Annotated in this window: 47 protein-coding genes, 1 tRNA gene and 1 pseudogene; 22 read left to right on the top strand and 27 right to left on the bottom strand. The window is 39.2% G+C overall.

What is annotated here, in order from left to right:
* Positions 1-139 precede the first annotated feature (139 nt).
* The 3 genes from ribB to QZU45_RS02820 all read left to right on the top strand — a co-directional run bounded on the left by ribB (position 140) and on the right by QZU45_RS02820 (position 2,286).
* Positions 140-790: a 3,4-dihydroxy-2-butanone-4-phosphate synthase gene (ribB, locus tag QZU45_RS02830; RefSeq protein ID WP_295001209.1), complete on the top strand. Its 651-nt coding sequence runs from the start codon at positions 140-142 to the stop codon at positions 788-790.
* A 60-nt stretch (positions 791-850) separates the two neighbouring features.
* Entirely contained in the window at positions 851-1,645 is a 795-nt protein-coding gene (locus QZU45_RS02825; RefSeq protein WP_295351324.1) for an alpha/beta fold hydrolase, read from the top strand.
* A gap of 98 nt (positions 1,646-1,743) precedes the next feature.
* Positions 1,744-2,286 (top strand): hypothetical protein, encoded by a 543-nt coding sequence (locus QZU45_RS02820; RefSeq protein WP_295001212.1) that lies wholly within the window; start codon positions 1,744-1,746, stop codon positions 2,284-2,286.
* A gap of 191 nt (positions 2,287-2,477) precedes the next feature.
* On the opposite strand, the pseudogene greB reads toward QZU45_RS02820, so the two are convergent.
* From greB to QZU45_RS02805, 3 genes and pseudogenes are all read right to left on the bottom strand, one after another.
* Positions 2,478-2,951: pseudogene (gene greB, locus QZU45_RS02815) on the bottom strand (transcription elongation factor GreB); the annotation flags it as partial.
* 69 nt (positions 2,952-3,020) lie between these two features.
* Positions 3,021-4,628 (bottom strand): phosphoenolpyruvate carboxykinase (ATP), encoded by a 1,608-nt coding sequence (pckA, locus tag QZU45_RS02810; protein WP_295351321.1) that lies wholly within the window; start codon positions 4,626-4,628, stop codon positions 3,021-3,023.
* 341 nt (positions 4,629-4,969) lie between these two features.
* On the bottom strand, positions 4,970-6,409 hold the full coding sequence (locus QZU45_RS02805) for an ISAs1 family transposase (protein WP_295351318.1): 1,440 nt from the start codon (positions 6,407-6,409) through the stop codon (positions 4,970-4,972).
* A 435-nt stretch (positions 6,410-6,844) separates the two neighbouring features.
* On the opposite strand from QZU45_RS02805, the gene QZU45_RS02800 reads away from it, so the two are divergent.
* On the top strand, positions 6,845-7,438 hold the full coding sequence (locus tag QZU45_RS02800) for a NifU family protein (protein WP_031491942.1): 594 nt from the start codon (positions 6,845-6,847) through the stop codon (positions 7,436-7,438).
* A 218-nt stretch (positions 7,439-7,656) separates the two neighbouring features.
* Here QZU45_RS02800 and QZU45_RS02795 read toward each other — a convergent pair whose 3' ends face one another.
* From QZU45_RS02795 to iorA, 3 genes are read right to left on the bottom strand one after another with little or no spacing between them, the layout of a single operon-like run.
* A complete protein-coding gene (locus QZU45_RS02795) occupies positions 7,657-8,901 on the bottom strand; it encodes a phenylacetate--CoA ligase family protein (protein WP_295351314.1) in 1,245 nt (414 codons plus the stop codon).
* Positions 8,888-9,487, bottom strand: a complete 600-nt coding sequence (locus QZU45_RS02790; RefSeq protein WP_295351311.1) for an indolepyruvate oxidoreductase subunit beta — start codon at positions 9,485-9,487, stop codon at positions 8,888-8,890. The genes QZU45_RS02795 and QZU45_RS02790 overlap by 14 nt, the downstream gene beginning before the upstream one ends.
* Entirely contained in the window at positions 9,480-11,285 is a 1,806-nt protein-coding gene (iorA, locus tag QZU45_RS02785) for an indolepyruvate ferredoxin oxidoreductase subunit alpha (RefSeq protein WP_295351308.1), read from the bottom strand. The genes QZU45_RS02790 and iorA overlap by 8 nt, the downstream gene beginning before the upstream one ends.
* 313 nt (positions 11,286-11,598) lie before the next feature.
* On the opposite strand from iorA, the gene QZU45_RS02780 reads away from it, so the two are divergent.
* Positions 11,599-11,763: a hypothetical protein gene (locus QZU45_RS02780; protein ID WP_295351305.1), complete on the top strand. Its 165-nt coding sequence runs from the start codon at positions 11,599-11,601 to the stop codon at positions 11,761-11,763.
* A gap of 8 nt (positions 11,764-11,771) precedes the next feature.
* Positions 11,772-11,969 (top strand): hypothetical protein, encoded by a 198-nt coding sequence (locus QZU45_RS02775; protein ID WP_074838407.1) that lies wholly within the window; start codon positions 11,772-11,774, stop codon positions 11,967-11,969.
* A 215-nt stretch (positions 11,970-12,184) separates the two neighbouring features.
* On the opposite strand, the gene gpsA is transcribed toward QZU45_RS02775, so the two are convergent.
* Genes gpsA through QZU45_RS02760 form a run of 3 tightly spaced genes read right to left on the bottom strand, consistent with a single transcriptional unit; the run spans position 12,185 to position 14,193 of the window.
* Positions 12,185-13,189, bottom strand: a complete 1,005-nt coding sequence (gpsA, locus tag QZU45_RS02770; protein ID WP_295351302.1) for an NAD(P)H-dependent glycerol-3-phosphate dehydrogenase — start codon at positions 13,187-13,189, stop codon at positions 12,185-12,187.
* A 5-nt stretch (positions 13,190-13,194) separates the two neighbouring features.
* Complete coding sequence (secB, locus tag QZU45_RS02765) at positions 13,195-13,704, bottom strand: protein-export chaperone SecB (RefSeq protein ID WP_074838401.1); 510 nt, start codon at positions 13,702-13,704, stop codon at positions 13,195-13,197.
* Positions 13,705-13,728: 24 nt separating this feature from the next.
* Positions 13,729-14,193 (bottom strand): rhodanese-like domain-containing protein, encoded by a 465-nt coding sequence (locus QZU45_RS02760; protein ID WP_295351299.1) that lies wholly within the window; start codon positions 14,191-14,193, stop codon positions 13,729-13,731.
* 364 nt (positions 14,194-14,557) lie between these two features.
* Between QZU45_RS02760 and gpmM the strand changes: the two genes are divergently transcribed.
* Positions 14,558-16,096 (top strand): 2,3-bisphosphoglycerate-independent phosphoglycerate mutase, encoded by a 1,539-nt coding sequence (gene gpmM / locus QZU45_RS02755; RefSeq protein WP_295351297.1) that lies wholly within the window; start codon positions 14,558-14,560, stop codon positions 16,094-16,096.
* A gap of 534 nt (positions 16,097-16,630) precedes the next feature.
* Here gpmM and QZU45_RS02750 read toward each other — a convergent pair.
* The 3 genes from QZU45_RS02750 to rfaD form a co-directional block, all read right to left on the bottom strand.
* Entirely contained in the window at positions 16,631-17,740 is a 1,110-nt protein-coding gene (locus tag QZU45_RS02750) for a porin (RefSeq protein ID WP_295351294.1), read from the bottom strand.
* Positions 17,741-17,874: 134 nt separating this feature from the next.
* Positions 17,875-18,741 (bottom strand): rhomboid family intramembrane serine protease, encoded by an 867-nt coding sequence (locus QZU45_RS02745; RefSeq protein ID WP_295351290.1) that lies wholly within the window; start codon positions 18,739-18,741, stop codon positions 17,875-17,877.
* A complete protein-coding gene (gene rfaD / locus QZU45_RS02740) occupies positions 18,723-19,685 on the bottom strand; it encodes an ADP-glyceromanno-heptose 6-epimerase (protein ID WP_295351288.1) in 963 nt (320 codons plus the stop codon). The genes QZU45_RS02745 and rfaD overlap by 19 nt, the downstream gene beginning before the upstream one ends.
* 281 nt (positions 19,686-19,966) lie before the next feature.
* Here rfaD and waaF point away from each other — a divergent pair, with 281 nt between their 5' ends.
* The 4 genes from waaF to QZU45_RS02720 all read left to right on the top strand — a co-directional run bounded on the left by waaF (position 19,967) and on the right by QZU45_RS02720 (position 24,511).
* Positions 19,967-21,013: a lipopolysaccharide heptosyltransferase II gene (waaF, locus tag QZU45_RS02735; protein WP_295351285.1), complete on the top strand. Its 1,047-nt coding sequence runs from the start codon at positions 19,967-19,969 to the stop codon at positions 21,011-21,013.
* A gap of 14 nt (positions 21,014-21,027) precedes the next feature.
* Positions 21,028-21,636 (top strand): hypothetical protein, encoded by a 609-nt coding sequence (locus QZU45_RS02730; RefSeq protein WP_295351281.1) that lies wholly within the window; start codon positions 21,028-21,030, stop codon positions 21,634-21,636.
* Positions 21,637-21,970: 334 nt separating this feature from the next.
* Complete coding sequence (gene iscB / locus QZU45_RS02725) at positions 21,971-23,194, top strand: RNA-guided endonuclease IscB (RefSeq protein WP_295351278.1); 1,224 nt, start codon at positions 21,971-21,973, stop codon at positions 23,192-23,194.
* A gap of 33 nt (positions 23,195-23,227) precedes the next feature.
* Positions 23,228-24,511 carry a 3-deoxy-D-manno-octulosonic acid transferase gene (locus QZU45_RS02720; protein WP_295351275.1) on the top strand — a complete coding sequence of 428 codons (1,284 nt, stop codon included), beginning with the start codon at positions 23,228-23,230 and terminating at the stop codon, positions 24,509-24,511.
* Here the strand turns inward: QZU45_RS02720 and QZU45_RS02715 are convergent.
* A complete protein-coding gene (locus QZU45_RS02715; protein ID WP_295351272.1) occupies positions 24,508-25,050 on the bottom strand; it encodes an NAD(P)H-dependent oxidoreductase in 543 nt (180 codons plus the stop codon). The genes QZU45_RS02720 and QZU45_RS02715 overlap by 4 nt on opposite strands.
* A gap of 54 nt (positions 25,051-25,104) precedes the next feature.
* Positions 25,105-25,896: a 3-deoxy-D-manno-octulosonic acid kinase gene (locus QZU45_RS02710; protein WP_295351270.1), complete on the bottom strand. Its 792-nt coding sequence runs from the start codon at positions 25,894-25,896 to the stop codon at positions 25,105-25,107.
* A gap of 76 nt (positions 25,897-25,972) precedes the next feature.
* Here QZU45_RS02710 and QZU45_RS02705 point away from each other — a divergent pair, with 76 nt between their 5' ends.
* On the top strand, positions 25,973-27,028 hold the full coding sequence (locus QZU45_RS02705; protein ID WP_295351267.1) for a glycosyltransferase family 9 protein: 1,056 nt from the start codon (positions 25,973-25,975) through the stop codon (positions 27,026-27,028).
* Positions 27,029-27,090: 62 nt separating this feature from the next.
* Complete coding sequence (gene coaD, locus QZU45_RS02700) at positions 27,091-27,570, top strand: pantetheine-phosphate adenylyltransferase (RefSeq protein WP_295351264.1); 480 nt, start codon at positions 27,091-27,093, stop codon at positions 27,568-27,570.
* A gap of 14 nt (positions 27,571-27,584) precedes the next feature.
* Here coaD and mutM read toward each other — a convergent pair whose 3' ends face one another.
* The 6 genes from mutM to QZU45_RS02670 all read right to left on the bottom strand — a co-directional run bounded on the left by mutM (position 27,585) and on the right by QZU45_RS02670 (position 36,492).
* Complete coding sequence (gene mutM, locus QZU45_RS02695) at positions 27,585-28,403, bottom strand: bifunctional DNA-formamidopyrimidine glycosylase/DNA-(apurinic or apyrimidinic site) lyase (RefSeq protein ID WP_295351261.1); 819 nt, start codon at positions 28,401-28,403, stop codon at positions 27,585-27,587.
* Positions 28,404-31,676: 3,273 nt separating this feature from the next.
* Positions 31,677-31,752: transfer RNA gene (locus QZU45_RS02690), tRNA-Thr, on the bottom strand.
* Between the two features lie 112 nt (positions 31,753-31,864).
* Entirely contained in the window at positions 31,865-33,361 is a 1,497-nt protein-coding gene (locus QZU45_RS02685; RefSeq protein WP_295351258.1) for a tripartite tricarboxylate transporter permease, read from the bottom strand.
* Positions 33,362-33,367: 6 nt separating this feature from the next.
* Positions 33,368-33,814, bottom strand: a complete 447-nt coding sequence (locus QZU45_RS02680) for a tripartite tricarboxylate transporter TctB family protein (protein WP_295351256.1) — start codon at positions 33,812-33,814, stop codon at positions 33,368-33,370.
* Positions 33,815-33,865: 51 nt separating this feature from the next.
* A complete protein-coding gene (locus tag QZU45_RS02675) occupies positions 33,866-34,819 on the bottom strand; it encodes a tripartite tricarboxylate transporter substrate binding protein (protein WP_295351254.1) in 954 nt (317 codons plus the stop codon).
* Between the two features lie 41 nt (positions 34,820-34,860).
* Positions 34,861-36,492, bottom strand: a complete 1,632-nt coding sequence (locus tag QZU45_RS02670) for a Na/Pi symporter (RefSeq protein WP_295351252.1) — start codon at positions 36,490-36,492, stop codon at positions 34,861-34,863.
* A 329-nt stretch (positions 36,493-36,821) separates the two neighbouring features.
* On the opposite strand from QZU45_RS02670, the gene glyQ reads away from it, so the two are divergent.
* Together glyQ and glyS are read left to right on the top strand one after the other, a co-directional pair.
* Positions 36,822-37,748: a glycine--tRNA ligase subunit alpha gene (glyQ, locus tag QZU45_RS02665; protein WP_074838342.1), complete on the top strand. Its 927-nt coding sequence runs from the start codon at positions 36,822-36,824 to the stop codon at positions 37,746-37,748.
* A gap of 13 nt (positions 37,749-37,761) precedes the next feature.
* Positions 37,762-39,828 carry a glycine--tRNA ligase subunit beta gene (glyS, locus tag QZU45_RS02660; RefSeq protein WP_295351250.1) on the top strand — a complete coding sequence of 689 codons (2,067 nt, stop codon included), beginning with the start codon at positions 37,762-37,764 and terminating at the stop codon, positions 39,826-39,828.
* A gap of 2,039 nt (positions 39,829-41,867) precedes the next feature.
* On the opposite strand, the gene QZU45_RS02655 is transcribed toward glyS, so the two are convergent.
* From QZU45_RS02655 to QZU45_RS02640, 4 genes are read right to left on the bottom strand one after another with little or no spacing between them, the layout of a single operon-like run.
* Positions 41,868-44,360: a DNA gyrase subunit B gene (locus tag QZU45_RS02655; RefSeq protein WP_295351247.1), complete on the bottom strand. Its 2,493-nt coding sequence runs from the start codon at positions 44,358-44,360 to the stop codon at positions 41,868-41,870.
* A gap of 8 nt (positions 44,361-44,368) precedes the next feature.
* Positions 44,369-45,454: a DNA replication/repair protein RecF gene (recF, locus tag QZU45_RS02650; RefSeq protein WP_295351244.1), complete on the bottom strand. Its 1,086-nt coding sequence runs from the start codon at positions 45,452-45,454 to the stop codon at positions 44,369-44,371.
* Between the two features lie 45 nt (positions 45,455-45,499).
* Entirely contained in the window at positions 45,500-46,633 is a 1,134-nt protein-coding gene (gene dnaN, locus QZU45_RS02645; protein ID WP_074838328.1) for a DNA polymerase III subunit beta, read from the bottom strand.
* A 16-nt stretch (positions 46,634-46,649) separates the two neighbouring features.
* Positions 46,650-48,125, bottom strand: coding sequence for a chromosomal replication initiator protein DnaA (locus QZU45_RS02640; protein WP_295351240.1), 1,476 nt, complete (start codon positions 48,123-48,125; stop codon positions 46,650-46,652).
* Positions 48,126-48,333: 208 nt separating this feature from the next.
* Between QZU45_RS02640 and rpmH the strand changes: the two genes are divergently transcribed.
* From rpmH to mnmE, 5 genes are read left to right on the top strand one after another with little or no spacing between them, the layout of a single operon-like run.
* Positions 48,334-48,477, top strand: a complete 144-nt coding sequence (rpmH, locus tag QZU45_RS02635) for a 50S ribosomal protein L34 (RefSeq protein ID WP_031490834.1) — start codon at positions 48,334-48,336, stop codon at positions 48,475-48,477.
* Positions 48,470-48,826, top strand: coding sequence for a ribonuclease P protein component (gene rnpA / locus QZU45_RS02630; protein WP_074943001.1), 357 nt, complete (start codon positions 48,470-48,472; stop codon positions 48,824-48,826). Before rpmH ends, rnpA begins: the two co-directional genes overlap by 8 nt.
* Complete coding sequence (gene yidD, locus QZU45_RS02625; protein WP_295351235.1) at positions 48,793-49,035, top strand: membrane protein insertion efficiency factor YidD; 243 nt, start codon at positions 48,793-48,795, stop codon at positions 49,033-49,035. The genes rnpA and yidD overlap by 34 nt, the downstream gene beginning before the upstream one ends.
* Positions 49,036-49,056: 21 nt before the next feature.
* Positions 49,057-50,682, top strand: a complete 1,626-nt coding sequence (gene yidC / locus QZU45_RS02620) for a membrane protein insertase YidC (RefSeq protein WP_295351232.1) — start codon at positions 49,057-49,059, stop codon at positions 50,680-50,682.
* Between the two features lie 8 nt (positions 50,683-50,690).
* Positions 50,691-52,064, top strand: a complete 1,374-nt coding sequence (gene mnmE / locus QZU45_RS02615) for a tRNA uridine-5-carboxymethylaminomethyl(34) synthesis GTPase MnmE (RefSeq protein ID WP_295351230.1) — start codon at positions 50,691-50,693, stop codon at positions 52,062-52,064.
* 51 nt (positions 52,065-52,115) lie between these two features.
* On the opposite strand, the gene nrdG is transcribed toward mnmE, so the two are convergent.
* The 3 genes from nrdG to QZU45_RS02600 all read right to left on the bottom strand — a co-directional run bounded on the left by nrdG (position 52,116) and on the right by QZU45_RS02600 (position 55,230).
* Positions 52,116-52,646, bottom strand: a complete 531-nt coding sequence (gene nrdG, locus QZU45_RS02610) for an anaerobic ribonucleoside-triphosphate reductase activating protein (RefSeq protein WP_295351227.1) — start codon at positions 52,644-52,646, stop codon at positions 52,116-52,118.
* A gap of 85 nt (positions 52,647-52,731) precedes the next feature.
* Complete coding sequence (nrdD, locus tag QZU45_RS02605) at positions 52,732-52,890, bottom strand: anaerobic ribonucleoside-triphosphate reductase (RefSeq protein ID WP_074838306.1); 159 nt, start codon at positions 52,888-52,890, stop codon at positions 52,732-52,734.
* Between the two features lie 75 nt (positions 52,891-52,965).
* A complete protein-coding gene (locus QZU45_RS02600) occupies positions 52,966-55,230 on the bottom strand; it encodes an anaerobic ribonucleoside triphosphate reductase (RefSeq protein ID WP_295351224.1) in 2,265 nt (754 codons plus the stop codon).
* A gap of 239 nt (positions 55,231-55,469) precedes the next feature.
* On the opposite strand from QZU45_RS02600, the gene earP reads away from it, so the two are divergent.
* Together earP and efp are read left to right on the top strand one after the other, a co-directional pair.
* A complete protein-coding gene (earP, locus tag QZU45_RS02595; RefSeq protein WP_295351221.1) occupies positions 55,470-56,513 on the top strand; it encodes an elongation factor P maturation arginine rhamnosyltransferase EarP in 1,044 nt (347 codons plus the stop codon).
* A 313-nt stretch (positions 56,514-56,826) separates the two neighbouring features.
* A complete protein-coding gene (efp, locus tag QZU45_RS02590) occupies positions 56,827-57,390 on the top strand; it encodes an elongation factor P (RefSeq protein ID WP_031490844.1) in 564 nt (187 codons plus the stop codon).
* The last annotated feature ends 281 nt before the right edge of the window (positions 57,391-57,671 follow it).

Here is a 57,671-nt window from a genome sequence, read left to right as displayed (position 1 = left end):
TAAATGACAGATACACACAGTTTTGCTATTAGCTGTATGCCTAATGCATTAGATACTGTTTTTTTAAATTACCCAGTTTTAACTAGGACAGCAGGAATAACTCTGTGCTGTCGTTATGACTCATAAAAATGAGGTAAAAATGAGCTTTAAGAACCTTTTGGAAAATTTCGGTGAAACCCCAATTGATCGCGTAGAGGCTGCTATCAGTGCCTTAAAGCGTGGTCGTGGAATTCTTGTTGTAGATAACGAGGACAGAGAGAACGAAGGCGATCTTATCTACGCTGCAGAAACTGTAACCGATGCTCAGATGGCATTCATGATCCGTGAGTGTTCAGGTATTGTCTGCGTATGTATCGAAGAAGAGCAGGCTAAGAGAATGAATCTGCCAATGATGGTTAAGAACAACACCTCTGTATACGGTACCGCATTTACCATTTCAGTTGATGCTGCAAAGGGGGTTACCACCGGCGTAAGCGCACCTGATCGCGTAAAGGCAATCAAGGCTGTTATCAATCCAGAAGGAAAGCCAGAGGATCTGGCAAGCCCTGGACATATGTTCCCTCTTGTTGCCAAGAAGGGTGGCGTTCTAGAGCGTGACGGTCATACCGAGGCTTCTGTAGATCTTGCAAGACTTGCAGGTTTAGCCCCAGCAGGTATTCTCTGCGAGCTATGCGCTCCAGACGGACTGATGGCAAAACTTCCACGTGTTACCCAGTTTGCCCTCGAGCATGATTTAACCTGTCTTTCAATTGAAGATCTGATTGCATATCGTAAGGCAAAGAACGTTTAATAAAAGGCGGCGTCAGCTTTCTGGTTTGACGCCCTTTTTGTATGTGGAGTGGTTGCCATAATGAGAGCTACAGATAATCACAAACTAGGCTGTACCTGCTTCGGAAATCCTGATGCACAACCTCTTGTTATCACTCCTGGCTGGGCCACTGATCATAATTTTCTCTTACCCTTCGTAGAACTATTCAAAGATTACAATCTAATCCTTGTAGATATGCCTGGCTACGGTAAATCTAAAGATCTTGCCAGATTTGCTACAGATCTTAGACACGGAGCAAACCTTATTCTGAATACCGTTCCTGACGACTGTATTCTACTGTCCTGGTCGCTAAGTACGCTTGCAGCTGCCAGAGCCTGTGCCACCGATAAAGAAGGAAAAATCAAAAAATTCATCACCCTTTGCGGAACTCCCAGGTTCCCTGCTGATCCATACTGGCCAGGTTTCGACTATAAGTACGTACTCAAATGCTTAAACCTGTTTGATGAAGGAAAGAATCTTCGTAATATCAAACTGTTCTTTAAACTTCAGACTCAAAGTCATCTTCTGAATAAAGAACAGAGTTCCTTTCTTATGGACTGCTATGAGAAAATGGGAGAGATTGAAACCCAGGTGCTCAAAGAGGGTCTTATGAATATGGCTCAAACCGACTATAGAGAGGCCATGCATTCTCTTAAAATCCCTTGTCTGCATATCTTTGGCGGCAAAGATCGCCTGGTTAAACCAGAACTGTCCAAAAAACTTAATCTTCCCCCTTTCCATCAGTGCTGTGTTCTGGAGAATTCAGCCCATGCACCATTCCTAACTGAGCCAGGCTTACTGAAAACAGTAATAACATCTTTTATAGAAAAAAACTAATTATCTGAATCAGTTAAAAATTTTCTTCTAAATTTTTAATTAAAAAATACCGATAACATATGTAAGCGGGAGATCTTATTAATTTTTGGAAGATAAAAATGGACGTTGCCACCAGTACCATCTCAAACCTAGGAATAGCAAATATTCCTCATGCGGCACAGGAAGCCCGCAGAGATAGTATTGCCCGCGAAACTATTCCTCAGATCAGTCACATTTCCAAAAGTCTGAACAGCCAGGCAACCGCTCAGGGTAATGCTCAACTTGCACCTGCAAATGCAAATCTCTACATTCAGGCAGATACTCTTATCAAAGCTGGTCAGGAAAAAAAGGGTATCAGCCGTAAACAGACCAAAGGCAAAATTCAGAATGAAGAGCAGACTGAGAATGCGTCTGAAGCTAAGAAGTCAGCCTCATCAGTTTCAACCTTATCTGGTAACAGCCTAAATCAGAAAGTTTCTGATCCTGCAGCTATCAAGGCTGCACTAGGTGGTGCCTTTGGGGCTACCGGCGCCTCCTATTCCAAGGAAGCAGAGGACAGGCGAGGAAAGGGTGAAGGATTCTCTTCAAAGGTTATTGCCGATACCTACAACAACATTGTTCCTGATTTTTCAAAAGGTCAGCAGCTGGATGTGGAAGGTTAAACAGAATTAAACAAGGAATAAGGTGGTTCAGAAGTGAACCACTTTTTTTGAGATTAATGAACAAGAGTTTTAAGATATTCCTGCTCGATTTTCTTCTGATCTTCCTCTGAAATCTCTTCAATCTGTACATCTTCATTATCATCTGAAGAAAGAGAATTCTCAACAATCGGCATATCTTCAAACCAGTCAGGTTTAGTGTAGGAAATCTTATTAACAAACCAGGTCTTCTTGCCTAAAGGAGTCTGAACTACAGCTTCATCATCCACACTCTTGCCAAGCAGAGCTCTTGCCATTGGAGCATCAACTGAAATGCAGTTGGAGCGTCCGAAGATTTCATCTGAGCCTACAATATGGATCTGCATCAGGTTATCACCTTCCTCGGACTCGATTTCTACGTAAGCACCAAAGAAAACACGACCTTCCTGCTGCTTGTTGTACTCAATAACCTGCAGATCATTCAGACAGTGGCGCAGATAGCGAATTCTTCTGTCAATCTGACCTAAAAGTCTCTTGTTGTAGTGATAGTCAGCATTCTCTGAACGGTCGCCAAGACTTGCTGCCCAGCTAACCTTCTGAGTAATTTCAGGACGCTTTACTTCCCAAAGATAATCTAATTCCTTGTGAAGCTGTTCAAAACCTTCTCTCGTTATAAATGGCTTGCCCATATTGAACCTCAAAAAAAAAGACCCGGCGCATTTACCGGGTCGTCTTTCAGTTTAATACCAAAAGTCAGATTATAGCTGAGGACCAGCCTTTACTAACTCTGGGTTTAACTTAGCAAACTTGCCGAAGTTCTTGATGAAACGCTCAGCTAAGTCCTTAGCCTTAACATCCCAGTCAGCAGGATTTGCATAGGTGTCACGTGGATCTAAGATCTTAGGATCAACACCTGGTAGAGCTGTTGGAACCTTGAATGAGAACATTGGGATGGTCTTGGTCTCAGCCTTATCGATTGAACCGTCTAGGATTGCATCGATAATACCACGGGTATCCTTAATTGAGATACGCTTGCCGGTACCATTCCAGCCAGTATTTACTAAGTAAGCCTTAGCGCCTGACTTCTTCATACGCTCAACAAGAACTTCTGCGTACTTGGTTGGAGGTAATGATAAGAATGCAGCACCGAAGCATGATGAGAAGGTTGGGGTTGGCTCAGTAATACCACGCTCGGTACCTGCTAACTTAGCAGTGAAGCCTGATAGGAAGTAGTACTGGGTCTGGCCTTCGTCTAGGATTGATACTGGAGGTAATACACCGAATGCGTCAGCTGATAAGAAGATTACGCGCTTAGCAGCAGGGCCCTTTGAAATTGGCTTAACGATGTTGGTGATGTGGTTGATTGGGTAAGAAACACGAGTGTTCTCGGTTACTGACTTATCAGCGAAGTCGATCTTACCGTTAGCATCAACAGTTACGTTCTCTAATAGAGCGTTACGCTTGATTGCGTTCCAGATGTCTGGCTCGTTTTCCTTAGATAGGTTGATAACCTTTGCATAGCAACCACCTTCGAAGTTGAATACGCCATCATCATCCCAACCGTGCTCGTCGTCACCGATTAGTAGACGCTTTGGATCGGTTGATAGAGTGGTCTTACCAGTTCCTGATAGACCGAAGAAAATAGCGGTATTTTCGTGGTTCATGTCAGTGTTTGCTGAGCAGTGCATTGCAGCAATACCCTTTAGAGGTAGGTAGTAGTTCATCATTGAGAACATACCCTTCTTCATCTCACCACCGTACCAGGTGTTAAGAATTAACTGCATACGCTCTGTTAGGTTGAATACAACAGCAGTCTCTGAATTTAGACCTAACTCCTTGTAGTTCTCAACCTTAGCCTTTGAAGCGTTTAGAACAACGAAGTCTGGCTTGAAGTTCTTTAGCTCTTCAGCAGTTGGACGGATGAACATATTGGTTACGAAGTGTGCCTGCCATGCAACCTCAACAACGAAACGGATTGCCATACGGGTGTTAGCGTTAGCACCGCAGAAACCGTCAACAACGTATAGTTTCTTGTTTGATAACTCTTTACCAGCTAAGTCCTTTAAAACTTTCCATGACTCAGTTGATAGTGGCTTGTTGTCGTTCTTGAACTCATCAGTGGTCCACCAGAAGTTAGCCTCTGAAGAAGCATCCTTAACGATGAACTTGTCCTTTGGTGAACGACCAGTGTAAACGCCGGTCATAACGTTAACAGCGTTTAACTCTGTATCCTGACCCTTATCAAAACCAGTTAAACCAGCTTTGGTTTCTTCAGCATATAGGGTTTCGTATGAAGGGTTGTGTACGATTTCGGTAGCAGAACTGATACCGTATTTAGCTAAATCAAGCTCGTCGAATAAGCTCATTTTTTTCTCCAAGTGTTATCTGAGAATAACTCAGGTTTTTGATAGGTTACAAATACGATTTTAGCAGTAAAAAGAAAACTTGTGCATATTTTTTATTAATTATTCGATCATTAATTATCATTTTTGAAAAAAATTTTATTTTTCAAAGCTGAAAAACTATGGCGCCAACACGATCTGATCATGCTCTAAAAATCGATTGGGCCTAGATTTAACCGTATCAGCAGATAATTCTGCTGAAATAAAATTTTATGTTATGCCTGTTTTTATCCAGGCATGACAAAGTTCCAAGGTTATTCACTAACTTTGGCTTTGCTCTTTCAAAATTTGATTCAAGATTAAAGCTATTTCTTCGCTTTGATTTTCTTTCTGGTCCTTGCGAACTTCCCTAATGGAGTATCGTCGTCGATACTGGATTGAAAACCATTGTTCTCCAAATCATCAGGAACATCATTTCCTGTCGGTTCAGGCTGTTTGTAAAAGAGACCGATGAATCTTTCGTCATTCTCTATTTGAGACATATCCTGAGTAAAGAAGGCTTTTAAGAACATAAATCCTACTTCAGCATCCTGTGCCACAATCTGTAAAGATTTAAATGACCATGGTTTCCCCTGATAATAAGGCACATTGTCTCTGATATAACTTAGTACGTTGCAAGCAAGCTTGGTACAGGCAGTGCTGTTAGTAATGTAATCCTTATTTCTCAAAGGAAGAGCATCCTGACGGAATACAACATCAATTACCCAGTGTCTGGCTTCAATTCCCCATCTTTGGAGAATAATATCAAGCATGGTTTCAGCGAACTTTTCATCAAGTCCATCTGGAACAATTGAGCTGATGAAATATCTATCTTCATCCTGCAGTGTTACATCTGAACTTTTGAAGTGTCTGACTGTTCTTACTCTGATGACAGAATGAACATCAGCCCATTTCTTTCTGAGTTCAGTCCTTACAGCATGTTTCATCTCAAGGATATCTATCTGCTTGGTCTCAATTCTGCCGTGCTCATCAAGAACTCTGGTTGCAGACAGAACCTCATGTTTGTATTTACCATTGTCGACAAATTCAAATGCGGTTCTGACATCCTCCTCAAGAGTGGACTGATTGGATTTTAGTCCTACAACACAGTCTGCATTAACATCTACAACAGCAGATACTGTTCCTGGCCTTGTATTGAGAGAATCCCATGTAAGAATAGTATTTCTAAGGATGACCTTTTTAAGCATGCAAAGGATAGCTTCCGCTTCATGGTTTTTCTTATCTACTATGGTCTGACTTAAGGTTAAACCATAGGTTGATGAATAAAGGCTGACAACGTCATAGCCACCATGCTTACGTTCATCATTGCCATTCTTACTCTGTCTGGTACCTCTGATGTTCTGTCCATCTGCAGCAACAATCTCTCTGTCCTGTAAGGCTATTGAGCCAATAGGTTTATCAGAATTATCTCTGTGAGTTACAAAGTAATCCGTCAGAAACTTTACCAGTTCATTGGAATCAATAATACTTATAACCCTTCGGATAGTCTGCTCAGATGCGACTTCATCACCTAATCCATAGATTAACTGCTGAAGTTCCTTTACATGCTTTTTCCAGAACAACACCTGCTCATGACTGTTTTCATATCCAGATAATCTTGCTAACAGCACCACAGTAGCTATTACATACAGAGGATAAACAATCCTCTCTGGATTACGCGGATCACTGAGATTAAGCTCGATTATTCTTTGAAGAAAAGAGGCTCCATCTAGAACATTATCGGAAGAAGATACTTCATTTGACATAATTACTATTCTTATCAATCGGTTACTTTAGATTTCAGAGTTAAGAATATTAATTATTCAACAAAACTTTTGATCTTTGGATCACATTTTGAAAGAGCAAAATCAGTAGGCTAACTAACTGATTAATTTATATTAATTTTGTACGCCGTCACTTTTGAGTTTTGTGATAAGCTTCAAATGGTGTTGGCGCCATACTGAAAAACATTGTCATAACCCCCATCTATGTTAAATGGTATAATGCACAGGTTCGCTGATTCTATGTGGCATAAATGCCCTTCAGGCATTGGCTGAACCTTCCACGCCACAAGGTGGTTGCGCTTCTTTATAAAGATTGATAAAGAAGAAAAAAGACTTTGTATTAATGCAAATACAGCATCACGCCAATTGATCACTTTTGGCAATTTCTTTAGCTTAGATTTTTATTTATAGGTTTTTATGAGCAAAATCAGCGTTAGTGAGAAAGCACAGGAATACTTCCTGAACATTATCAGCAAACAGAAAATGGAAGGCCTTGCTATTCGTCTTACTGCAACTAATGTAGGAACCCCTGGTGTTCAGTGCGGTATTCTGTACTGCCCTAAAGAGTACATCACCTCTAATGATGAACACTTTCAGATGAAGGGCTTTGAAATCGTTATTGACAGTTCAGTTTCAGAATACCTGGATGGTTCTGTTATCGACTTAACCAAAAATGAGGAAGATGGCGAAGATCTATTGACCTTCCATGCTCCTAACTTAAACAAGCAGGATCTGCCTCCTGATGCAACCCTGTTCGACAGATTAAAGAGATTCATCGATGTTACCGTAAGCCCATCACTGGCATCTCACGGCGGTGCAGTTTCATTAGTTGATGTAACTGAAGACGGTGTTGTTAAGGTTAAATTCACCGGTGGCTGTCTAGGCTGCTCAATGGTCGGCATTACCTTAAAGGAAGGTATTCAGACTCAGCTGAATCAGGCATTCCCTGGCCAGATTAAAGATGTTGTTGATGTAACCGAACATGAGGTTACCGACGAGACCTACGGTTAATAAACAAAAAAGGTTCCAGCCTTTTGGAGAGGAACCTTGTTTGATTACCAGAATAAGGCTGAAGAAATGCAGCTTTATTTTTTTGCTATCTAGTTTATTTCCTTCAGTACATACAGGTGAGCAGCAAAGTCGCTGTCGCACTTGTCCTTGACCTGCTCCCCATGGCTGAAGCCAGGGGATTCAATACCGCCCGATAAAACTCTTGAGAATATACTCGTCTAAACCTTTTCTCGCTGATCTTCAACTCGTTTGGTCTTCTTCTCACTGCGGGCAAGTGTTCCTGCAGGGACAATTGCAACCTTTGGAGTTACACCAAATTTAGATTTTACCAGCTTTGAGATTCTGCGTGCTGTTTCAGCAAAATCCACTCTGCCTTCAGCTTCAGCGGTAACATGCAGAACGTCACGGCGAGTTTCAACATCCTTACCAAGGATAATACGATACTCACTGCCAACACCGTCAACCATTCCCAAAATACTTTCAATCTGACTTGGGAACATGTTGACACCGTGGATCTTGAACATGTCATCGCTTCTGCCGGTGATAACATCAAGACGAGGGTAATCACGTCCACAGGCACATTTACCAGGGATAATTCTTGAAAGATCGTGTGTTCTAAATCGTAGCAGCGGAGCTCCTTCCTTTACAAGAGTTGTAATAACGATTTCTCCACTCTTACCGTCTTCCACACGCTCACCAGTTACAGGATCAATGATTTCGATATAGACGTAATCGTCAAAATAATGCATGCCGCTGTTTTGTTCACAACTGATGCCGATACCAGGACCGTAAATCTCTGTAAGGCCATAGATGTCATAAAGCTCAATACCCAGGCTGTTCCTGATTGTATTACGCATCTTGTCACTCCAGCGCTCAGAGCCGATTACACCTTTCTTTAAGAAAATCTGGTCCTTAAGACCTCGTCTGGAGATTTCCTCAGAGAGAAGCAAGGCATATGATGAAGTGGCACAGATTACGGTTGACTTTAAGTCAATCATCATCTGAAGCTGCTTTTCGGTATTACCAGGACCCATAGGAATAGCCATAGCACCAAGTTTCTCACAGCCTGCCTGAAAACCAATACCTGCAGTCCACAGACCATAACCAGGAGTGATCTGAATTCGGTCATGACTGGTAATTCCTGCAATTTCATAACAGCGACAGAACATGGTAGCCCAGTCCTCTACATCTTTTGCAGTGTAAGGTATAATCACAGGCTTTCCTGTAGTACCAGATGAGGAGTGAATTCTGACTACCTCCCTGTCTTCTACAGCCTGAATACCAAGTGGATAGGCAAAGCGCAGATCCTCCTTTGAGGAGAAAGGAATTCTGTCAAAATCCTCCTGACAGGAACAGCCAGTTAATCCCAATTCCCGATATTTTTGACCATAGAAACTGTCTGTTTTTATAAGTCTTTTTATCTGTCTGTCTACCAGCTCAAGTTGTCTTTCATTCAGCAGCATTTTTTAATCCTATTTCATAACCTGCATTAAAAACTTCTTTATTGATTGCCACAAATTTCTCTTTGACAAGTTTTTCAATCTGAGATTCGATGCTTTGAGCACTCACTCCAAGCACATCCATGCCGGAGGCTACTCCAAGAATCAGAATATTAAAGTATTTAACCGAACCGAATTTTTTTATAAGCTCATCTGAGCTTACGGTTGCATGTCTTATTTTCTGCGAACTTAAAAAAGTAAATATAGCTTTCTCATTATAGGAGCCACCTTTTAAGGAAACTGTCACAGGAGGAATAGGATGGGAATTTAAAATCACACAGCCATTTGCAGTTAAATATTTTAAACATCCTGCTGCTTCGCCAGGCTCAAAGGCTAAAATCAAATCAGCTCTACCTTCTGGGATCAGTGGAGAAAAAACCTCATCTCCGACTCTCACATGACTTACGACACTTCCGCCTCGCTGTGCCATACCTATGGTTTCGGCGGAGTGAACGGTATGACCTTCACTCATAAAGGCAGAAGCCAGAATTCTTGATGAAAGTACTGTGCCCTGACCACCGACACCACAGATTAGAATATTCTTATTCATGATGTATTCTCTCTATTGCTTTATGTGGACACAGCTGAGCACATAGAGTACAGCCAACGCACAAACTTTCATCTATCACTACCTTATCGTTTTTAAGACTCATAGCAGGACAGCCTAATTTATTGATGCAGATATTGCAGTTGCTGCACTTATCCATTACTCTGCATTTATCCTTGAGTTTTACAATGGAAATACATGGAGCTCTAAAGATAATCGCCTTGACTCCATCTACTTTCATGCATTCCTTAACAGCAGCCACTGAAGCCTTCAGATCATGCGGATTGACTGTCATAACCTTCTTAACCCCAATACCCTTTAAAACCGATTCTATGTCAATCTTATCCACATAGTTTCCCTGAAGATTGAAACCGGTTCCTGGATGTGGCTGATGTCCTGTCATCGCGGTTGTCGCATTATCAAGGATACAGACAGTGATATCAGCCTCGTTGTAGACAGCGTTAACAATGCCACTGATACCGGAGGCAAAAAAAGTGGAGTCTCCGATGAATGCAAAGGATTTTGCCTCCTTGTCAAGATGATTAAATCCCTGTGCCATAGTAATACCTGCGCCCATACACAGACAGGTGTCAACCATATCAAGAGGCAACGCATTACCCAGGGTATAGCAGCCAATATCTCCACACAGATAGGTTTTCTTTCTGCCTGTGGCAACTTTCACCGCATAGAAGGAGCCGCGGTGTGGGCATCCGGCACATAAAACAGGAGGTCTTTGAGGAGGATCCGGAATTTTTTCCGTAAAGGAGATCCCTTCAGACTTATCATTACGACCTAAAAACTTATTGAGAATGGACTGAACTTTATTAACTCCAAGCTCTCCTGAATGAGGAACATCACCTGTAAGCTTGCCTTTAATTCTGATTTTAAGCTGATGTTCGCCACATAGTTTTAAAAGCTCCTCCTCAAGAAAAGGACTTAACTCTTCAAAACAGATTAGCTCATCAACCCCATTTAACGCTTCTAAAAGGAATCTCTTTGGAAGTGGGAAGGCACTGGCAATACCGATAACCTTAAGATCCAGATTAGAGGTACATTCTCTGACATAGGCAAGAGAAATTCCTGAAGCCAGCACCGCCTTGCAGCTTTTCTTACTGTCTTTTATGATTCGGTTATAACCATATGTGGACAAATCCTCTGCAATGACAGGTAAACGCTCCTCAATCAGGCGGTGATTGTTGTATGAGAGTTTAGGAAAAATAACCCACTTTGAACTGTCCTTTTCAAAACCGGAAGGCTCTTTAGCCTCGTAATTTTCATCGAAACTTATAGAGGCATAACCGTGACAGACTCTGGTAGTCGGTCTTAGAATCACGGGGGTGTGATATTTTTCTGAGAGCACAAAGGCATCTTTGACCATGTCAAAGGCCTCCTCCGGAGAGGATGGATCAAGGACAGGAATTCTACAGAAAGAGGCAAAACGCCTGGTATCCTGCTCTGTCTGTGAGGATATAGGTCCGGGATCATCTGCAACCACAATCACCATACCGCCCCTGACTCCCACATAGGCAAGACTCATCAGAGGGTCAGAGGCTACATTAAGACCAACCTGTTTCATAGTGACCATAGTACGGGCTCCGGCATAGGCAGCAGCTGCTGCTACCTCCATAGCGGCTTTCTCGTTTACTGACCACTCAAGGTGCACCCCCTTATGAGGAACCTTACAGATGGTTTCAATAATTTCAGTAGAGGGAGTGCCAGGATATCCTGCCACCAGCTTCACACCAGAACACAATGCCCCTATAGCAATGGCACTGTTGCCCATTACATATTCTTTTTTCACAGACAGTTAAATCTCATATTTAGGATACTTTCTGTCATTATATTTAATAGGCATTGAAAGCATAAATAATAAGTAGGATTGCACTAAAATGAAGAGGCATGTAGCTGTGTTGTACAACTTATAGCGAAGATAACAGTCTTTAAGCGGATATGCAGAAGATTAAACCAATTCAGAAGCTAAATCCAGCTCTTGAAATAAATCAGCTTGTTTGCGATTCTACCTAAGTAAAATCTAATCTCAATCACGTATTCTTTGCATGTCCTAAAAAAATTAATATGATGTTTATCAGATACAAAAGACAGGAGATTATTCTGTGAGCTCGATCATATCTTTACCTTTGGTTTATTTTGTATTAGGATCTGCATCCAACGCACTGTTCCTGTTTGGACTTACCAGCGAGAACTCGCGACACAACATGTATAAACTTGTTTTTGCAGCAATAGGTATTGCATTTTATATCTGGGCAATCAAAAATTAGGGAAACCAATGACAAAATACAACGTTGTTAAAATTATGAGAGGCGAAATCATGTATCTGGGCTATGGTGAAAACTGGATGAGCTCACCTGCAGGTGCAAAGGAATTCTGTGAAGCAACTGCACAGAAAATCGCCCTAAACTATAACCGTCAATTCTGTGATTTAGGCGGTGAACACTACAACTACATCCGAGTTAAGGCAGCTTAACTCTATCTATATCGTGTGCTATTTATTAATAGCTCACGACATTAATATTCTCTTCAACTCTATCTTTATATATTGTTATTTCTTGTTTTCAGCTGAAAACTCATTTTATTCAATGAGTCTTCTGCAGAATAAGAAAACAATAATTCCTATCAAGAGATATCGTTAATAAAAAGGAATAGCAGAGAGAGAAATAATGCCTCTGTACGAGGCATTCATTATTCTGATTTCAGAGAACGGCCTAAAAGAGACATGGCAGCATCGAGTCCAGATTTGCCGTTGTATATAATTTCATATACCTCATGGCAGATAGGCATCTGGACACCTTTCTTTTCACAAAGATTGCGAACAACCTTACTCATGGTATAGCCTTCAACAACCTGACCAATCTTATCTAAGGCAGCCTGACAGCTTAATCCCTGCCCTAATAGGAAACCGAATCTTCTGTTTCTGGACTGATTATCTGTACAGGTTAAGATAAGATCCCCCAAACCAGACAATCCCATAAAAGATTTCTCTGTAGCACCGAAGGCAAGACCAAGTCTTGTCATTTCAGCAAGACCTCTTGAAATCAGAGCTGTTCTGGCATTGGCGCCAAAACCTAGTCCATCGGAAAGACCTGCTCCGATAGCAATAACGTTTTTAATGGCACCACCAAGCTGCATTCCCAGAAGATCCGAATTCTCATAAATACGGAAAGTCTTGGTATGCATAAGTTCAATAAAATCTTTTATAAAATCACTGTTGGTACCTGCAGCAGCAATTGCTGTAGGAAGACCTTTTGCAAGTTCAACCGCAAAGGTTGGTCCTGAAAGAGCCGCCATTGGAACATCAGATCCAAGAACATCGGAAGCAACCTCACTTAGAAGCTTTCCTGTATTCAGATCCATTCCTTTTGTAGCCCAGGCGATTCTGTGCTCAGGAGTAATATACTGCTTGATCTGAGTTAGCACGTCAGCAAAGGTATGGGAGGGAACTACTACGAGAATAGTTCTGCAACTGGACATTACCTCCTCTAGAGAAGAAGTAACTGTAAGTGTTTCCTCAAATCGGATACCAGGAAGATATTTGGCGTTTTCTCTTGAGGTCTGAAGAAGTTTCGCGGTCTCAGGCTTTCTGCACCACAACATCACAGGAAGTCCCTTTGATGCTGTAGACTGAGCAAGTGCGGTTCCATAGGAACCGGCACCTATAACACCTAAAGCGCTGTTAAAACTGCCCATAGTGATTAAGCTTGTGGAGCCTGTTCTGAATCAGCACCGTTAGCTACATCTGACTTTGCAGCTGCAGCGGCAGCAGCTTCCTGCTGACGAGAGCGGTACATAGCCTCGAAATTAATTGGACGTAAAGTTAATGGAGGGAAGGTTGCCTTGTTAACAAGAGTTGAAATATGCTCACGAGCATATGGGAACAGGATGTTAGGAGCAACACCGCTTAACAGATAATCAAGAGTAGCCTCATCAACATTCTTGATTAAGAATAAACCGGCCTGGTGAACTTCACAGATAAAGGCAACTTCCTCACCTAGCTTGCAGGTGGCGGTTACTCTTAAGTCAACCTCATAGGTTTCCTCGTTCAGCTTCATTGGCTTAGCCTCGAAATCAATCTTGATCTCTGGCTTCCACTCCTTTGAGAAAATCTGTGGAATATTAGGAGTCTCTAAAGAACAGTCCTTTGAGTATAGACGCAGAATATCAAAAGCTGGCTGGTTCTGCTGTGAAGTAGCGTTATCTGACATTTTTATTTCCTTATGAATTAATTATTAGTTTTTAGTTGATAATGGAAGGTTGTCCATTGCCCACTGAGCAATACCGCCTTCTAAAGAATAAACCTTGGTATACCCCTGCTTCTTTAAAGAAACAGCTGCATTGAAACAGTCTGAATCCATCTTGTCCTTTCCAACAAGAACAACAGGCTTGTCTTTGTAGCTTTCAATACGGTTTAATTTACCCTGTTTGATATCAACAAGCACGATATTAATAGCACCTGTGATATGACCTTTGTTAAACAGACTTGCAGGTCTTACGTCAACATATACACCGTTTTCATGATTAACCATTGCAGTTGCAACGTTTGAATTTAACTTCTGAATACGTGCAAGCATGATGCGAACCTGAGTGTAGATTAATCCTGCTAAAACAGCGATAAATACAAAAACCATCAAGGTGTGACGCTCGGCGAAAGCTAAAAGTTCCTGAAAATCAACAGATGAGAAAAAATCTCCCACAACAACACCTCTTTTTTGTTTAATAAAAAAATTTAATTCCCGATTTTACCATATTTAAACCGACGCAAAAAACACCTTAATCACATTTAGAACCGCTAACAGCAAGGTCGTTTACTCTTTTAAACAGATTTGTTCTTTCTTCTGCATAAAAAGCTAGTCTGCATCATAATAATTATGAATAAATAATTTCTTAATTTATAAGCATTTTCTTTAATATTTGCGCTTAATTTTCACTTATTTAGAATATTTCCACAAAAGACGTTAAAAATTCACGAAAACACGCTAAAATAGCATAAGTTTTATAACCTGTCGTGTACGGTGGTTAAACGCAGTTCACGATTATTTTTAAAAAGAGAAGTAAAGTATGGCAAACAAGAAACCACTTGCCCTGATTATCATGGATGGTTGGGGAGATAATCCAGTTAAAGAGTTCAACGCAGTTGAAGCAGGTAAGACTCCAGTTCTAGACAGTCTGGTTGCTAACTATGCAAATACTGACATTCAGGCTTCAGGTATTGATGTTGGTCTACCTGACGGTCAGATGGGTAACTCAGAAGTTGGTCATACCAACATCGGTGCAGGTCGTATCGTTTATCAGGAATTAACCAGAATCGGTAAGGCTATTGCTGATGGTGATTTTTTTGAGAACAAGACTTTATGTGAAGCTGTTGATGCAGCTGTAAAGGCTGACAAAGCTGTTCACATCATGGGTCTGATGTCACCAGGTGGTGTTCACTCTCACCAGGACCACATTGTTGCAATGATCAAGCTTGCAGCAAAGCGTGGCGCTAAGAAGATCTACTTCCACGCATTCACAGACGGACGTGACGTAGCACCTCGTTCTGCTCTTGAGTACGTAAAGGTTATCGAGAATACTTTCAAGGAAGTTGGTGTAGGTAAGGTTGCAACTATTGTTGGCCGTTACTATGCAATGGATAGAGATAACCGCTGGGATCGTGTACAGCAGGCTTATGATCTTCTGACACAGGGCAAGAGCGAGTTCGCTTCATTTGCCTCAGCTGAAGCTGCAATCCAGGCAGCTTACGACCGCGATGAGAACGATGAGTTCATCAAGGCTTCAGTAATCGGTGACAAAGCTCCTGTGACCGATGGTGATTCACTGATTTTCATGAACTTCCGTGCAGACCGCGCTCGTCAGATTACCCGTTCATTCGTTAACACTGACTTCGACGGCTTCAAGCGTGAAGTTACTCCTAAACTGGCAAGCTTCGTAATGCTTACCCAGTACGCTGCAGACATCAAGACTGCATGTGCATTCCCACCAGCAGACTTAACCAACACTCTTGGTGAGTGGCTGTCTAAGAAGGGTATGACTCAGCTACGTATTTCAGAGACTGAGAAGTATGCTCACGTAACCTTCTTCTTCAACGGTGGTGTTGAGACTGTATTCCCAGGCGAAGACAGAATTCTGATCCAGAGCCCTAAGGTTGCTACCTATGATCTACAGCCAGAGATGAGCTCAAAAGAACTTACCGACAAGCTATGTGAGGCTATCGAGTCAGGCAAGTACGACATGATCATCTGTAACTACCCTAACGGTGATATGGTTGGTCACACTGGTGTATTTGAGGCTGCTGTTAAGGCAGTTGAGGCTGTTGACAGCTGCATCGGTCGTGTTATCGAGTCATTAAAGAAGGTTGACGGTGAGTGCTTAATCACTGCTGACCACGGTAACTGTGAGAGAATGAAGGATCTTGAGAAGAACATTCCTTACACTGCTCACACCAATCTGCCAGTTCCATTCATTTACTATGGCAGAAAGGCAACCATGCGTAAGGACGGCAGACTATCTGACATCGCTCCTACCATGTTATATCTGAAGGGAATGGAAATTCCTGCAGAGATGACTGGTAAGTCAATCGTAAAATTAGACGAAGAATAATCTAGATTATTTCAGATGTGAATGGGGCAATTGCCCCATTTTTTTTTACAATAAATTTATATTTCAATAAATATATTTTTGATTGCTATCATATTGATTCTTACAGAAGATTAATAATTTTTTTAACTGTTTTTTTTCAGGTAAAAATTTAGATGTGAAATAAGATCAGAAACGTTGATATAAAAGTAATCTAGACATATAATAGAAACAAGGCAGAGGAATTGGCGTTCCTCCACCTTGCAGCAGTTCTACTTTACCAAACTGACGTTGACCAGAGCAGTAAAATTAGAACAATGCTAACGATTATTAAGGTTTTCATAGATATTCCTTAATAAAAAGTTGAACATTCAGTTCTACTGACTACTAAGAGCCATGCCAGTGGTTCTTAGTAGGTAGAACCACCTAGTCGAAGTTCTTCGACATATTCAAATTATATCATATCTAACGTAATTATCATATTGATTTTAAAGCGTTTTACTGTTTTTTTATTACGCAAACTGCATACCTTGTATCGTAACTGTTAGGATATATTTGCTAGAAAGTATACCTGGCGCCAAGAGAAAACACGCTCTTATCTATTCTCTTTGAGTATTTCTTCGCACCAAAGTCTGACTTATGATCAGAACCTGCATTAAAGCCAGCCTCTGACCAGATACTGAAGTTTGGATTAAGTTTGTACTTTAATAGCAGAGGAATTCTCTTTATCTTATGAGTTTCTGCTTTATTTTCTTCAAAGGCAGCCACTTCATAACCGGTTAAAACTGATACACCACTATCAAAGGCATAACCGAAAGAAAGCTCATACACCTTAATCAGCAGCCAGTCATTAGGCTTAAAGTTTAGCCTGCCATAATCATACAAGGCTGCAACATAAAAGCCTGAACTTATATTTCCCCAGGCAATAGAGGCTGCTGCATGTTTAAAGTTTACAAAGGCTCTGGTTGTTATATCGTTCCCAGTCTGCCCTTTTATATAACTGTAGCCGGTACGAAAAGATAAAGGACCAAACCATACATCATCAAAGGTATAACCTAAGGCAGAACTGAAGCCTGAGTCTATATCCCAGCTGTCTTTGTACTTGCTGCCAAAATTGTGAAACTTATTCTTCACAACAGACACGCGATCCTGTGCAGTCTGTAAGCCTAACTGACCATGAAAGCCATAGTTGTCATAGGTATACATAAACTGGCCGAGACGACGGGAGTGATTAAAGTGTCCCTGTACTGTACCGGAAGCCTGCTCATAATGATCCACAACACTTTCTGCGTAGTAGGAGGCATCATGGAATTTACCGGCAGTCAGCACACCGAATCTACCAAAATCGGCCCCTACGTACTGATCACGAGCTTTACTGCCTGAACCATTACCGCTGCTGTTCATATCCCACTGTGCATATGCAAGAGCTGAGAACCATTTGTTGATTCTTACCTTTCCTCGTAAACCGAAACGGGAAGAATTATGAATGGAGGAATCATGATCACCGGCCAGATTATAGTTATTGTTATAGAAAACAGACTGAACTCTGCCATTAATTGCCAGTGAAGTACCATGTCGGTTATAAACAGTGGCAGCTTCTGCAGAAATAACTGCAGTCACTAAGGCTAGAGCTAATAGTGAGTATTTAGTAATGGTATCTGCTCTCATTCTCTGCGTTCCGATGTATATGCCGAAAACAGCTATCAGCTAAGACAAATATAGTAGGCAGATCCTGCTCTGTAAAGAAATGAGGCAAGGTAAATGGCATTCCTAGAAAAAGGAAAACCATTTAATAAGATACATTAGAAGAGATTCTTCTTTTTAAGATCGTAGAAGCCCCAGAGAATACCAATCACAACACCGCCCAGGTGACACAGATTGGCAATACCGCTGAAAAGGAATCCTAAAAGAATAAAGATGATACTTACAGTTAAAAGACCTCTTGGGATCATAAAGGAATCAGGGAGATCTTCGCGTTTTGACAGCACACCGCAGTAACCGATAATTCCGTAAACCACGCCTGACAGTCCTCCAAAATATCCATAATTATCAGTCATAAAGCAGTACTGAAGGACATTTGAGAGCAGGGCAATACTGATTATCAGAGAGAACAGCTTAGTCTTGCCAAAGGTTTTCTCGATTGGTCTTCCCAAAGCTTCAAACATCACCAGATTAAAGGCAATATGCATAAAACCAAAATGCACAAAGGCAGGAGTAAGCAGACGATAATAATCTGTAACAGAACTGAAGACATCCTGTCTTGATAAGGCAAAAGTCTGAATTACCCAGGACTCATCAAACAGAGAAATGACATACAGAGCGATACAGATAAGCTCTACAATGGTAGTCAGGGAGGTAATATCAAAGGCCATTGGCAGATACATAGAGGATTTAATCTCCTTAATGTTTCTGACAGTCTTACCCTGCTCCCATGAGGCTTTGGTAAAAGAACTGTCAAAAGGAGAACCGGCAAATCTTAGAACTTCCCTTTTGGCTCTGGCCATATCCAGTTCGTTGGTTACGAACACACCATAGTGACCAGAGTAGCTTTCCTTGATTTTAGCCTTAATACCAATGGAATTTAAATGGTCTACAAAACCTAAGGCCTTCTCCCTTGGAAGAAGGCAAACTTCATAGGTAAAGTCGTCAACTATTTCGAATTCAGCCATTTCAGATACTCAGCAACACCTTGGGCAACAGTCTTGAACTCGATATCACAGCCGGCATTACGCAGCTTGGTCAGATCGGCCTGAGTAAAGCTCTGATAGTGTCCCTTCAGATGTTCTGGGAATGGAATGAACTCAACCTCACCATGACCATGGTGCTTGATAACAGCCTTGGCAATATTCAGGAATGGTTCAGCACGACCGGTACCGCAGTTATAGATTCCAGATGGACCTTTGTGCTCGTAGAACCACAGGTTAACCTCGGCAACGTCACCAACATAAACGAAATCACGCAGCTGACCGCCATTCTCATAGCCGTCAATGCCCTCAAACAGTTTTGGATTCTCACCTGCCAGCATCTGGGTGTTCAGATGGAAGGCTACTGATGCCATTGAACCCTTGTGACTCTCACGTGGACCGTAAACATTGAAATAACGCAGACCTACAACCTGAGAATTAATCTTTGGCAGTCTTGCTCTTACGTATTCATCAAACAGGAACTTTGAATAGCCGTAAACATTCAGCGGACCTTCATTGCTTCTGTCTTCAACGAAAACATTGCCGTCACCGTAGGTTGATGCAGATGAGGCAAAGAAGAAAGGAATTCTGTGAGCAGTTGCAAACTCAAAAAGGTTTACGGTGTACTCATAGTTATTCTTCATGATGTACTTGCCGTTCCACTCGGTAGTAGCAGAGCAGGCTCCCTCATGGAAGATAGCCTGAATATTCTTGCATCCGTATTTGGAATCAAATGCCTTCTCATCAAGTACCAGCTTCATGAAGTCTTCTTTATCCATGTAGTCGGCAATATCAAGATCGGTAAGATTCATGAACTTATGGCCGTTGGTTAAATTATCAACAACCAGAATATCCTTAATACCACGATCATTTAAATGTTTTACGATATTTGAGCCAATAAAGCCGCATCCACCAGTTACGATAATCATAATAATTCCTTAAAACTTAATAGATAGGGACATTATAAAGCAACAGAGTTAGAAAACACATTGCTGTGTACAATTAATCAGGACAATATACTGATATATGCACTGAAAAATCATGATTTAAAAGGCCGACATAGGCTACAATAGTAGGAGAAGAACACAAAGACTCTTCAAAAAAAGAACCATTTTATCTTTCACCATTTTTTTTCATAAGGTGAAATAGGCCACCTGTTATAGGATTTATTGCCTACAAAACATATAGTTAGCAATTATTAAACAGAGTTATGACTTTAAATACCCACAAAAATTACCTGATTATCTCACCTTCATGGCTTGGAGATCTGATTATGTCTCAGAGCCTTTACAAAGTTCTAAAAGAGCAGGATCCTGAGTGCACCATTGATATCTATGCACCAGCCTATACCTTGCCTATACTGGACAGAATGCCTGAGCTGTCAGGAAAATTCATCAATCCTTTTGAACATGGAGCTTTCAATTTAAAACAGAGATATGCTGAGGGTAAAAAGTTCCGAGATAACCATTACGACTCTGTATTCATACTGCCCAACTCTCTAAAATCGGCCTTTGTTGGTTTCTTTGCCAAAATTCCTGACAGACGTGGCTTTAAGGGAGAATCCAGATATATTCTTATTAACAATATGCGCACCAACAAGCAGGACTTTCCTCTGATGGTTCAGCGCTATGTTGCCCTTGCCTTTGACAGAAACGAGGTAAAGACTGCCAATGATTTACCTAAATTTGCCTATCCAAAGCTTGAAACCAGACCTCTTGATGAGAAAAGAGTCTCTGAGCTTGGGCTGGATTTTTCAAAGAAGAACCTAATCCTAGGCTGCGGAGCTAATTACGGTCCGTCAAAGCTCTGGCCTGTCGAGTATTTTGCTGAAATCTCAATGTGGTGGATTAAACAGGGTGGTCGAGTAATCGGTATCGGCTCTAAAAAAGATATTCCTACTGTTGCAAAAATCTATGAGAATTTATCTGTGGACACAAAACCTTTCTTCACAGACATAGCAGGCAAGACCAATCTTACCGAGGCACTTGATATCGTTGGAAGTTCAACAGCTGCAGTATGTAATGATTCAGGTCTGATGCACACAGTAGCAGCTGCTGACATACCACAGGTATGTATTTTCGGTTCAACCTCAACCAATTACACACCACCTCTGTCGGACAAGGCTATATGTGTAGAGTCAGATGAACCATGTCATCCTTGCTTTAAGAGAACCTGTAAATTCGAAACCTATGCCTGCCTGAAGAAGCTTACTCCTCAGATGGTGATAGAGAAGCTTGAACAGCTTCTATCTCTTTAATTAAGGCTGTTTTTATGATTAAAAAATACGCAGATTTCATCAATAATCACCACGCCAGCCTTGTTTATCAAATCAACACCGAGCTTGACATTCAAATGGAAGAGCTCCGAAAAGAATTTATCCGGCAGATAAACTATTATCTGACACCTGATATGCCTGTCCATTATGAAGAAGATCACACTTACGATCCTCCATATGACTGTTCTGGTGAGCTTGTTAAAGCAGGTCAAATCTCTCCGGAGATAACTGTAAAAGAATTCCTCGAAGAAGAATACGATGGCAACACTCATGCTTCATACTGCAGCGGATGTGGCTTTTTTCATGATACATACAGTGAAGATCTACAAAGTTTTACGCTTGAATATGGCATTAGTCTTATGCACGACAAAATACGAGAAAATATTAACAAGGAATTCAAGGTAACAATATCAGACGAAGAGTTTGATGAACTCTATGATGAAATGGGATGCTTCGATGATATATACGATGACACCAGGATTAATGAGTTTTTCTTCCCTGAAATCGTCGCTCAAATGTGCGGCATAGATAATTTAAAGCTCTCTGAAGTTATTGAATTAGCCAAAAAAGAAGATGATTTTATTGTCGTTGATGAGTCTGTATAGCCCCAGATTGTAAGCTGAAGAAATAATAATCCGTTATATTAAGAATATATTAGCTCTGTTGTAGAGGAGTATTGATATACAAATCTGTAACTAAAGCTTAGTCTTAGCAAACTTTACTGTATACAGTAAATTGAGCTACGTTATGGAAGAATATATAGTTACGTCAGAATGTTCTACCTAGTTCTGACCTCTAAGGTCTATGATTAAACAGTTTTCACTGAAAACAGTGTTGTAGACAACAAACCTTTCAATAACATTGACGAAGGTAGCATTTTACAGTTTTGCAGGATCTGGCTTACAGCAAAAAACTGCAGCTTTTTAAAAGGATTAAATTATGGTTTATGTTCTAAATTGCAAAGGTGTACCAATCATGCCGACTACTCGGCATGGTATGGTAAGACGTTTGCTCAGAGAACATAAAGCAAAGGTAGTTAAAAGATGTCCATTTACAATTCAGCTTAGTTATGAGTGTGCAAACATTACCCAACTTATCACTCTAGGTGTAGACACAGGATATGAAAATGTTGGTATTTCTGCATGTACTGAGAAAAAGGTTCTCTTTGAAGCTAAAGCTAAAATCAGAACCGACATTGTAAAGCTCTTGTCTGCAAGAAAAGAGGCAAGACGTACTCGTAGAAATAGAAAGACAAGATATCGCAAAGCTCGGTTTCTAAACCGAGGTATTGCAAATGGTTGGCTACCTCCATCTATCAGAGCTAAAGTAGAATCTCATTTGAGATTAGTTGCAAAAGCTCACGAAATCTTGCCTATAGGTAAAATTGTCGTAGAGATTGCAAGTTTTGATATTCAGAAAATCAAGAATCCAGAGATCAAATGTGCTGAGTATCAGCAAGGTGATCAATTAGGATTCAAGAATGTAAAAGCTTATGTCTTAGCTAGAGACGGATGCACTTGTAGATGTTGCAATGGTAAGTCTAAAGACAAAGTTTTGCGAGTTCACCATCTTGAATCAAGATTAATAGGTGGTGATGCTCCTAATAATTTGGTTACTTTGTGTGATTCGTGTCACACGAAATTTCACAAAGGTTTGATCTCTTTAGATGATATTAAAAGAGGAAAATCTTTCAAAGCTGAAACATTCATGGGATTGATGCGGAATTTCTTTTTCAAAGAACTTTGCAATAAATATCCATGTGTTAAATGCACTTATGGTTACATAACCAAGCATTTGAGAGAGAAATATCATTTAAAGAAAGATCATCATGTTGATGCTCGGTGCATTTGCGGTGTACCGCAAGCTTTACCAAGTGACGTCTATCTGATGAAAAAAGTAAGATGTCATAATCGACAGATTCATAAGTTTACTACTTTAAAAGGTGGTCGAAGAAAGTTGAACCAAGCACCGTATACGGTGAAAGGTTTCAGACTTTTCGACAAGGTTAAAGTTGGTGATCGAGTTGGATTTATTTTTGGAAGAAGAACAAGTGGGGCGTTTGATATACGCACCGTGTACGGTGAACGTATCAATGGTTCAATAAGTTATAAGAAGCTTCAATTAATTGAAACTAGAAAAATTTGGTTAATTGAAAAATGTTAAATCAATACAATTCTACAACAGAACGAATATATTATGAAATTATCATCCCGTTTAGCCCTATGTATTTATAAGTCTGCTACCCTGCTTGCAGCTCCATTAGGAGCAGTATTTCTTGCCTATAAAAAGCGACGTGATCCTCCTTACGGCAGAAGAATATTTGAGCTGCTTGGATATTACAGGGAGACCGAGAAAAGCTGTATCTGGTTTCACGGAGCTTCAGTGGGTGAAATCAACGCGCTCAAACCTTTCATTATTGAATTCAGAAGAAATCATCCAAACGACAGGATTGTCATAACCACCATGACCACCACCGGGGCAAAGGCCGCATCTTCTCTTGAGAACGTGCTGGTTAAGTTTTCACCTCTGGACAGTCCCCTTGCCGTTTCACGATTCTTTAAGCACTTTAATCCTGAGGCCCTGATCATCATTGATACTGAACTGTGGCCAAACATGCTGGATATAGCAGCAAAAAGAAAATGTCCGGTAATGATCATCAATGCCAGAATGCAGGAGAAGAACTGTCAGAAGTACCTCAAGCACAAGGCTCTGGTACAGGATCTGATTGGCTCCAAGCTCTCCAAGGTAATGTGCATCTCCTATGCTGACAAGGACCGTTTTGAGAAGATCGGAGTACCAGCCAAGAATACAGTGGTAACAGGAAACATCAAATATGATCTCAAACCAAGAGAAAGGATGTTTGAGGATTCCAAGAAGATCAGGCGCAAGATCTTAAGCGACAATGTATTTGGAGCAATCAGTATCCACGACGGCGAAGAGGAAGCCATAGTCAACGCATATATTGAGGCCAGAAAGACTATTCCTGATCTGAAGATGGTGTTTGTTCCAAGACATCAGACTGTTACAGATAGTGTCTGCAGTTATCTGAATGATAAAGGCATCTCCTTTGCGCTTAAGAGCGAACTGAAGAGTATTACCCTGTTCAATGCTGATGTTATGGTTGGCGATACCATGGGCGAGATTGAAACCTATTTCGGTCTGTGTGATCTCATCTTCATGGGAGGAAGTCTTGTAGATATAGGCGGACATAATCCTTTAGAGCCAGCCTATTTCAGTCTGCCACTGCTTACAGGACCTATTTACAGAAACTTTGAGGAGCAGTTTGAAAAGCTGCTTGATACAGGTGGATGCTTTGTCGCCGAAGATGAACATAAGCTTGCGCTTTACATCATCAAACTGCTTTCAGACAGAAATCTACTGCAGAATACAGGGGTAATGGCTCTGGACGTGCAGCAACAGGGCAAAGGAGCACTAAACAGAACCATCGAACAGCTGGATCTGATGCTGTTCAAGAATTAAGAGGCTATAGATTTAAGCCACTCGATATACTCTCTGGCTCTCTGTCCAATCACGTCGGCGGTTACAATTTCAGTATCATTGATTCCGTAGGTAATAAAACTGCCGACATAATCCACACGACACATTTCAAAGGCATGCAGAATGTTGGCAAGATAATCTTCAACCTTGCGATGATGTCTGCCTGAAGCTGTATATGCAGCCTCCTCACTTCCACAGGAAACACAAAGACCAATCTTTTTGTTCTCAAGATGATAGGCATCCTTAAAGGCCCAGTTTGAGGTCAGTACCTTATCAAACCATTCCTTCATTTTTGGAGGGCAGTTAAACCAGTAGAAAGGGAACTGAAGAACAATGGTACCGTTATTCTCGAGTACACAGTGCTCTTTTGAGGCATCAAGTACACCTGTAGGATAGCAACTCTGAAGATTATGGATGAGAATCTCCTCAGGATATTTTCGCATTTCATCGACAAATCTGCGGTTAACATTTGACTGACTGAAGTTTGGATGATCTACGATAACTACTGTTTTCTTGTCCATAAAATGCCCCATATTCGATAGAAAGAATATACAGCACTATATTACTTTACTAGTTTAATTTTTTAGAGCTTCCTGTTTTAAAAGTTCAAAGTCGCTCTCATTAAAATTAACTTTTTTGTCTGAATATCTTTCAACTTCCTTTCGGAATGAACGCAATAGTCGTCTCAGCATTTCCTCTTTTTTTGAGTTGGTAAGCGGTACAAGAAAGCACTTGTCAAAGTCTATGACACAGACCTTGCCGGTATCATTTATCAGGATATTTCTAATATTCAGATCCGTATGCAGAATATTGTTATCAAAAAAACGCTTCAGAGTTTTGCCAATAGAGATGAATTCCTCTTGACTTAAATGGCGCTCTGCAATCACATAGGATAAATCTGTATATCCATTCAGTCTTTCGATAACTATATCCTGAACAACACCGATACCGTTAAAAATCTCTCTGGCAATAACAGGCTTTGGAACCGGAAGATTCATCTCAAGCATTCTGTTTAGAAGAGCAAACTCTTCATAGGCGCGGTGAGAATGAGGTTCAAAGCAGAAAAAACAGTCAGAGACAAGTTTACCGAACAGACCTCCGCGTTTGTAATGTCTAAAAACCAGATCACGTCTGTCCTTTGTAAATAAAAGAGTCTGACCGCGTCCGCCTCTTGAGCTTACACCTTCAGATTTCTCAATTGAAGTCCTGTCAAAAAAGCTTTCATAGAAAGAAAATTCCCGATCTGAAGGCACCTCTTCATTAAGGTAGAACTTTGTCTTTCCAAACTTTATGACTCTTATATTTTCCATAGACTTTACAACCAGAATACCGATAGAACGCTTCTCAAGATACTGTTTTCTTAGCAAGAATACAACTTTAGATGTGTTTTCGCCATATATGCCATACAGATAATGATACAATGAGGCAAAAGTGAGGAACAGCGTGACACATTCAGATAAAAGTTCAGTTTGCATTCTAAGACTCACCGCCCTAGGTGACTGCATTAATGCTTTCGGCATAGCCAATGCTATTCATGAGGATTATCCTGAAGTTAAGATTAAATGGATAATCGACTCAAGATTTTCATCGCTATTCATAAGCGACGGTAAACCTATTGTGCCTATGGTTCCTGTTGAGATAAAAAAACAGGGGCTTCTAAAATCTGTACTTTGCCTAAGAAAAGAATTAAAAGGCGAACAGTATGATGTACTGCTGAATATGCAGACCTCAATTAAAGCCTCACTGCTGTCAACAGCGGTTAAGGCAAAGCTGAAATACGGCTATGACAGTGAAAGAAGCCGAGAGGGACAGACTTTCTTTGTTAACCGCAGAATTGATAAGCCACAGACTCCACATGTAATGTCAGGTTTTATATCTTTTGCCAGAACAGCGGGATTTGAAAAAATAGAACCTAAGTGGAACTATCATCTGACACCACAGGAAATAAGCAGAGCAAAGGAGCTTATTCTACAGGATAAGAAAATTCTGATTCTAGCTCCGGCATCAGCTAAGGCAGAAAAGAACTGGACAGCTGAAGGTTATACAGAAATAGGGCAGTATGCTGTAGAAAAAGGCTTTCATGTTGTAATCGTGGGAGGCAAGGGCAGTCTTGAAACCGAGCTTTGCTCAAGAATAGCAGATAAGCTTCAGAATAACTGTACCAATCTGTGCGGAAAGACCTCTTTAAGATTGCTTGCGGCTGTTATCTCACAGGCTTCAGTTGTTATCTCCCCAGACAGTGCCAGCATGCATCTGGCATCCTCGCTTAATATTCCGGTTATAGGTCTGTTTGCTATTCATAATCCAGACAGAGTCGGAGCATGGAACTTTAGAAAATATGAAGTCAGTGTCTATGCACAGATGGCTGCGGCTGAGCTTGGAAATAAGGAAGCAGGCTGGAGATATCGCGTTAAGAATCAAGAAGCAATGAAAGCAATAGACTGCCAGAAAGTCAAAGAAGTTTTCGATAGAATCTGTAAAGACTATTCTCTACACTGAGATTCTAAAATTTAACATAATATATAAGGAGCAGGGACTCCTGTAAAAAAAAGGATTAAGCTATGAGTAATTTGGCTGTTTTCCCTGGTACCTTTGATCCTTTGACCAAAGGTCATCTTGATATCATCCGTCGTGCTTCAGCTTTATTTGATAAGGTAATTGTAGCTGTAGCCAACAGTCCTTCAAAACACACGTTCCTAACTCTTGAAGAAAGGATCTGCTCTGCAAAGGATGCCTTAGCTGAATTCAGTAACGTTGAGGTTGAGGGCTTTAAAGGACTCTTAATTGATTATCTAAAAGAGAAGCAGTGCAACGTGCTGGTTAGAGGCCTCAGAAACGCCACCGACTATGATTACGAGGCACAGCTTACCGGTATGTACAGAGCCTTTGTTCCAGAGCTGGAAATAGTCTTTCTACAGACTTCACCAGATTATTCCTTTATTTCCTCAACTCTGGTAAGAGAAATCTTCATCCATGGCGGAGATATCAGTAAGCTGGTTCCTCAACCAGTCTACGATCTGATTATTGCCCAAAAGAAATAATACAGTTATCACTGCTATTTCTGACAGTGCGGGCAGTAGAAAGTAGAACGCTGCCCCTGAACGGTACTTTCAATTCTGGTACCGCAGATCTTGCAAGGTTCTCCCTCATGTCCGTAGACGTACAGATTCTGTACAAAATATCCAAGCTTACCATCAGCTCCTGAGAAATCTCTGATAGTAGTTCCACCTTTCTTGATAGACTCCTTAAGTAATAAAGGAATCTGTTCAACAAGTGCATCACACTGTTTTCTTGTAATCTTGTTTGAAGGGGTAAGCGGACTTATTTTTGTTAGAAACAGAACTTCAGAAGCGTAAATGTTGCCAACACCTACTACGATGGAATTATCCATTAAAGCCTGCTTGATGCTCTTTTTTAGTCTGTGAAGACGAGAGAACAGATATTCAGAGGTAAACTCTTCGGAAAAAGGTTCAGGTCCAAGTGATTTTAAAGGTTCACACTGATATGGATCCTTAGTCTTATCAAAGTACAGTACCAGACCAAAACGTCGGATGTCGTTGTATCTGATAAAGGTGCCAGACTTAAGACCGATTTCAAAATGATCATGGGTATCCATTGGAGTCTCATGATCGAGAAGTCTAAGATGACCGGTCATACCAAGATGCAGCACCAGATACCCGTTAGTGGTGGTTATCACTATGTATTTGGCACGTCTTTCTATTTTTAATACCTGAGCATTAACCAGTTTCTTCAACTCTGGAGAGAAAGGCTGTCTTAAGGATTTATCATCAAAATAAATACTTGAAATAATTGCGTTCAGAAGTGGCTTTTCAATACCACGTTTCGTAACTTCAACTTCAGGCAGTTCAGGCATAGGACAGTACCATATAAAAGATTCTGACTATAAAATACAATCAAAATAATATTAAATTACCATTAATAAACTTTTTAATAATTTAAATTGGCAGATTAATAATTCCAACTTGTAAGCCTGTATTATAGGGTTTTTCTTAGAATAGAACAGAACTGTTGGCTCAAAAAATACAAATAAATATTTCAGTCAGATTCTCAGATGTGTTTACCCAGACAAAAAACTAACAGTTAGAAAAACAAACTGATAATTCTATTATTAGAATCATCTCTTATCCTTAGTTAAAGTCACTTTAATAAACTTTTTTCAACTCTTTTCTTACTTCATTTATTTGATAAAAAGTGAGATTTTTATTAGAAAATATTCGCTTTAAAATTGCCTTTTTCAGTTTTTTTTATACACTTCAAGTAAAAACCATCAGCTGATATCTGCAGCTATATAGCGTATTTATTGTGGAATAATTTATGACTTATAAAAGGTATTATTCTAATCATCGTATCTTAAGGCATACTCCAATAGCCAGATGTATTGCAGCGATACTTTCAAGTAGTATTGTTGTATTGCCAACAACTGCCATTGCTGACAGTGGTGGAACTCTAATAAACAGTATTTACCTTGGTGTTCTTGGCGCATCAAATAATAATGTCGTAATTGATACAGATCATTCAGGTGATCCTGATTTCACAGCTGCAGGAGCCTATTCTGATACACGTTATGACTATTACAATCACGGTATATTATTACGTAATAACGTTCTTGAAATAGCATCTGGGGGGAATTTAAAACACTATGCCTATGCAGGTTATGTCTTTAATAACAATGGGATAGCCAGTGCAAGAGGTAACGCATTATATTTGAGAAATGGTAGTACTGTAAATAAAAGTGCCTACGGTGGAAAGTCTGAAAGTATTCAAGGAACAGCCAGTACCACGTCTAACAGAGTAGATTTAGAACACGGTGCCACTGTCAACGTGGATGTCTACGGAGGTGAGTCGAGCAGTGAAACAGGTACAGCCTGGTCTAATAATAATTTAGTCACCATTAGCGGTACAGTAGAACATGAGGTAACAGGAGGCAGAGCCTATAGTGCCAAAGGAACAGCCACTGCTTCAGACAACAGAGTAATCATCTCAACAGAAGGAACTGCAGCTCATGCATACGGTGGATATTCCGGTAGCACATACAATTCAAACAATTCAATAACAAACATTTTGAATATTGGAGGAAAGGTTACTTTTGCATACGGAGGATATGCGAATAGTGTATCTGGAACTATAGGAACCACGGCAAATTGCTCTGATAACATACTAACCATATCAGGCTCTGCAACAGATGCTTATGGCGGATATGCAAAAAACTGGAACGGAACAGCTATAGCCAAAGGAAACATCCTAATCATAGAACACGGTGGAATTGCTGGCTTGGATGAAGCAAATGCCAATACACTAGGGCTGAGTAGATCATATCCTAATGAAATTACAGGACCTCAAGAACAAACAAATAATGTTGGATTAAACGCTTACGGAGGCTGGGCCGAAGGTGGTATATTTGATGCGACATCTGGTACGGTTATAGCTACAGGAAATCAGGTGATTTTAAAGAACGGAGCTAAACTTGGACATGATGCCTATGGAGGATTTGCTCATAGTAAAAATGGAACTGCAAATACATACGGTAACTCAGTATACTTGGAAGGCGGTGAAATTTTAGATGGTTCTATTTATGGTGGCTATGCCTATGGAAAAGAAGGAGCAAAAGCCAACAACAATACTGTAATTCTTGGAACAGATCTAAAACCGGACACATTAGCAAATGCCGCACTCTTCGGAGGTTTCGCAAAAGCATCTTCAGCAAACCTCGCAGAAATTAGTGGCAACACCCTTGAGATCTGGGCAAAGAATCTGAACGTTAAAAGTATCAATAACTTTGATAACTACTACTTTATCCTGCCAGCAGGTACTCAGAATGGAGATATCATACTGAAAATTGTAGGTGGATCAAAAACGGCGTTATCTCCACAAACTAAATTCACTGCCGCGGTTGCATCAGGAGCAGATCTTCTTCCTGGTTCCCAAATTACTCTCATCAACAACGAAAGTGGAATTATAAATAATAGTAATAACCTACTTACAAGTGGTGTAGATTACAGTGAAACTCTAAAGGCCAAAAAGGGAGTTTCCCTAGATTACGACTTTGTTATCAGTAATGATGCCAACAATATTTATGCCACCGTAGTCGACATAAAAGCTAGTCCTAAAACCAAAGCAGTAATGGAAGGACGCCTTGGAGGTCTTGGTGTATTAAATCTTGGTGCCGATTTGGCCACCGGAGAAGGAATGAGACAGGCTATGGGGGCTACCGAACCAGGAGGCACTGCATCAGGAACCACTATTGTGGCTCCATTTGCCGCAGCCTCTGCAGGTAAACAGCGTCTTGTGACAGGCTCACATGTTAACGTGAATAGTATTTCTGGACTTGCCGGTGTTGCCGCACGTAAAAACTACGACACCATGAGTGTAACCGGTGGTGGTTTCTTTGAGTTTGGCTATGCACGAAATAAGACCTTTAACAGTACAGATTCAGGAGATGTTAACGGTAAAGGTAATGCCCATTATTATGGATTAGGTCTTCTTTCCAGATTAAATCTTACAGATACAGTCCTCAAGAACATGTACTTTGAAGGCTCAGTACGTTTTGGACGTATCTTTAATGACTGGCATACTAACGACATGGTTGATCGCATCAGTGGTAAGCGAGCTGAGTTTGATTCCTCAAATAATTATTACGGCATCCACATGGGACTTGGCTATGTACTGCAGGCATACGACAAACTCGCTTTGGACATGTACGGCAAGGTACTGTGGTCGCATCTGGATGGTAAAAAAACAAAAGTAGCAGACGATCATTACAAGTTTGCTGATGTTGACTCATGGCGTAGTCGCATTGGTGCAAGAGCAGATTATACCTTGAACGACAAGGTTGAGCTTTATGCTGGTGCAGCCTGGGAGCATGAATTCAAAGGAGATGCCAAAGCAAAAATCTTTCATTCAAATCTAACTTACGATGTACCTTCTCCTTCCACAAGAGGAAACTCTGCGGTACTCGATTTTGGAGTTGCGTTTAATACCCTTAAACCAGGACTAACACTGGGATTTGGAGTTACCGGCTATTTAGGTAAGCGCGAGGGTGTTAGAAGAACAGACTACTGCAATCAAAAAGCAGATAGAGAAGAGGCAGGAAATAAAAAAAGCAACCAATCGGTTGCCTCTTATTGTATGGTGCTGGCAGTAGGTCTCGAACCCACGACCCCCTGTTTACAAAACAGGTGCTCTACCAACTGAGCTATGCCAGCATCACTACGGAGAGAGATTATACAGATATTTGAATATGTTGACAACACTTAAATGAAATTAATTTTTCAATGTTTACTCAATTAAACAACTATCTGTATTTAAAGTCCTTTTTTACTGATTCTGAACCTTTTTCTCCAGTTTTGACATAACCACAGGAGACATTACACCTAGAACGCACAGAATAATCAGGATCCAGCATAATGGAGTTGAGAACAGAATTGATGGATCACCATCATTCAGCATCAGTGATCTGCGAAGACCACGTTCACCGATTGGTCCAAGGATAAGTCCAAGTACAATAGCTGCAGGATTCAGGTCAAACTTTCTTGCAAGATATCCTAAGATACCAAACAGGAACATGATGCATACCTCAACCAGATTGTTGTGAATGGCATAAGAACCAACCACACACAGCACAAAGATTGAAGGGATCAGAATCGCATCAGACAGTTTTGCAATCTGAGCAAACCCCTTGCAACCTAAAAGACCGATAGCCAACATCAGGAACTGGATAATCACGAAGCCTGCAAAGAAGGTATAGGTCATGTTGGCATAGGTTGTAAACAGCTCAGGACCAGGCTGCAGACCATGAATAATCAGACCGCCCATTAAAACAGCAGTTACAGACTCACCTGGAATACCTAAAGTTAGAGTTGGAATCAGCGAACCACCGGTAACAGCATTGTTTGCAGCTTCGGAACCTGCTACACCGTCAATAGAGCCCTTACCGAACTCTTCCTTGTGCTTAGAGAAGTTTCTGGCCTCGTTATAGCCCATAAAGCTCGCAATTGAAGCACCGGCACCAGGCAGAATACCTATGATATTGCCAATCAGCCATGAACGGATGATAGTTGGACTTAAACGTTTAATCTCGGCAAAAGAAAGACCTAATCTGTCATTAAGCTTAGCAGATTCAGCTCGCTCTTTGATTTTTTTCTCAGCAAGAATCAGGATCTGCGACATTGAGAATAAACCGATAAGAGCACAGGTGGTATCAATTCCATTGTACAGAGTACTCATGCCGAACATGAATCTTTCAACACCTTCCATTGGATCCATTCCGATGGTTGAGATCAGAAGACCAATCACACCTGACATCAGACCTTTAATCATGGATTTTGACGCAACACCGGCAATAATAGTCAAACCGAACAGTGACAGCCAGAAATATTCAGGACTCTTGAACTGCAGAGCTAGTGTTGCCAGCAGAGGTGAGAAGAAATAAAGAGAAATACAGCTTAAAAGACCGCCGCAGAAAGAAGCAAAGCAGGCTACAGTTAAAGCTTTTGCAGCCTTACCTCTGATTGTCAGCTGATAACCTTCAATTGCTGTTGCTGCTGAAGCTGGTGTTCCCGGTGTATGAATCAGAATAGCGGAAATAGAACCGCCAAAGATGGCTCCACAGTAAATACTTCCCAGAACAATCAGACCTGTGGATGGAGACATTCCGAAGGTCACAGGTAACAGTAGAGCTACACCCATTGCAGCTGACAGGCCAGGCAGACATCCTATAGATACACCGATAGCTGTAGCCAGAACCATCAGTAGTATGTTTAGAGGAGAAAGAGCTAGGATAAATCCTTCTCCCATGAGAGCTAATGTATCCATATTCTTTTACTCAAAAACAACGCCCATTGGAAGAGGAACCTTCAGGAACATGGTAAATACAAAATAAATAACCAGTCCCAGAACCAAAACAGTCAGAACCGAGCTCTTTAAAGGGACTTTCAGGAACGACATAATTATGATTAGATAAGCGATACTTGTGATGTAAAAACCGATATAGTAAACGCCCACAATATAAATCACACATGCCGTCAGCACAGTAAAGAACTGACTCTTCAGAAAGCCTTCAAATACAGAATGGAGATCATTTTCCATTCCGGTCTTTTTGAGCTTTATTACATTCAGGATTACAAACAGAGTATTCAGAATAAAGAGACCACTAATCAGACAAAGTGGATAGGTCTGTGCCTCAGGAGGCAGCTCCTGCAGGTAATAATAAAAAAAGAGGCAGATACCGTATACAAATACAACAACGCCTACATCAGATTTTTTCACAATATATTTCCTAATTTAAAATGCCGGAACAGATCCGGCATTATATGCTGTTTACTTGTAAAGATTGGTTACAACATCCTTACAGAAAGCTTCCTGCTCAGAAATCAGATTACCGAATGCCTTATCATCCATGAAATCCAACTCTAAGCCTGCCTTCTGGTGAGCTTCGATAACAGCAGGATCTTCTGCAGTCTTCTTGAAAGCATCAACATAGAAATCAACAACTTCCTTTGGAGTTCCCTTTGGAACAACTATGCCACGTGCAGAGCCATACCACTTGTTGTAATAGCCGCACTCACCTAATGTTGGAACCTCTGGCAGTGACTCTAATCTGTTCTCTGAGAAAACACCCAGAATACGTAACTCAGGATTATCACCCTTGATTAACTGAGCAACATCAGCAACCTTTGCACAGGTGAAGTCAACCTCGTTCTGACGTAAAGCAAGAAGCTGATCTGCGGTTCCGCCATAAGGAATTGCCTTGTACTTGAAGTCAGCGCTGGTAGCTAAAAGCTGAGCTGCTGTGTGGTTAGATGCTTTAACACCGTTGGTTGATGCTCGGATGTTAGGGTTCTTCTTAGCAGCCTCAACCAGATCCTTTAAGGTCTTGTATGGGCTATCAGCCTTAACTACGACAACACCTGTCTCTGTCAGATGATTACATACAGGAATTACATCTGAAGTCTTGAAAGGAGCGTTTGGCAGAGTTGAAAGAGTAGTGAAGGTTGGAAGATTAATGAAGCCGATGGTCTGACCATCACCCTTTGCCTGTACCAGTGCAGTCCAGCCAATCTTACCGTCTGCACCAGGCATATTGTTGATAATAAGAGTCTTACCGATATACTTTTCAGCCATAGTTGCCAGAACACGGGCACCGGTATCAGTACCAGAACCAGCCTTGTAGGCAACAATAACCTTAACATCACCGCTAGGCTCCCAAGCTGCTGCACTGAAAGCTGCTCCAATTAAGGTGGCGGCACACAGAAGTTTTGTAAATTTTCTCATAATTATCCCCTTATATTGTTGAAGTTAAAAAAACGTTTTTGCTAATCCTCGGTAAGATTCATCTCCTGTTCCGCAGTCTTCAGTTCTCCTTTTAAGAACAGAGGATCAAAGATTACACAGATATGTCTGTACTGTTCTAAAATCTCAAGCAGAATCATAAAGAAACGCATATCCTGTTCAGCATTAAGATGTGGTTTACCGATATAGCTTGCGTGAAATCCATTTATCAGTTTGAGGCACTGATTTTTCTTTACCATGTAATTCTGCTTTTCTTCCTTACCATTTCTGAAGAAAGCATTTACCGCAAGATTTACAGCACCGGCACATTCACTGGAGATTCTTCCCAGTTCATTTCTTATCTCAGGAAGAAATGAAGCCTGATAAGTACCATTAGCTTTGTTAAGACGTTTAATCATACCGTTGATGATATGTGCGCATTCACTTACATCCGCAGATGCAATAAGACATCTGTTCATGCGTCTGCGCTGTTTCTTTGAATCAAAATTAACACCCGCCAGATATTCACTGATCTTTCCGGCTATGTCCCTGATTCTGTTCTTCATATCATTGCTGCTGACACCTTCCTGAGGTTTATAGGAAATACTGTTTTCAAGGTTTGTGAACATCTGCTGCAGAAAATCTCCCAGACTTAAAACTTCTCTGACGGCATTGCCAAGCGCAAGGTTAGGATCGATGTAAGCTGCAAGATCAAGGTGTTCAGGAATATTGGGATCATACTCGACCTTACGTTCAGGAATAAGCGCATACAGCAGTTTTGACATCAGACCTACACATGGCAGCATAAAAATACATATAACAGCATTGAATACCACGTGGAACCAGATAACAAACTCTGACAGAGGGAAGGCCATTTCCTTTTCAGCATTCTCAATAGGAACCAGAAGGCATAGTGCAACAATACCGATAATAATCTTGAATAGTGTATTACCGTACATAACTCTTTTTGCACTTATACCCTGTTTTAACGCACCGATAATCTCAAGGATACATGAACCTATGTTAGCGCCTATCACAACAGCCAGAGCACCGCTGATCTCAATTGCACCGGTAGTGCATAGTAGGGAAGTCAGAAGCACGGCTGCAAGACTGGAAAAACAGATTACTGCCAGGATCATGCCTAGGATAAGAGCAAAGGTTATCTCATTGGTAAGCGATTTAAGCAGAACCGCTGTCAGTTCTGCATGAGTTACAGGCTGAGTTGTCTGTACAATCAGTCTTAAGGCCAGAAGAATCAATCCTAAGCCCAGCATAATACCGCCACTTAAGTGCAGTTTTACCCTGTCTGCAAATCCAAGATATAGAAAAATACCGAGGGTCAGAAGAATTGGTGAAACAATTGAAAGATCGCAGGTCAGAACTCGAGCCATAATTGCAGTGCCAAGATCAGCTCCCAGCATAATGGCAAGAGCAATTCCCAAAGATAGAAGATTCTTTTTCAAAAAAGATGAAACGAGAAGAGAAGTTGCAGTACTGCTCTGTACCAGCATGGTTGTGCCTAACCCAATCAGAACAGCTTTAAACCTTGAGTCGACCACGCTTTGAAGAACATTTCCGATTGAAGCACCGCATGAACTCATCACTGTCTTTTTGGTCATGTATACACCAAAAGCCAGCAGAGCTATCGCACTAAACAGATTCAACAGAAAATACATAACTTGTCTTCACTCTCTGAATAAATAACAAGTTCTATTCTAATTTGATTTATATATTTATATTTCAACTAAATAGCAAAAATAAAAGTTATCTCAAATTATTGCTCATACATTTGTTTAAACACTTTGCTCTGTTTAGCAAAATCGCAATTTACATTTCTGGTGATTATAAATGTAACTTTTTTGCATTTTTCTTTAATTTTATGGTTATTTTTCCCTAATAAAGGCGCAAACTGATGCGCTTTAATGGTAAAATGTAGCAACTTTTTTTTTATTTTTTTATTTGAATAGATCTTTATCTATTTTGTATTCGTAGCAAGGTTCAAAAAATGTCTAACAAATATGACCTTCAAACATTCCAAGGTTTAATTCTTACCCTACAAGATTACTGGATGCGACATGGCTGTATGATTGCAGAACCATTCGATCTTGAAGTCGGCGCTGGTACTTCTCACCCTATGACTTTCCTAAGATCACTTGGTCCTGAACCAATATCATGTGCCTATGTTCAGCCATCAAGAAGACCAACTGACGGTCGTTACGGTGAAAATCCAAACAGATTACAGCACTACTATCAGTTCCAGGTTATTCTTAAGCCTTCTCCAGATAACATTCAGGAGTTATACCTAGGCTCATTAAAGGAACTTGGATTTGACCCAACAGAGAATGATATCCGTTTTGTTGAAGACAACTGGGAAAACCCAACTCTTGGAGCTTGGGGTCTTGGCTGGGAAATCTGGCTGAACGGTATGGAAGTTTCACAGTTTACCTACTTCCAGCAGGTTGGTGGTCTTGAGTGCTACCCTGTTACCGGTGAGTTAACCTATGGTCTTGAGCGTCTTGCTATGTACATCCAGAAGAAAAAGACAGTATATGACTTAATCTGGGCTCACACAGCAAATGGCGATGTCACCTACGGTGATGTATTCCATCAGAATGAGGTAGAGCAGTCTACATACAATTTTGAGTATGCTGATACTGATTTCTTATTCAGCATGTTTGACCAGATGGAAAAGGAAAGCAGCTATCTTCTGAATCTTGAGAAGCCACTTCCTCTACCAGCATATGAAAGAATTCTAAAGGCAGCTCACTGTTTCAACCTGTTAGATGCAAGACATGCAATTTCAGTAACAGAGCGTCAGAGATTTATCCTGAGAATCAGAACTCTATCTAAAGCTGTTGCAGAAGCATATTACAAATCTAGAGAAGAGCTAGGTTTCCCAATGTGCAAAAAGACTGAAAACAAGGATAACTAGGATTTAACATATCATGACAACCAATAATTTACTTTTAGAGCTAGGAACAGAGGAATTACCTCCAAAATCTTTACGTACCCTTGCTCAGTCTTTACATGATTCATTTGTAAAGCAGTTAAAGGATCAGAATCTTCATTTTGAGTCTTCAAAATGGTATGCAACCCCAAGAAGACTGGCATTATTCATTACCGCTCTTGAAGAGAAGCAGCAGGATCAGGAGATTGAAATCAAGGGACCTGCAGTTAAGGCAGCTTTCGATGCTAACGGTAATCCTACCAAAGCAGCTTTAGGCTGGGCTTCTGCTAACGGAATCAAAATTGAGGAAGCTCAGAGATTAACCACACCAAAGGGTGAGTGGCTGTATATCAAAACCACTAAGAAAGGCGCTAACACTGTTGAACTTGTTCCTGAGTTATTCAAGACTGCGCTTAAATCTCTGCCAATTCCACGTTTAATGCATTGGGGTGACAAGAGAGAAGAGTTCGTACGTCCTGTACATACTCTATGCATGCTGTTTGGTGATAACTTAATTCCAGGTTCCATTCTTGGTGTTGAGTCATCAAAGGAAATCAACGGACACCGCTTCCTTGGTTCACAGAAGGTTGTTATTAAGTCAGCAGATACTTATGTTGAACAGCTGAGAACTGAAGGCCGTGTAGTTGCTGACTACGAAGAGAGAAAGGCATCTATTATCAAACAGGTTACCGATATTGCTAACTCAGTTAATGGTAAAGCTGATCTTGATGATTCACTGGTTGAGGAAGTTACGTCTATCGTTGAAGAGCCACATATCTTCAAAGCTTCATTTGAAGAGAGATTCCTAAGGGTTCCTGCAGAAGCTCTTGTATATACCATGAAGGGTGACCAGAAGTACTTCCCTATCTATGATAAGAACAACATGCTTCTTCCTTCATTTGCTTTTGCATCTAATATCAATCCAGAGGATCCTACATCTCTGATTTCTGGTAACGAAAGAGTTGTAAGACCTAGACTTTCGGATGCTGAGTTCTTCTTCCAGACTGATAGAAAGAACAACTTAGAATCATACTTCAAGAAACTTGAGAATATCGTTTACCAGAAGGATATTGGTACTCTAGCCTTTAGATCAGACTGCGTTGAAGAGTTAGCTAAGTATATTGCTAATGAAATCAATGCTGACGCATCTAAGGCAGCTCGAGCAGCTCATTTAGCAAAATGTGACCTTGCTACAACCATGGTTACCGAGTTTACTGATACTCAGGGTATTATGGGTATGCACTATGCAGAACTTGATAACGAAGATAAGGATGTTTCAGATGCTATCTTCGAGCAGTACCTGCCAAGATTTGCTGGTGACATCATTCCAACAAAGCCTGTACAGATTTCTGTAAGCCTTGCCGAGAAGATTATTACTCTTGTTGGTATCTTTGGAATCAACATGCTACCTAAGGGTGATAAGGATCCATTCGGTTTAAGAAGAGCTGCTATTGGCTTAATTAGAATTCTGATTGAGAACAACATTTCAATCAACTTCTATAAGCTAATTGAGAAAGCCTGCTCTATCCTTGAGACTAAACTAAAGTCTAAGGAAACAAAAGAGAATGTTATCAACTTCGTTTATAACAGACTAAAGGCTTATTACCAGGATCAGGGCATTGAGGCTTCTATCTTCTTAGCAGTTCTATCTACAAATCCACAGGATATTCTGGATTTCGATAATAGAGTAAAAGCTGTTAAACAGTTTAAGTCTCTGCCTGAAGCAGAGAATCTTGCCTCAGCATATAAGAGAATCAACAACATTCTAAGCAAGGCTGATAACTTTGATAAGAACATCAATGAATCACTTCTGAAAGAAGATGCAGAAGTTAAGCTATTCAATGTACTTAAGAATGTTGATGTTAAGGTATCTAAGTTATATTCAGATAGCAACTATACTGAAGCATTATCTGCTCTATCAGAACTAAAAGATCCAGTTGATAATTTCTTCGAGAATGTTATGGTTAATGCTGAAAATGTAAATATCAAAAATAACAGATTAGCATTATTAAATAACTTACACGAGATTATTGCTAAGACTGCAGATATTTCAGTTCTGTACTAATTTAATCAAATCTTAAAAATCAGGGCTCATTTTTATGAGCCCTTTTTTATGTTCCACGTGGAACAATCTACCTATTCTTGAAATTACTCCCTATAAATCATCCAAATTAGAACTGACAGTCTACATATAATGTTCCACGTGGAACAATTCGTAAAACAATAATTATCAGTCGAATGAATAATATAAATATAGAAAGACTTTTCAGTTGAATTTACATGTAAGCATAAAATATAAAATCAATATGAGATTTTATTAAAAACTAATCGGAATATTAGAGGATAAATTTTATGTTCCACGTGGAACATATTAATTGGATTTAAAGAATTAGTAATTATTGATTAGATAAAGGGTGGAATTTTGTGAACATGTGTAGATGTTCCACGTGGAACATTTAAATTGTATGAACTAAATTAAAATACAACTTATAAATTCGCGAACCATCTTATTTTATTCAGAAAAAATAAGAAATAAGAATATATTAAGAAAATAAAAATAATAAATTTAGCTTTAAGATGTTGCAAGTAGAACAATTGTAATGATTAATATTAAAGTTATAAATTAATATGTTATTTATTAGACCAACTGTCCTGAAATAAACGATTAGTATATACATAATATATAAGTAACGTGAATTGACATACTAATCTGGAGTGTAAAGAAAGAACACCAACAGTACTAAATAATCACTTCTCAATTTTTCATGTTCCACGTGGAACATTTATATACAATTATATTAGTAAAAAATAAGTTGATAATAATAACATAGAATTAAGGTTTCTCATGGAACAATTTAAAATAGTAGAATAATCTAGTTAATTATAGATTATTTACCAGTAATTTTATTGTAATACACTATTATTTTACCATTGTAATTTATCAAGAACAGGTAATTAAAATGCAGAATGAACTAGGTTTCAGGAATTTGACCAGCATATTCATGTTCCACGTGGAACATATTCAAAATTCAACCTCATATAATTGAATGCAGCAGTTAGGGAATAATCGAAGTATTAAAATATATATTTCATTATTATTAGTAATATTAAAATACATCTAACGAATACCAATCTAATATTAAAACAAATATTTAATACACAATATATCTATATTTGTTAATTTATGTTCCACATGGAACATTATTTCTAGGTAAACACAGTTTCTGGTTTTTAGATATAATGGTTTTCAATTGAAACAATATAAATTTTGACTGAATAAGAGTTGTATTAGTATTCAAAATGTAAAAATGATGAATTCTCATCCAATCCCCATCAAAGAATAATAAAACATAGTTTTACTATGATTTTAATAGTTCTATATGGAACATACTTTTATTCATTAGTTAAAATAAATCATTCCAGACTATATATTCTGAGAAAATATGTTCCATGTGGAACATTATTTTCAATAGATATTTTTATTAATTACTATCTAACAATAAAAAACCACATAAAATTGTTAATATTAAATTTCAGTGAATTAAAAATATATTCAAATATTAATGTTCCACGTGGAACATCCTTAAATTTAGTAGATAATTGATGTTGATCCACTGAATATAATCAGGTATGTATATGTTCCATGTAAAACATCATAATCCATAGATACGATAATTTAATAATATCTATCTGTTTAATGCACACACAATATAGATATACTGAAATTTTGAAATAATTATCGATTTGATCAATTATTAATGTTCCATGTGGAACAATTTATTAATATTTATTATCTTCGTAATAATGTTATAAGTTTTTTATAATTACTCATAATTTTCATCTGATTAACATAAGTACGACATATTCGATTGGTTATCTAATTAATGATTGGAAGAATTATATTGTCAGATGTTCCACGTGGAACATAAATGATTAGAAACAAAAAGAAAACATTTAAGTATAGTTAATAATAATTGTTTATATTTCAAAATATTAGGTTATCACCGCTGGTAACCTCTATAGGTAACCTCGAATATTAGACAATAAAAAACCTGGCACTGTGGCCAGGTTTAAGTTTAAATAGAATAAAATACTGTCTAAAGATTAAACATCTAATACAGCTTCATCACTGTGGATTTCAATGTACTCTCTTCTTACTGGTACATCATCACCCATCAGATCTGAGAATAACTTGGTTGCTTCCATAGCATCACTTAAGTGAACACGCTTAATACTTCTGGTATCAGGATTCATAGCAGTTTCAGAAAGCTGGGCTGCACTCATTTCACCTAGTCCTTTGTAACGCTGGATATTAACGCTTTCTTTAGCCTTCTTCTTAAGAATGTCGTAGACTTCAGTTAAGTTCTTAACCTTAACTTCCTTACTGTCAACAGGATTAGAAGGAATATACAGATAACCGTCTTCCTCGATCAGATTAGAAGCCTGAGCGTGTAATGCCTTAATCTTGTCATATCTGATCTTGGTTAAGAACTTCTCGTTAATGGTACACTCTTCATCAGTACCGAATACATGCTTAATTACAACAGGATAGAATTTGTTGTTAAGTTCATCATGCTCAATTCTGTACTTATAATACATACCTTCAGATGGATTTGAAGGAAGAACCTTAATAAAGCCATCTACCCAGGACTTAACATCAGCTTCAGATACAAACATATTATCTTTGATTACATCATAGTAAAGCATATTGATGATAGCTTCATAGTTGTAATCAGCTTCCTGTTTGCATGCTTTCTTGGCAGCAGCAACAACGGCAATATATTTCTTAAATAAAGCCTCAAGAGATACAGGAGGAATAGCTGCAGCACCACGTGATGGGAATAACTGGCCCATCTCAACAGCTAATGATACTTCGAAGAATGCGGCATCTTCTTCAGTAATTACATATACAGGATCTTTCTTGGAAGATTTCTTCTCATATTTGTATAGAGGAGGCTCTGCCACATAAACATAGCCATTCTCAATAATTCCAGGGAAGAAATGATAGAAGAAAGTTAAAAGAAGAATACGTATATGAGCACCGTCCACATCAGCATCGGTCATGATAATAATATTGTGATACTTTAGCTTGGTGATATCATAATTCTCACCAATACCGCATCCAAATGAAATCACCAGATTAGAAATCTGTTCTGACTCAAGAACCTTATCAAGACGAGCTTTTTCAACATTCAGAATCTTACCTCTTAAAGGAAGAACTGCCTGGAATTTTGAATCTCTACCGTTCTTAGCTGATCCACCTGCAGAATCACCCTCTACCAGGAAGATTTCTGATAGTGCAGGATTCTTCTCGCGACAAGGAACAAGTTTATCAACAGATTTGCTGCTAATACCTGATCTGTCAGAACGAGACATGTCACGTACCTTTCTTACAGCTTCACGAGTAACAGCTGCTGATAGAATTTTCTGACAGATGTTATCAGAGAAAATCTTCTTATTGAAAATCAGAATATCCAGAAGATGCTCATTGATACAGTTATTAACAGCGGTACCTGCTTCTGAAGAAACCAGTTTATCCTTAGTCTGTGAAGAGAACTTAGGATCAGGCATCTTAACAGAAATAACAGCTGTTAAACCTTCTCTGATATCCTCAGGAGATGCTGTAACATTCTTCATCTTGTTATCGATGGTTGCATGCTCAGCTAAATACTTTGTAAAAGTATTGGTAATTGCACGCTTGAAGCCTGCTAAATGCTGACCACCATCCTTCTGAGGAACGTTATTGGTAAAGCAGTATATATTCTCGGTATAAGCATCAGTCCACTGCATAGCGATTTCAACACTGATGTTATCAATCTTGTTTTCATCATTCTCATTTGTAAAATGGATGATTTCTTCCTGAATTGGCTTCTTACCCTTATTCAGATAGTTAATAAAAGCACTGATACCTTCATCCTTTTCATGATAGAAAACTTCCTGCTTAACAGGAGTCTCTCTTAAATCAGACAGAGTAATCTTGATACCTGAGTTAAGGAATGATAGTTCACGCAGTCTCTTAGCAAGAATTGCATATTCAAAAGTAATATTGTTATTGAAGATTTCAGGAGATGGCCAGAAACGAACCATAGTACCATGTTCATCACTATCGCCAATCTGGTGTAAAGGAGCTTCAGGATGACCTCCATTCAGGTAAACCTGCTGCCAGATATGATCTTCACGTCTGATAGTTAGCTCTAAACGATCTGATAAGGCATTAACAACAGAAATACCTACACCGTGAAGACCGCCTGAAACCTTATATGAATTTGAATCGAATTTACCACCAGCATGAAGAACGGTCATTACAACCTCAGCGGCTGAAACCTTCTCTTCAGGGTGCATAGCTACAGGAATACCACGACCATTATCAGTACATGAAACAGAACCATCCTCATGGATAGTTACTTCAATATGGTTACAGAACCCCGCTAAAGCTTCATCAATAGAGTTATCAACTGCCTCAAAAACCATATGGTGTAAACCTGATCCGTCATCAGTATCACCTATATACATTCCAGGACGTTTACGTACTGCTTCCAAGCCATGTAAAACTTTAATACTGGAAGTATCATAATCATTGTTTTTTTCTTCTGACATTTGGTCCTCTATGAATCTGGTGTAATAGATGTAGAAATGTTTATATATTTACATTCAATATGATCAGGAATATCTATTTGTTCTGAGATATTGGTTAAAAAGACCTGACATCTACAATCTATTAAATCATCTAACAAAAGATGTCTAGAGTGTGGATCTAGCTCAGAATTGAGATCATCAATCAAGAAAATACAGTTATTGCCGCTTTGCTGTCTAAGCAAAAGGCTCTGCGATAATCTCATAGCGCAGACAAGTAATTTTAACTGTCCTCTAGATAAGGTATCAGATGCTAAAAATCCGTTGCATTTAACCCTTAAATCCGCACGGTGACAACCATAAAAAGTATACCCTAAAATGCGGTCTTTTTCAAGATTTAAATCTAGCGCAGAGCGCAACTGCAAGCCATTTTCCCACCCTTTTTGGAAATTAAAATCAAACTCAAAATCAGGTAAAAACTGCTGCAGTTTTTCTCTTAAAATCGGATACAGTTTTTGAAGATATTCTTCACGAATTGAGGTGATATTTTCACTAATTGAAGAAAGAGCATCATCCCAAAGTTGAATTTCTTCTACAGAGGCATTTTTCTTTAAAAGGAAATTACGTTGAGAAAGTAATTTCTTGTAATTCATCCATAACTGTTTAAATTCTGGATATAGATAATATATTCCCCAGTCAATGTAGCTTCTGCGAAGTTCAGGAGATCCAAGTATTAAATCTATTCCCTGAGGATGAATAACCTGAACACTTATTCTATCAACTAGATCTAATAGTCTTGAGGAATGTTCTGAATTCACAGAAACCATCATTCCCTTGGATCTGGATTTGAATCTTGAAATACCAAGTGTATCCTCAAATTCAGACTTATCAGCTTTGACCTTTGCAGAAATAGTTATCGATTCTGTTCCTTTTCTAATTAAAGAAAGATATTTGCTGGTTCTAAATGAACGTCCTAAACCAAGATAGGAGATTGATTCTAAAAGAGAGGTCTTGCCAGAACCGTTTGGTCCATATATAAGATTAAAACTACTTGATGGTTTGATATCAAGATAAGAAATATTACGACAGTTCTGAACGATGAGTCTGGTGATATGCATAAAGATTAATTGCGAAGAAAGGATATTCTTCGCAATACGTTAAATTTAGACCACTACCTTACTGATAATATAGCTAGCGTGCAGTTCGTTATTGTCTGAAGCGTCTGATTTAATCAGAACATTCAGCATAGGCTGGCTGAAGCAGAATAGGACATTATCAGTCTTGATTACATTCAGAACATCTCGAACATACTGACCATTCAGAGAAATCTCAATTGGAGTCTGTGCATCAGGTAAAGCCAAAGATGCAGTAGCAACTTCATGCTCTGAATTCTCTGATCTAAGATCTACCTTTCCGTTACCGAAGCTAAATGATACACCGTTAACACGCTTGGATGACAGCACAGAAACCTGCTGTATAAGCTTGTTGAAAGTAACACGAGGAATAGAGATTGTAGTATCGATGGACTTTGGAATAACAGTTCTTACATTAGGGTATCCACAGTTGATAAGCTTAGATGCAAGCGAAAAGTTATTACATGAAGTTCTTACAGCATTCTTGGTAAACTTTAGAACAACCTCTGATTCACCAGAATCATTTAAAATCTTTGATAACTGAGCCGCACATTTCTTGGTAATAATGGCACCGAATGAACCTGATGAAGCATTCTGGGTTGAAAGCTGTGTCTCAAGAATAGCCATTCTGTGACCGTCAGAAGTGAAGATTTCAAGTTTTTGACCATTCAGTTCAAAACGGATACCTTTCAGATAATCACGGAAGTCCTCATTGGAAACGCAGAATACTGAAGAATCAATAATTGACTTCAGCAGACACTGTTTAATGGTGATTTCCTGCTCAATATCCTCAAGCTCAAATGAAGGGAAATCAATTGATGAACGGGTACGAATTTCAAATGAGGTATTTCCATCTGAAATAACCAGCACATTCTTGTCTTCATCTAGAGTAATTGAAACAACACTGTTAATATCAAGGTTACTTAAGGTATCACGTAACTTGTTGGCATTAACTGTAATCTCACCGTCAGACTCAACATCATCCAGAGGAATAATGGTCTTAAGCTCAATATTGTAATTTGTGGCTTTCAGATTAAGGGAATTCTCAGATACATTAATAAGAATATTCTGGGTAATATCCTCTTTATTAGGAGCTGTTCCTGCAATACCAGCAACCTCATCAAGCTGTTTCTTTAAATTAGATAGTAGGACTCTGAATTTCATCTGATAAACTCCACAATTACTCTTTCTTCAGTGACAGGATCAGTCTCTGATAAATTGCAGACTGTTCTTCTCGATCATCACTGATTCTTTCGCGAGTACGTTTTATTGCTTCATGCACAGAGGAATGATCTTTGTTAAAGGCTCTTCCAATGTCATTTAATGATAAGTTCGGAATAAGATCATTTGCAAGTGTCATAGCCATAGAACGTGCTAGAGATGTAGCTTTCTTTCTCTCAGCAGATTCCATTGAAGTTACTGTAACTCCATATTCCTTGGCAACACGATCTTTAATAGCATCGATACTGGTTACCTGTCTGTCAATATTAACCAGGTTGGAAAGTAGTTTTACAGCATCATCGCAGGTAATCTGCTTACCGGTAATTTCAATATGCTGCTTAAGAGTCTTGATTGCGCCTTCAATCTCTCTAACACTTGATCTGATGTTATTGGCAATGTAATCAACCACATCATGGTCAAGCTGAATATCAAGCTCCTTACATTTACGTAAGGTAATTGCTGCACGGGTTTCAGCTGATGGGGGATAAATCTCTCTACATACACCAGAGCCGAATCTTGATACCAGACGAGGATGGAAATTCTTAAGATTACCAGGAGCAACGTCAGATGCCAGAATCAGCTGACTGCCAGGTTTATCCAGATAGTTGGCAATAATCTCGAAGAAAGTGTCTCTAGATTTCTCACCTTTGGTAAGAGACTGAATATCATCCATGATGAACACATCGTGCTGTGTGAATGAATCCTGGAATTTTACCTGCTCATCAACATGACCTGTTTTAGACATGGATTCAACAAACTTTCTGATAAATTCCTCTGCACGGATGTAAACAACAGATATCTCTGGCTTAGTTGCTCTGATTCTGTTGGCAATAGCCCATAATAAATGTGTCTTACCTAATCCTGAACCACCATAAACGTAGAATGGGTTGTATGATTCTGAGCCTGGATTCTGGGCAATTTTCTGAGCAATTGCATATACCAGGGAGTTCTCAGGATCAGTAACATAGTTTTCAAAGGTCTTATCTGGATTAATGTTATCAGCTCTACCCATAGGATGAGCAGAAACCGGCTGCTGAACAGGAGCCGACATGTTACCGTTCTGCTGAGAAATAACCTGGGTTGGATTAGGATTGAAGCCATTTACTGACTGATTATTTGGTTCACCCTGATAGCCATAATTTGCTGGCTGAGCTGAATTAGTATTCTGTGAATTCTGAAGTTCACTTGCTAAAATAAGCTTTAAACCAAGACTATTGTTGCCTAATAATCTTGAAATCTCCATATATAAAGAAGGAGAATATTCAGACATCAGTTTCATCATAAAATCGTTATTACAGATAAAACATAAATCTGAACCAATAATTTGAATAGATGCCTGGAATTCAATTAAACCGTAAATAGCCTGTTTCTCCGGATCATTAATAGACTGTTTACAACTTTGAATAGCGTCATGCCAGATTTGAACCAAATCCATAAAAAAACCTATCTTTTTATAATAATAATTAATATCAATTAATCAAAAATATCATTCAATTAATAATGGCGAATAATTTTACCACATATTCGTGTTGACCTTAAGTATATTTACAATGTAAAATACCGTACTTTGTGTTAGTGGTGATTAATGTAATTAATATTCACCTTATGTTGTTAAGGCGGTTGTCCCGTCGTTGGAGTTACAAATGAAGCGTACTTTCCAGCCAAATGTTGCTAAGCGTAAAAAGACCCACGGTTTCCGTGTTCGTATGCGTACTGCTGACGGTCGTAAAGTTTTATCACGTCGTCGTGCAAAAGGTCGTAAGCGTTTAACTACTGTTAATGGCTAATAATACATTTCCTCGGTCAGTTAGAATTCTAACTTCCGAGGAATACGACAAGGTTTTCAAAAATCCAGTCCGTGCAAGTGTCCCAGGAGTACTTGTTCTTGCAAGAAAAAATGAGGAGAATTGCGCTAGACTGGGTTTAGTCATACCAAAAAAAGTGTTAAAAAGGGCAGTCTGGAGAAATCGTGTTAAGCGAATAGCCAGAGAAACCTTTAGATTAACACAGCATTCTCTTCCAAATATTGATTTGGTTGTTTTAGCCAAACCAAAAATAGAAGAAATCAGCAATTCTGAACTGAGTGCAATTTTTAGACGATTATGGCTACAAATATCTCACCGTTTGGAAAAATAGCGATAGCTCTGATCCGCTTCTATCAAATCTTCATCAGTCCTTTGTTAGGGCAGCATTGCCGTTTTTATCCTAGCTGTTCTCAATACACTCTTGAAGCAATAAGAGAATGGGGTGTTTTAAAAGGAATCTACCTGGGAATAAAAAGGATTTCTAAATGTCATCCTTTAAATCCTGGCGGACTTGACCCTGTACCAAGAAAATACAAATAAATCTATTAGGATTTTTCCAAAATGGAACAACAAAGAAATCTGTTATTCATACTTTTACTTTGTGCAGCCATGTTCTTGTTCTGGGACTGGAATGCTGATAAGGCCAATGCACAGAAAATGGCTGATCAGGCAGCTAACCTGCAGTCACAAGAAATCAGTGCAGATAGCGGTCTTGGCAACCTGATTAAAGTTGCTAGTGATAATTTAGAATTAACCATCAACCTAAAGGGTGGTGATATTGTTGATGCTAAGTTATTAAAGATAAAGCAGGAACAAGATAAGGAAGATCCTTTCCAGTTACTAATGACCACCCCTCAGTTTAAATATCAGGCTCAGAGTGGTTTAGCTGGCAAAGACGGTATTGATAACAGAGAAAGACCAGAATTCAAGGCTGAAAAGACAGAATACGTAATTGAAGATGGTCAGAACAACGTTACCGCAAATATTACCTTTGAAAAAGATGGCGTAACCTATACCAAGAGCTTCTCAATTGACAGAAACTCATATGTTGTTAATGTAAGCTATCTTGTAAACAACAAGTCTGAGAAAGATTTAAGCCTATGTATGTACGGTCAGCTAAAGCAGACAGCTGATGATTCATACCTGCAGAACAATTCAGGTTTCGGTATGGTAGCAAGTGCATATAGAGGAACCGCTTATTCTTCAGATGAAAGCCGTTATGAGAAAAAGACTCTTGACGATATTATCGAAGACAAATCATACAACGTAACCACTAAAGAGGGTTGGGTTGCTATGATTCAGCATTATTTCGTATCCTCATGGATCGGTGGTGATAACAACGTTAACAACGTTATCTACTCAAATCATGCTGATAACAACACAAGCGCTATCATCGGTATCAGAACTGATGCTGTAAATGTTGCAGCAGGCAGTGAAGCAAAGCTTTCAAGCAAATTATGGATTGGTCCTAAGGATCAGGACGCAATGGAAAGCGTTGCCAAAAATCTTGAGCTTACCGTTGACTACGGATGGTTATGGTTCATCTCAATTCCTTTATTCAAGATCCTTGCATTTATCCATTCTCTGATTGGAAACTGGGGTTTCTCAATTATCGTCCTAACCATGATTGTTCGTGGTGTAATGTTCCCATTAACTAAAGCTCAGTACACATCTATGGCTAAGATGCGTTTACTTCAGCCAAAACTGATGGAATTAAGAGAGCGTTACAAGGATGACAGACAGAAGATTGGTACTGAGACCATGAAGCTGTACAAGAGTGAAAAGGTTAATCCTTTAGGTGGATGCTTACCATTACTTATCCAGATGCCTATTTTCATTGCATTATACTGGACTCTAATGGAATCAACAGAGCTTCGTCAGTCAAGCTTCATGCTATGGATTACTGACCTGTCTGTAAAGGATCCATTCTTCGTATTACCTATTCTTTACGGTGTGACAATGTTCTACCTACAGAAGATGTCACCAACCCCTGTAACAGATCCTGTACAGCGTAAGGTATTCATGGCAATGCCATTTGTATTTACCTTTATGTTCTGTACATTCCCTGCAGGTCTAACTTTATATTGGCTTGTTTCAAACTGCTTCACTATTCTGCAGCAGTACGTCATCTTCAGATCATTAGAAAAGCGTGGTTTGAGCATGAAGAAGCAGCCTGTTTCTAAATAGTATTATTTATGGCAACAATCGAAGATACTATTGCAGCAATTGCCACTCCTCCTGGTAGGGGTGGCATTGCCATTATTAGGGTCTCAGGTTCCAAGGCTCTAGACGTCGCAAAAACACTTACCGGAATCACTCCAAAACCTCGCCAAGTCTATTTCAAGCAATTTAAACTGAATAATGAAGTCCTCGATGAGGGTGTTGTTATTTATTTTGCTTCACCAAATTCTTACACAGGGGAAGATATTGTAGAGTTCCAGGGGCACGGTGGTAATGTATCTCCAAAACGTGTTCTAAACGGGATTCTGAGTATTGAAGGAGTAAGACAGGCACAGCCAGGTGAATTCACCAGAAGAGCTTTTCTGAACAACAAGATGGACCTTGCAGCTGCAGAGGCAGTTGAAGATCTGATTTCTGCCGGTTCAGAAAGTGCAGCTAAGGCAGCACTGTCATCGCTTGAAGGTAATTTTTCAAAGAATGTTAATGAATTAACTGATAAAATTACCAATTTCCGTGTAAGAATTGAGGCTTGCCTTGATTTTCCTGAAGAACATGAAGATTTTTACGAATCAGGAAAAACTGATAAAGAACTTGATGATATTGAAGCTTTGGCTTCCAAAACCATCAGAATCGCAAATCAGGGAGTAAAACTCAATGAAGGAGCAAAGATAGTTCTTGCAGGCTCTCCTAATGCAGGTAAATCAAGTCTCCTGAATGCTCTTGCTGGAGCAGATAAGGCGATTGTTACAAATATCCCAGGAACAACAAGAGACGTTCTAACTGCTCAGGTTGAGATTGAAGGTGTACCGGTAACAATTACAGATACAGCGGGTATCAGAGATAAGCCATCAGATGAAATTGAGGCCATAGGCATTCAGAAAGCTATTGATGAACTAAAAAAGGCTGATCTAGTACTGTTCATGATAGATGGTTCAAAACCACCTGTTGATGTTATGGAAACCTATACAAAGGTAAAGGAATTCGAATCAAATACCAACAGAATCATGGTGATATTATCTAAAGCCGATAAAGATCTCTGTCCTGATGTAAAAGAGCTGTTATGCTCAGAGCCATTCAAGGAATTAAAGCAGGTAAGAACCTCAACTAAGACAGAAAGCGGTCTGGATGAGCTTAAGAAGGTCCTGGTGGATGCTTTGGGCATTATGCCTATTGAGGGGGTCTTTATCGCACGTAGACGCCATATAGCAGCTCTTGAGAAGGCCTACGAGTATATTGTTAAGGCTAAGGAAATTGTTGCCACAGGTGATCTTGTATTATGTGCACAGGAAATTCGTCAGGCTCAGGATTATCTTGGTGAAATTACTGGTACCGTTACCTCTGATGATATTCTAGGAAAGATTTTCAGTACCTTCTGTATTGGAAAATAATCTATAACTTCCAGATGTCTGAATCTGGAAGTTTTGTCTTTAAAACTCTCGTTATTTAAAGCCTTCCATTAAGATAACTTTATTCTGCTTCAATGATTCCTGAACATTGATGATTCTCTGATTTGTAGAACCTCTAAAATCAATGTCCATAGATTTCTGTGCAAGAACAAAAGGACCATCAACCAGAACATCAAGCTGATCTAAAAGCTTTCTATAGATAGGATCAGATACCAGTTTTTCATAAACAAAACCGGAGTAAGACCAAAGTGAATACCCTTTTTCCCTTAAAATCTTAGCGAGAATACTTAAAGTACCAGCCTGAATAAAAGGTTCACCACCAGAGAAGGTAACACCTTTAACCAGAGGATTGTTAATAAACTCATCGTATAAGACTCTAAGTTTTACATCCATACCACCATCTAAAGACTGTGCCTGTGGATTATGGCAGCCTTTGCAGTGAAAAGGGCATCCCTGAGTAAATATCACATAACGAATGCCTGGGCCATCAACAATAGATTCGTTAACAGCACCAGCAATTCTTAGAGTAGTTTCATCAAGTATTGATAGATCTGAGTTGGGCATTTTACCGGTCTTCTTAATGAAAAAACGCCTTCTCATCCAATCTTATGATTAGACTCAAGGCGTATGAGAACTAAAAGATGTTTAGTTAAACATGCATGTGTTTTACACGATCTCTTTCTTCAGCCTTTTTGCCATCATTAAAGCGATCAAGTGTACCAACCAAATAACCGGTTACACGTCTAATTCTCTCGAATTTAACACCTTCACCGACAATACCGTTACGAGCATGTAGTCTAGTTTGCATTGTTCACGTCCTCTTTTAATAAATAATAAAACTGCTGTAGTTTGTTTGCTTAAATTTTATTGGTTAATAAAACTGTTAACCGGTGCAGATGCATCCAACACCTAGCTTACGTAGTCTTTCGATGCTTACACCCTCGCCATCCTTACGACCGCATCTTGGGCATGTATCTCCAATAACTCCAACGTAATTACATACAGGACAGCGATCAACAGGATGGTTAATAGAACCATAATTTACACCGCATTCCTTCATGTAGAGAATTACGTCTTCGAAAGCTTTTACGTTCTTGGTTAAATCACCATCCATTTCAACGTAGGAAATAGAACCTGCGTTGCATAACTCATGGAATGGACCTTCAGTTTTAATCTTTTCTGCTGCAGATATTTCGTAGTAAACAGGAACATGGAAGCTGTTGGTATAGTAGTCCCTATCTGTTACTCCCGGGATGCTTCCATATAGTTTTCTATCCAATTTAACAAAACGTCCTGACAGACCTTCTGCTGGGGTTGAGAACAATGAGAAGTTCAGACCAGATTCAACCATCTTTTTGTCTGTTAACTCTCTCATGTGTTTAATAATCTTGTAACCTAAATCGTAAGCTTCCTTACTTTCTCCATGATGCTTACCGATAAGGGCAACAAGACACTCAGCTAAACCAATAAATCCTACAGAAAGAGAACCGTTTTTGATTACATCCTCAATTGTATCTTCAGGATTTAATTTTTCAGAGTCAATCCAAACACCCTGTCCCATTAAGAAAGGATAGTTTAGAACCTGCTTTTTAGCAATGATATTGAATCTATCCATCAGCTGATCGAAGACCATATATACCATTTTGTCTAGTGAATCAAAGAATTTACTGATTGATCCATGAGCTTCAATAGCAAGACGAGGTAGATTTACAGTAGTAAATGACAGATTTCCACGGCCAGGAATGATTTCCTTGGTCTTATCATAATAGTTACCGAATACACGGGTTCTGCATCCCATTACAGCAAGTTCTGTCTCAGGATGGCCTTCCTTGTAGTACTGCATATTGTATGGAGCATCAAGGAATGAGAAGTTAGGGAATAATCTCTTTGCAGATACCTTGCAGGCAAGTTCAAATAAATCAAAGTTAGGATCACCAGGCTTGGTATTAACACCATCTTTAACCTTGAAGATCTGTACCGGGAAGATTGGAGTCTCACCGCCTCCTAAACCGGCATCAGTTGCCATCAGAACATTCTTCATCAGCATTCTCTGTTCAGGAGTAGTACCTGTACCATAGTTGATGGATGAGAATGGAACCTGAGCACCAGCTCTTGACTGCATTGAGTTCAGATTATGAATCAGAGCTTCCATTGCCTGATAGGTTTCTCTTTCAGTAAGCTTCAGAGCTTCACTTAAAATATAGTCAGCATCTGAATCAATATTTGATGATTCATACTTAGCCAGAAGTTCTCTAACCTTTTCCTTAATAATAGCGGTAACTTCATCTGAAAGACATGTTTTATGTTCAGCATAAAGCTCTTTGCAAAGATCCTTTAATTCCTTTACATCAACATCATCATTTCTTAGACAAACGCAAAGAACCTTACATAAGTGCTTTGAATATGAAATAGCAACGTATGGAGCTAAATCGTACTCAAATAAAGGAATAGACTGACCACCATGCTGATCATTCTGATTTGACTGAATAGCAATACAGCATAATGCTGCAGCAGACTGAATTGACTGAGGTTCACGAAGGAAACCATGACCGGTGCTGAAACCACGCTCGAACAGACCTTTCAGACTGATCTGGCAACAGTTGATGGTTAGCATATAAAAGTCTAGATCATGGATATGAATATCACCTCTTGAATGAGCAATTGAGTGCTCTGGACGCAGAACATATCTGCGAACATAATCTTTGGCACCTTCAGAACCAAATCTTAACATCAGACCCATTGGAGCGTTTGCATCAATATTTGCATTCTCTCTCTTAAGATCCATGTCAGCTGTGCTCTTAGAGGTAAGATCTCTATAGATCTTTGTTAAATCATTATTGTAGGTTCTAACCTTTGTTCTGTTCTGACGGTACAGAATGAAGTTCTTGGCCTCTGCAGCCATACCTTCTTTAATAAGAACCTTCTCAATAATATCCTGAGTATTTTCAACAGAAGGAGCTTCTAGATTCTGTTTTTCAATCTCGTTTACAACCTGACGGGTAAACTTGTTAACAAGTTCCTCTTCATAAGCAGATGTTGATTTATCGTCTGGATGTGCTGAAATTAGTGATTTTCTAATCGCATTGGCTATCTTATCTTCATTGAAAGATACCTTTCTACCATCTCTTTTTACAATAAATCTGATCATACTTAAGTCCGTACTTCTAAAAGAATTTTTTTTTCTTAAAAATTATATATTTAGAATATAAATATATATAATTCAACAAGTTAGTTATTAAAACATTGTCTATATTATGTACAATCATCCCCCCTAATTCAAGGCAAAAAAATTCTCTCTCGCCTCTTGACAGAATTTTATCTAAAATTAAATTTAGTTATCTTGACAATAAAAAAAGTTCTACAAATTATTAGGTTAGGTGATTAAAGTTGATAGATGTATTCTGTGATGTGATCGATAATTTTGGCGATGCAGGCGTATGTTTGAGACTCTGCAGGGATTTTTCAAAAAAAAATTATGAAGTGCGTCTCTTTTGTAATAATGTCAATATATTGAACAAAATCACAAATTCAGAAGATGATTCAAACCGATTTTTAAGCCTTTTTTCATGGTCTGATAACAACATGGAATATGAGCCTTCAGAGGTGGTAATTCAGGCATTTTCTGTAAGACTTCCAGACAATCTAATAAAAAAAATCAAATACAGACACTCAACTGTAGTTAATCTTGAATACCTCACCGCGGAACCCTTTGCAGAAGACTGTCATAAACTCCCATCCTATGCAGACGGATTTGAAAGTTTTTTCTTTTTTCCAGGCTTTACCAGTAAAACAGGCGGAGTAGTTATAGAAGAAAGCTTTTTAGAAAAACTAAAGAGGGCTGAAAACATTAAATCAAACTGTCTGACTTTGTTCAGCTATGAGAATCAAAAAGTTAAAACAGTTATCAATGCATTAAACAAAGAGAATTTAATACTCAATATATTTGAAGGAAGGGGATTAAATAACTTTAATAACCTGCTTAACTTAAACCTTGCTCCTGGAGACATTTATAAATTAAACAATCTTACAGTCAAGGTTTTACCGATGGTAAGTCAGGATGAATATGACTCATACCTTATAGATTCAAAGCTTAACCTTGTAAGAGGAGAAGACTCTATCGTAAGAGCAATGCTTACAGGTAATCCTTTCTTATGGCACATCTATCCGCAGGAAGAGGATGTCCACAAAGATAAGATAGAGGCACTCTTTGACAGAATGTCAGAAGTCTGCAGCAGTAAAAAGGATGTAGAGATACTTAGACATCTGACTCTAAGCTACAACGGATTTTCAGATTATCTGGACAGTTTCGATCTGCTCGGCTTTTATGAAAATTGGAAAAAACTATCAAAAGAATGGTCAGAACATCTTATTTCTCTTGGATCACTTACTGATAATCTAATAACTTTCCTCAAAACCAAAACAGATTTTTAATGCAAAAACAAAGTGATAAATAGAAATATAGTAAAAAATTCATTCAATAGATAAAAAAGTTATCTAAAGATAGTATACAAGCCTTCAAATCTGTTAAAATGTCACGTTATATTTTCACTCTTGTATAATAGAGTGACATTCAGAAGATGCTCTGTGTAGTTCACACTAATTTAGCGTTTAAATTGTTTAAATCAGTTTAATTTAATGGCAGGGACCGCATAAGACATCATCAACAATATTTTTTATTTATTGTTAATGGCTGGATTAAAGTCCTTGCCGAAGATTTAAATTTAATTATTCAAAGGGTTTAATAATGAAATTAGCTCAAGAAATCCGCACTGGCAACGTAATCATGTTAAATGGCAATCCAATGGTTGTTCAGAAGACTGAGTACAGCAAATCAGGCCGTAACGCTGCAGTTGTAAAAATGAAGTTAAAGAACCTGTTATCAAACGGTGGTACCGAGACTGTTTTCCGTGCTGACGACCGTTTAGATGACGTTGTTCTAGAGCGTAAAGAGTGCACCTACTCATACTACGGTGATCCACTATACGTATTCATGGATGAAGAATTCAATCAGTACGAGATTGAGAAAGATAACATGGGTGATGTTCTAAACTACCTAGTTGACGGTATGGAAGATATCTGCCAGGTTACTTTCTACAACGGTAAGGCTATCTCAGTTGAATTACCTATCACCATCGTTCGTGAGGTTGAGTACACCGAGCCTGCAGTTAAGGGTGATACCTCTGGTAAGGTTGTTAAGCCAGCTCGTTTAGCTGTAACCGGTTATGAAATCTCAGTTCCAGATTTCGTAAACATCGGCGACAAGATCGAAATTGATACTCGTACCAACGAGTTCAAGAAGCGTGTTTAATTTCGATTAAATATACACTTCAAAAAAGCTCATCATCTGATGGGCTTTTTTAATATCTCACCATTAATATCTCTCAAACAAATTCTCAAAAAATAATAAAAGAATATTTAAATATTCCTTTCCATTTGGTTGTAAAATCAGCTTCACAACTACATTATTTATGGAGCGTGTTTTTGTTTAATTTCATGCATGGTTGGTTAAGCATTTTTAGGCATCCTTGGAGTTTTAGATACAACCTCAATTATATGTCTAATGCTTTTACCTCTCATGCGGTTAGTAAA

Origin of the sequence: uncultured Succinivibrio sp., assembly GCF_902756765.1 — a bacterium.
Lineage (GTDB): Bacteria > Pseudomonadota > Gammaproteobacteria > Enterobacterales > Succinivibrionaceae > Succinivibrio.
The sequence above is the reverse complement of the archived record's forward strand: the minus strand, read 5'-3'. Positions and strand labels throughout refer to the sequence as shown.

What these genes read in the sequence shown, in the direction of transcription:
- ribB (WP_295001209.1), top strand. Translation starts at nt 140, where the DNA reads ATGAGCTTTAAGAACCTTTTGGAAAATTTCGGTGAAACCCCAATTGAT.
- QZU45_RS02825 (WP_295351324.1), top strand. Translation starts at nt 851, where the DNA reads ATGAGAGCTACAGATAATCACAAACTAGGCTGTACCTGCTTCGGAAAT.
- QZU45_RS02820 (WP_295001212.1), top strand. Translation starts at nt 1,744, where the DNA reads ATGGACGTTGCCACCAGTACCATCTCAAACCTAGGAATAGCAAATATT.
- pckA (WP_295351321.1), bottom strand. Translation starts at nt 4,628, where the DNA reads ATGAGCTTATTCGACGAGCTTGATTTAGCTAAATACGGTATCAGTTCT.
- QZU45_RS02805 (WP_295351318.1), bottom strand. Translation starts at nt 6,409, where the DNA reads ATGTCAAATGAAGTATCTTCTTCCGATAATGTTCTAGATGGAGCCTCT.
- QZU45_RS02800 (WP_031491942.1), top strand. Translation starts at nt 6,845, where the DNA reads ATGAGCAAAATCAGCGTTAGTGAGAAAGCACAGGAATACTTCCTGAAC.
- QZU45_RS02795 (WP_295351314.1), bottom strand. Translation starts at nt 8,901, where the DNA reads ATGCTGCTGAATGAAAGACAACTTGAGCTGGTAGACAGACAGATAAAA.
- QZU45_RS02790 (WP_295351311.1), bottom strand. Translation starts at nt 9,487, where the DNA reads ATGAATAAGAATATTCTAATCTGTGGTGTCGGTGGTCAGGGCACAGTA.
- QZU45_RS02775 (WP_074838407.1), top strand. Translation starts at nt 11,772, where the DNA reads ATGACAAAATACAACGTTGTTAAAATTATGAGAGGCGAAATCATGTAT.
- gpsA (WP_295351302.1), bottom strand. Translation starts at nt 13,189, where the DNA reads ATGGGCAGTTTTAACAGCGCTTTAGGTGTTATAGGTGCCGGTTCCTAT.
- secB (WP_074838401.1), bottom strand. Translation starts at nt 13,704, where the DNA reads ATGTCAGATAACGCTACTTCACAGCAGAACCAGCCAGCTTTTGATATT.
- gpmM (WP_295351297.1), top strand. Translation starts at nt 14,558, where the DNA reads ATGGCAAACAAGAAACCACTTGCCCTGATTATCATGGATGGTTGGGGA.
- QZU45_RS02750 (WP_295351294.1), bottom strand. Translation starts at nt 17,740, where the DNA reads ATGAGAGCAGATACCATTACTAAATACTCACTATTAGCTCTAGCCTTA.
- QZU45_RS02745 (WP_295351290.1), bottom strand. Translation starts at nt 18,741, where the DNA reads ATGGCTGAATTCGAAATAGTTGACGACTTTACCTATGAAGTTTGCCTT.
- rfaD (WP_295351288.1), bottom strand. Translation starts at nt 19,685, where the DNA reads ATGATTATCGTAACTGGTGGATGCGGCTTTATTGGCTCAAATATCGTA.
- waaF (WP_295351285.1), top strand. Translation starts at nt 19,967, where the DNA reads ATGACTTTAAATACCCACAAAAATTACCTGATTATCTCACCTTCATGG.
- QZU45_RS02730 (WP_295351281.1), top strand. Translation starts at nt 21,028, where the DNA reads ATGATTAAAAAATACGCAGATTTCATCAATAATCACCACGCCAGCCTT.
- iscB (WP_295351278.1), top strand. Translation starts at nt 21,971, where the DNA reads ATGGTTTATGTTCTAAATTGCAAAGGTGTACCAATCATGCCGACTACT.
- QZU45_RS02720 (WP_295351275.1), top strand. Translation starts at nt 23,228, where the DNA reads ATGAAATTATCATCCCGTTTAGCCCTATGTATTTATAAGTCTGCTACC.
- QZU45_RS02715 (WP_295351272.1), bottom strand. Translation starts at nt 25,050, where the DNA reads ATGGACAAGAAAACAGTAGTTATCGTAGATCATCCAAACTTCAGTCAG.
- coaD (WP_295351264.1), top strand. Translation starts at nt 27,091, where the DNA reads ATGAGTAATTTGGCTGTTTTCCCTGGTACCTTTGATCCTTTGACCAAA.
- mutM (WP_295351261.1), bottom strand. Translation starts at nt 28,403, where the DNA reads ATGCCTGAACTGCCTGAAGTTGAAGTTACGAAACGTGGTATTGAAAAG.
- QZU45_RS02685 (WP_295351258.1), bottom strand. Translation starts at nt 33,361, where the DNA reads ATGGATACATTAGCTCTCATGGGAGAAGGATTTATCCTAGCTCTTTCT.
- QZU45_RS02675 (WP_295351254.1), bottom strand. Translation starts at nt 34,819, where the DNA reads ATGAGAAAATTTACAAAACTTCTGTGTGCCGCCACCTTAATTGGAGCA.
- QZU45_RS02670 (WP_295351252.1), bottom strand. Translation starts at nt 36,492, where the DNA reads ATGTATTTTCTGTTGAATCTGTTTAGTGCGATAGCTCTGCTGGCTTTT.
- glyQ (WP_074838342.1), top strand. Translation starts at nt 36,822, where the DNA reads ATGTCTAACAAATATGACCTTCAAACATTCCAAGGTTTAATTCTTACC.
- glyS (WP_295351250.1), top strand. Translation starts at nt 37,762, where the DNA reads ATGACAACCAATAATTTACTTTTAGAGCTAGGAACAGAGGAATTACCT.
- QZU45_RS02655 (WP_295351247.1), bottom strand. Translation starts at nt 44,360, where the DNA reads ATGTCAGAAGAAAAAAACAATGATTATGATACTTCCAGTATTAAAGTT.
- recF (WP_295351244.1), bottom strand. Translation starts at nt 45,454, where the DNA reads ATGCATATCACCAGACTCATCGTTCAGAACTGTCGTAATATTTCTTAT.
- dnaN (WP_074838328.1), bottom strand. Translation starts at nt 46,633, where the DNA reads ATGAAATTCAGAGTCCTACTATCTAATTTAAAGAAACAGCTTGATGAG.
- QZU45_RS02640 (WP_295351240.1), bottom strand. Translation starts at nt 48,125, where the DNA reads ATGGATTTGGTTCAAATCTGGCATGACGCTATTCAAAGTTGTAAACAG.
- rpmH (WP_031490834.1), top strand. Translation starts at nt 48,334, where the DNA reads ATGAAGCGTACTTTCCAGCCAAATGTTGCTAAGCGTAAAAAGACCCAC.
- rnpA (WP_074943001.1), top strand. Translation starts at nt 48,470, where the DNA reads ATGGCTAATAATACATTTCCTCGGTCAGTTAGAATTCTAACTTCCGAG.
- yidD (WP_295351235.1), top strand. Translation starts at nt 48,793, where the DNA reads ATGGCTACAAATATCTCACCGTTTGGAAAAATAGCGATAGCTCTGATC.
- yidC (WP_295351232.1), top strand. Translation starts at nt 49,057, where the DNA reads ATGGAACAACAAAGAAATCTGTTATTCATACTTTTACTTTGTGCAGCC.
- mnmE (WP_295351230.1), top strand. Translation starts at nt 50,691, where the DNA reads ATGGCAACAATCGAAGATACTATTGCAGCAATTGCCACTCCTCCTGGT.
- nrdG (WP_295351227.1), bottom strand. Translation starts at nt 52,646, where the DNA reads ATGCCCAACTCAGATCTATCAATACTTGATGAAACTACTCTAAGAATT.
- nrdD (WP_074838306.1), bottom strand. Translation starts at nt 52,890, where the DNA reads ATGCAAACTAGACTACATGCTCGTAACGGTATTGTCGGTGAAGGTGTT.
- QZU45_RS02600 (WP_295351224.1), bottom strand. Translation starts at nt 55,230, where the DNA reads ATGATCAGATTTATTGTAAAAAGAGATGGTAGAAAGGTATCTTTCAAT.
- efp (WP_031490844.1), top strand. Translation starts at nt 56,827, where the DNA reads ATGAAATTAGCTCAAGAAATCCGCACTGGCAACGTAATCATGTTAAAT.